Source organism: Brevibacillus sp. NL20B1 (genome assembly GCF_018195675.1).
GTDB lineage: Bacteria > Bacillota > Bacilli > Brevibacillales > Brevibacillaceae > Brevibacillus > Brevibacillus aydinogluensis.
Genome location: NZ_JAGTPT010000004.1, coordinates 1 through 57,671 on the forward strand (window position 1 = coordinate 1; position 57,671 = coordinate 57,671).

50 protein-coding genes and 1 pseudogene (1 of these 51 running past the window's edge) are annotated in these 57,671 nt (G+C 56.2%); 12 read left to right on the top strand and 39 right to left on the bottom strand.

Annotation, left to right across the window (positions count from 1 at the left end; genetic code table 11):
* Together KDN35_RS04070 and KDN35_RS04075 are read right to left on the bottom strand one after the other, a co-directional pair.
* Positions 1–196 (bottom strand): annotated as a pseudogene (locus KDN35_RS04070) (hypothetical protein); the annotation flags it as partial.
* A 241-nt stretch (positions 197–437) separates the two neighbouring features.
* Positions 438–995: a DJ-1/PfpI family protein gene (locus KDN35_RS04075; protein WP_171565158.1), complete on the bottom strand. Its 558-nt coding sequence runs from the start codon at positions 993–995 to the stop codon at positions 438–440.
* A gap of 143 nt (positions 996–1,138) precedes the next feature.
* On the opposite strand from KDN35_RS04075, the gene KDN35_RS04080 reads away from it, so the two are divergent.
* Complete coding sequence (locus tag KDN35_RS04080; RefSeq protein ID WP_212132148.1) at positions 1,139–1,546, top strand: winged helix-turn-helix transcriptional regulator; 408 nt, start codon at positions 1,139–1,141, stop codon at positions 1,544–1,546.
* Between the two features lie 30 nt (positions 1,547–1,576).
* On the opposite strand, the gene motB is transcribed toward KDN35_RS04080, so the two are convergent.
* The 4 genes from motB to KDN35_RS04100 all read right to left on the bottom strand — a co-directional run bounded on the left by motB (position 1,577) and on the right by KDN35_RS04100 (position 5,346).
* Positions 1,577–2,395 (bottom strand): flagellar motor protein MotB, encoded by an 819-nt coding sequence (gene motB, locus KDN35_RS04085; protein ID WP_212132149.1) that lies wholly within the window; start codon positions 2,393–2,395, stop codon positions 1,577–1,579.
* Positions 2,388–3,191, bottom strand: coding sequence for a flagellar motor stator protein MotA (motA, locus tag KDN35_RS04090; RefSeq protein WP_171565163.1), 804 nt, complete (start codon positions 3,189–3,191; stop codon positions 2,388–2,390). Before motA ends, motB begins: the two co-directional genes overlap by 8 nt.
* A 128-nt stretch (positions 3,192–3,319) precedes the next feature.
* A complete protein-coding gene (locus KDN35_RS04095; RefSeq protein ID WP_171565165.1) occupies positions 3,320–4,051 on the bottom strand; it encodes a ZIP family metal transporter in 732 nt (243 codons plus the stop codon).
* A 512-nt stretch (positions 4,052–4,563) separates the two neighbouring features.
* Positions 4,564–5,346: an IucA/IucC family C-terminal-domain containing protein gene (locus tag KDN35_RS04100; protein WP_212132150.1), complete on the bottom strand. Its 783-nt coding sequence runs from the start codon at positions 5,344–5,346 to the stop codon at positions 4,564–4,566.
* Positions 5,347–5,544: 198 nt separating this feature from the next.
* On the opposite strand from KDN35_RS04100, the gene KDN35_RS04105 reads away from it, so the two are divergent.
* Both KDN35_RS04105 and solA read left to right on the top strand, forming a co-directional pair.
* Positions 5,545–5,988, top strand: a complete 444-nt coding sequence (locus KDN35_RS04105) for an Hsp20/alpha crystallin family protein (protein WP_171565168.1) — start codon at positions 5,545–5,547, stop codon at positions 5,986–5,988.
* A gap of 333 nt (positions 5,989–6,321) precedes the next feature.
* Positions 6,322–7,452, top strand: coding sequence for an N-methyl-L-tryptophan oxidase (solA, locus tag KDN35_RS04110; RefSeq protein ID WP_212132151.1), 1,131 nt, complete (start codon positions 6,322–6,324; stop codon positions 7,450–7,452).
* Positions 7,453–7,510: 58 nt separating this feature from the next.
* On the opposite strand, the gene KDN35_RS04115 is transcribed toward solA, so the two are convergent.
* The 6 genes from KDN35_RS04115 to KDN35_RS04140 all read right to left on the bottom strand — a co-directional run bounded on the left by KDN35_RS04115 (position 7,511) and on the right by KDN35_RS04140 (position 13,205).
* Complete coding sequence (locus tag KDN35_RS04115) at positions 7,511–8,341, bottom strand: protein-glutamine gamma-glutamyltransferase (protein WP_171565172.1); 831 nt, start codon at positions 8,339–8,341, stop codon at positions 7,511–7,513.
* A gap of 105 nt (positions 8,342–8,446) precedes the next feature.
* Positions 8,447–9,142, bottom strand: coding sequence for an LrgB family protein (locus tag KDN35_RS04120; protein ID WP_212132152.1), 696 nt, complete (start codon positions 9,140–9,142; stop codon positions 8,447–8,449).
* A complete protein-coding gene (locus KDN35_RS04125) occupies positions 9,120–9,509 on the bottom strand; it encodes a CidA/LrgA family protein (RefSeq protein WP_171565175.1) in 390 nt (129 codons plus the stop codon). The genes KDN35_RS04120 and KDN35_RS04125 overlap by 23 nt, the downstream gene beginning before the upstream one ends.
* Positions 9,510–9,611: 102 nt before the next feature.
* Positions 9,612–10,496 (bottom strand): LysR family transcriptional regulator, encoded by an 885-nt coding sequence (locus tag KDN35_RS04130; protein WP_171565177.1) that lies wholly within the window; start codon positions 10,494–10,496, stop codon positions 9,612–9,614.
* A gap of 183 nt (positions 10,497–10,679) precedes the next feature.
* Positions 10,680–11,597 (bottom strand): homoserine O-acetyltransferase MetA, encoded by a 918-nt coding sequence (metA, locus tag KDN35_RS04135; RefSeq protein WP_171565179.1) that lies wholly within the window; start codon positions 11,595–11,597, stop codon positions 10,680–10,682.
* Between the two features lie 219 nt (positions 11,598–11,816).
* Positions 11,817–13,205 (bottom strand): L-cystine transporter, encoded by a 1,389-nt coding sequence (locus tag KDN35_RS04140; protein WP_212132153.1) that lies wholly within the window; start codon positions 13,203–13,205, stop codon positions 11,817–11,819.
* A 255-nt stretch (positions 13,206–13,460) separates the two neighbouring features.
* On the opposite strand from KDN35_RS04140, the gene KDN35_RS04145 reads away from it, so the two are divergent.
* The 3 genes from KDN35_RS04145 to KDN35_RS04155 all read left to right on the top strand — a co-directional run bounded on the left by KDN35_RS04145 (position 13,461) and on the right by KDN35_RS04155 (position 15,779).
* Positions 13,461–14,099 carry a TetR/AcrR family transcriptional regulator gene (locus KDN35_RS04145; protein WP_212132154.1) on the top strand — a complete coding sequence of 213 codons (639 nt, stop codon included), beginning with the start codon at positions 13,461–13,463 and terminating at the stop codon, positions 14,097–14,099.
* Positions 14,100–14,765, top strand: coding sequence for an MBL fold metallo-hydrolase (locus KDN35_RS04150; protein ID WP_171565184.1), 666 nt, complete (start codon positions 14,100–14,102; stop codon positions 14,763–14,765).
* A 183-nt stretch (positions 14,766–14,948) separates the two neighbouring features.
* Entirely contained in the window at positions 14,949–15,779 is an 831-nt protein-coding gene (locus KDN35_RS04155) for a copper amine oxidase N-terminal domain-containing protein (protein ID WP_212132155.1), read from the top strand.
* A gap of 113 nt (positions 15,780–15,892) precedes the next feature.
* On the opposite strand, the gene KDN35_RS04160 is transcribed toward KDN35_RS04155, so the two are convergent.
* A complete protein-coding gene (locus KDN35_RS04160) occupies positions 15,893–16,396 on the bottom strand; it encodes a cell wall hydrolase (RefSeq protein ID WP_171565188.1) in 504 nt (167 codons plus the stop codon).
* Between the two features lie 344 nt (positions 16,397–16,740).
* Between KDN35_RS04160 and KDN35_RS04165 the strand changes: the two genes are divergently transcribed.
* From KDN35_RS04165 to KDN35_RS04180, 4 genes are read left to right on the top strand one after another with little or no spacing between them, the layout of a single operon-like run.
* Positions 16,741–18,150 (top strand): sigma-54 interaction domain-containing protein, encoded by a 1,410-nt coding sequence (locus KDN35_RS04165; RefSeq protein ID WP_212132156.1) that lies wholly within the window; start codon positions 16,741–16,743, stop codon positions 18,148–18,150.
* 57 nt (positions 18,151–18,207) lie between these two features.
* Positions 18,208–19,539: an aspartate aminotransferase family protein gene (locus KDN35_RS04170; protein WP_171565192.1), complete on the top strand. Its 1,332-nt coding sequence runs from the start codon at positions 18,208–18,210 to the stop codon at positions 19,537–19,539.
* Positions 19,540–19,565: 26 nt separating this feature from the next.
* A complete protein-coding gene (speB, locus tag KDN35_RS04175) occupies positions 19,566–20,531 on the top strand; it encodes an agmatinase (protein ID WP_212132157.1) in 966 nt (321 codons plus the stop codon).
* A gap of 3 nt (positions 20,532–20,534) precedes the next feature.
* Positions 20,535–21,932, top strand: a complete 1,398-nt coding sequence (locus KDN35_RS04180; RefSeq protein ID WP_171565195.1) for a sodium:solute symporter family protein — start codon at positions 20,535–20,537, stop codon at positions 21,930–21,932.
* 156 nt (positions 21,933–22,088) lie between these two features.
* Here KDN35_RS04180 and KDN35_RS04185 read toward each other — a convergent pair whose 3' ends face one another.
* On the bottom strand, positions 22,089–23,201 hold the full coding sequence (locus KDN35_RS04185) for a phosphodiester glycosidase family protein (RefSeq protein ID WP_212132158.1): 1,113 nt from the start codon (positions 23,199–23,201) through the stop codon (positions 22,089–22,091).
* 192 nt (positions 23,202–23,393) lie between these two features.
* On the opposite strand from KDN35_RS04185, the gene KDN35_RS04190 reads away from it, so the two are divergent.
* Positions 23,394–24,080, top strand: a complete 687-nt coding sequence (locus KDN35_RS04190; protein WP_212132159.1) for a 4'-phosphopantetheinyl transferase family protein — start codon at positions 23,394–23,396, stop codon at positions 24,078–24,080.
* A 528-nt stretch (positions 24,081–24,608) separates the two neighbouring features.
* On the opposite strand, the gene KDN35_RS04195 is transcribed toward KDN35_RS04190, so the two are convergent.
* The 9 genes from KDN35_RS04195 to KDN35_RS04235 form a co-directional block, all read right to left on the bottom strand.
* Positions 24,609–24,836 (bottom strand): MbtH family protein, encoded by a 228-nt coding sequence (locus KDN35_RS04195; RefSeq protein WP_212132160.1) that lies wholly within the window; start codon positions 24,834–24,836, stop codon positions 24,609–24,611.
* 4 nt (positions 24,837–24,840) lie between these two features.
* On the bottom strand, positions 24,841–32,028 hold the full coding sequence (locus KDN35_RS04200; RefSeq protein WP_212132161.1) for an amino acid adenylation domain-containing protein: 7,188 nt from the start codon (positions 32,026–32,028) through the stop codon (positions 24,841–24,843).
* Positions 32,029–32,042: 14 nt separating this feature from the next.
* Positions 32,043–32,984, bottom strand: coding sequence for an isochorismatase (locus KDN35_RS04205; RefSeq protein WP_212132162.1), 942 nt, complete (start codon positions 32,982–32,984; stop codon positions 32,043–32,045).
* Between the two features lies 1 nt (position 32,985).
* Entirely contained in the window at positions 32,986–34,626 is a 1,641-nt protein-coding gene (locus KDN35_RS04210; protein WP_212132163.1) for a (2,3-dihydroxybenzoyl)adenylate synthase, read from the bottom strand.
* A 3-nt stretch (positions 34,627–34,629) separates the two neighbouring features.
* The gene (dhbC, locus tag KDN35_RS04215; RefSeq protein ID WP_212132164.1) at positions 34,630–35,874 is read right to left on the bottom strand and encodes an isochorismate synthase DhbC; all 1,245 of its coding nucleotides are present in this window, start codon (positions 35,872–35,874) and stop codon (positions 34,630–34,632) included.
* 23 nt (positions 35,875–35,897) lie between these two features.
* Positions 35,898–36,683 carry a 2,3-dihydro-2,3-dihydroxybenzoate dehydrogenase gene (locus KDN35_RS04220; RefSeq protein ID WP_212132165.1) on the bottom strand — a complete coding sequence of 262 codons (786 nt, stop codon included), beginning with the start codon at positions 36,681–36,683 and terminating at the stop codon, positions 35,898–35,900.
* 81 nt (positions 36,684–36,764) lie between these two features.
* Positions 36,765–37,625, bottom strand: coding sequence for an alpha/beta hydrolase (locus tag KDN35_RS04225; protein WP_171565209.1), 861 nt, complete (start codon positions 37,623–37,625; stop codon positions 36,765–36,767).
* 148 nt (positions 37,626–37,773) lie between these two features.
* On the bottom strand, positions 37,774–38,802 hold the full coding sequence (locus KDN35_RS04230; RefSeq protein ID WP_212132166.1) for an ABC transporter substrate-binding protein: 1,029 nt from the start codon (positions 38,800–38,802) through the stop codon (positions 37,774–37,776).
* 57 nt (positions 38,803–38,859) lie between these two features.
* On the bottom strand, positions 38,860–40,071 hold the full coding sequence (locus KDN35_RS04235) for an AraC family transcriptional regulator (protein ID WP_171565211.1): 1,212 nt from the start codon (positions 40,069–40,071) through the stop codon (positions 38,860–38,862).
* Between the two features lie 29 nt (positions 40,072–40,100).
* Between KDN35_RS04235 and KDN35_RS04240 the strand changes: the two genes are divergently transcribed.
* Complete coding sequence (locus KDN35_RS04240) at positions 40,101–40,376, top strand: hypothetical protein (protein ID WP_212132167.1); 276 nt, start codon at positions 40,101–40,103, stop codon at positions 40,374–40,376.
* A gap of 604 nt (positions 40,377–40,980) precedes the next feature.
* Here KDN35_RS04240 and hutI read toward each other — a convergent pair.
* The 16 genes from hutI to KDN35_RS04320 all read right to left on the bottom strand — a co-directional run.
* Entirely contained in the window at positions 40,981–42,213 is a 1,233-nt protein-coding gene (gene hutI / locus KDN35_RS04245) for an imidazolonepropionase (protein WP_249178925.1), read from the bottom strand.
* 144 nt (positions 42,214–42,357) lie between these two features.
* Complete coding sequence (gene hutU, locus KDN35_RS04250) at positions 42,358–44,022, bottom strand: urocanate hydratase (protein ID WP_212132168.1); 1,665 nt, start codon at positions 44,020–44,022, stop codon at positions 42,358–42,360.
* Between the two features lie 21 nt (positions 44,023–44,043).
* Positions 44,044–45,018, bottom strand: a complete 975-nt coding sequence (locus KDN35_RS04255) for an agmatinase family protein (protein ID WP_249178911.1) — start codon at positions 45,016–45,018, stop codon at positions 44,044–44,046.
* Positions 45,019–45,232: 214 nt separating this feature from the next.
* Positions 45,233–46,426, bottom strand: a complete 1,194-nt coding sequence (locus KDN35_RS04260) for a helix-turn-helix domain-containing protein (protein ID WP_212132169.1) — start codon at positions 46,424–46,426, stop codon at positions 45,233–45,235.
* Positions 46,427–46,706: 280 nt separating this feature from the next.
* On the bottom strand, positions 46,707–47,111 hold the full coding sequence (locus KDN35_RS04265; RefSeq protein ID WP_349290953.1) for a restriction endonuclease: 405 nt from the start codon (positions 47,109–47,111) through the stop codon (positions 46,707–46,709).
* Entirely contained in the window at positions 47,041–47,418 is a 378-nt protein-coding gene (locus tag KDN35_RS04270) for an iron chaperone (RefSeq protein ID WP_212132253.1), read from the bottom strand. Before KDN35_RS04270 ends, KDN35_RS04265 begins: the two co-directional genes overlap by 71 nt.
* Before the next feature lie 182 nt (positions 47,419–47,600).
* Positions 47,601–48,317, bottom strand: coding sequence for a CPBP family intramembrane glutamic endopeptidase (locus KDN35_RS04275; protein WP_212132170.1), 717 nt, complete (start codon positions 48,315–48,317; stop codon positions 47,601–47,603).
* Positions 48,318–48,513: 196 nt separating this feature from the next.
* Positions 48,514–49,107 (bottom strand): YdeI/OmpD-associated family protein, encoded by a 594-nt coding sequence (locus tag KDN35_RS04280; protein ID WP_212132171.1) that lies wholly within the window; start codon positions 49,105–49,107, stop codon positions 48,514–48,516.
* A gap of 195 nt (positions 49,108–49,302) precedes the next feature.
* Positions 49,303–50,028: a 3-oxoacyl-ACP reductase FabG gene (gene fabG, locus KDN35_RS04285; protein WP_212132172.1), complete on the bottom strand. Its 726-nt coding sequence runs from the start codon at positions 50,026–50,028 to the stop codon at positions 49,303–49,305.
* A gap of 67 nt (positions 50,029–50,095) precedes the next feature.
* A complete protein-coding gene (locus KDN35_RS04290) occupies positions 50,096–51,502 on the bottom strand; it encodes a gluconate:H+ symporter (RefSeq protein WP_212132173.1) in 1,407 nt (468 codons plus the stop codon).
* On the bottom strand, positions 51,477–52,499 hold the full coding sequence (locus KDN35_RS04295; protein WP_212132174.1) for a ketopantoate reductase family protein: 1,023 nt from the start codon (positions 52,497–52,499) through the stop codon (positions 51,477–51,479). The genes KDN35_RS04290 and KDN35_RS04295 overlap by 26 nt, the downstream gene beginning before the upstream one ends.
* 112 nt (positions 52,500–52,611) lie before the next feature.
* Complete coding sequence (locus tag KDN35_RS04300) at positions 52,612–53,448, bottom strand: beta-keto acid cleavage family enzyme (RefSeq protein WP_171565229.1); 837 nt, start codon at positions 53,446–53,448, stop codon at positions 52,612–52,614.
* 684 nt (positions 53,449–54,132) lie between these two features.
* Complete coding sequence (locus KDN35_RS04305; protein WP_171565230.1) at positions 54,133–55,143, bottom strand: LacI family DNA-binding transcriptional regulator; 1,011 nt, start codon at positions 55,141–55,143, stop codon at positions 54,133–54,135.
* 286 nt (positions 55,144–55,429) lie between these two features.
* On the bottom strand, positions 55,430–56,083 hold the full coding sequence (locus KDN35_RS04310) for a 2OG-Fe(II) oxygenase (protein ID WP_212132255.1): 654 nt from the start codon (positions 56,081–56,083) through the stop codon (positions 55,430–55,432).
* 213 nt (positions 56,084–56,296) lie between these two features.
* Positions 56,297–56,758 (bottom strand): GNAT family N-acetyltransferase, encoded by a 462-nt coding sequence (locus KDN35_RS04315; RefSeq protein ID WP_171565231.1) that lies wholly within the window; start codon positions 56,756–56,758, stop codon positions 56,297–56,299.
* A 167-nt stretch (positions 56,759–56,925) separates the two neighbouring features.
* On the bottom strand, positions 56,926–57,671 hold the 3' portion of the coding sequence (locus KDN35_RS04320; RefSeq protein WP_212132175.1) for an enoyl-CoA hydratase/isomerase family protein. Its footprint extends 25 nt past the window's final position; the window shows 746 of its 771 coding nt (coding positions 26–771); the start codon falls outside the window, past its right edge; its stop codon occupies positions 56,926–56,928.

Sequence of the window (57,671 nt, forward strand, 5' to 3'; positions counted from 1 at the left end):
ACTTTTCAGAAAGAGGTGAATTACCTGAAAAGTTAATGCCCTTGTAAAAGTAAGAATATTTTTGTTCTATTTGTTGTTCATTCTTCTGAGATGTACTTACTTTAGAAACTGCAGGGGTAGCATTCACAACAACTGGTGCTGTGAGAGAAAATACCGTTATTAAGGTTAGCACAGATAATGAAACTGTCTTTTTCAAAACATTCCCTCCTTATTTTGGGATTTTTCCATTCCAAATTGTATATATATTACAATAATTTGTAAATATCTTGGTAAGTGGATTTACAATTTTGTCATACTGCTAAACACTTGCGGTCATCAGAAAACCGACGTCAGCTTGCTATTAGTCCGCGATGATGGTCAAGACTCAGGTGGTACTGCTCATCACAAAAAAGGACAGGACAGCGTGTTTTGACGCTGTCCTTTCTCCTGCGTGTCTATCAGGAAGCTTGTACCTGTTTGATAAACTCTTTCATCAACTGCGGCAGATCGTTCCAGGCATGACCGGAGATCAGGTTGCGGTCCACATGGAAGCGGGTTTCCACGTAAGTCGCCCCGGCTGCTTCCACCTCCGGACGGCAAGCAATGTAGGCGGTCATCTGACGCCCCTTGATCTGGTCAGCGATCACCGTCAAGGCCACGCTGGCGTGACACAGAATCATGATCGGCTTATCCTGTTGGAAGAAATGACGGGCGATGCGGGGAAAATCCTTGTGCATCCGGATGTGTTCCGGAGCGCGCCCGCCCGGAATGATCAGCGCGTCGTATTCTTCCGGGTTGATCTGTTCAAACGAAGCGTGGGCTTCCACCTGGTAGCCCCGTTTTTCCGTAAACGTCTGCCAGTCTTCAAAGTCGTGCACGACAGTATGGAGCACCTTTTTATCCGTAGGGGAAGCGATCGTTACCTCAAATCCTTCCTCCAGGCATCGATAGTACGGGTAGTACACTTCCAGTGCTTCGACGGCGTCACCGGTCAGGATCAGCACTTTTTTCGACATTCTGGCTCCACTCCTTTACAATGTGTTTATGTGACAAGCAATATTATAGTCACGTATGCCATACGTCGAAAGAATGCACTTTTTCGTGCGATGGTTACAAAAAGGATACTATTGACGAATTTCAAGCAAACGAGGAGAAGGACATGTCTGACATTCGCAAGGAGATTCAGGAGAAGATCCGCAACGGAGACTTTAACTGCGAGAAGGAACTGACGCTGTCCATTATCAGCGGCAAGTGGAAAATCGTCATCCTGTGGCATCTCGGGGTAGAAGGGCCGCACCGCTTCAGCGAACTGCAGCGGCTGTTCCCCAAAATTACGCACAAGATGCTGACCAACCAATTGAAAGAACTAATCGAGGACGGCATCGTTCATCGGGAAGTCTACCCGGAAGTGCCTCCGCGTGTGGAGTATTCCATGACGGAGCTGGGGATGACCCTGCTGCCCATCATTCAGATGATGTACGAATGGGGAAAAAAACGCATGGCTGCGATCAAAAAAGAGATGGGGCTTGCGGAAGCGGAAGCTGAAGAGGTGTCAAAAAAGGGATAGACGCTTGTCGCGCTATCCCTTTGCCTTTGTTTATGGTGATGGTGATGGCTGAACACTGTTTTTCGGCGGTGCCATCAGGTCGCGCAAAATGGCCACTTCCACCCGTCTGTTTTTGGCCCGTCCTTCCGGTGTATCGTTGCTGGCCACCGGATGGTACTCGCCCATGCCGGTCGCGCTGAACTTGCGCGGATCGAGCTGTTTGTTTTCCAGCAGGACTTTTAGGAAGTTGACCGCCCGTTTGACGCTCAAATCCCAGTTGGAAGGAAACTCCGCGCGATGAATCGGGACGTTGTCCGTATGTCCGGTGACGGTCACCTTTTTGGGGTGAGGCACCAGCATCGCTGCCAGTTCCGTCGCCAGCTTCCGCGCTTCCGGCTTAAGGTCGGCCTTGCCGGAATCAAACAGCGCGTTGTCCAGGATGGTGATCAGGAGCCCTTCTTCGGTCATTTGGGTCTGCAGCTTGTCTCCCAGCTTGTTGCTGATAATGTACGCTTCCATCTGCTGCTGCAGCTTTTTCAGGTCTTCCGTTTCCTTGTGAAACGCCTCTTCCAGCTTTCGCTCTTCTTCCGTCTTGTTACGTTCGGCCTGCTGCCCCTTGTGCAGCGTCTGCTGGGGGAGGGTGGGATCGAGCGGCACCGGGCTCGGCTGATCCAGTACGCTGATCCCGCCGTTTAGTGCAACGTTGAAGGAGCGGACCAGTTGGTCAAATTTTTGCGCATCCAGCTTGCTGGACGCAAACAGGACGATGAACAGCGCGAGCAAAAGCGTCAGCAGGTCTGCATACGGAATCAGCCAGGTTTCGTCCATGTGCTCTTCGTGACGTACCTGACGTTTGAGTCGTCTAGCCATTTACCACGGCCTCCTCCTCCTTCTTCACATCCCTCGCCTCCACGCGTTCCTGGGTCGGGATGTAGACCAGGAGCTTTTGCTCAATAGCCGCCGGGGATACGCCCGCCTGAATGGAGAGCAGCCCCTCCACCATGATTTTCTTAATTTCGATTTCCTGTTTGGATTTGCGCTTCAGCTTGTTGGAGAACGGGTGCCACAGCACGTAACCCGTAAAAATACCGAGCAGCGTAGCGACGAACGCCGCCGCGATGGATTGCCCCAGCACATCTACGTCGCTCATGTTGGTCAGCGCGGCAATCAGGCCGACCACCGCCCCCAATACCCCGAGAGTCGGGGCGTAGCTGCCCGCCTGGGAAAAAATTTGCGCGCCCGCTTGATGGCGCTCCTCGATCGAATGAATTTCTTCATTGAGCACGTCGCGAACAAACTCCGGTTCGCCACCGTCAATGATCATCTTCATGCCGTTTCTCAGGAACGGATCTTCAATCTCGTCGGAGGTGTTTTCCAACGCCAGCAGGCCTTCGCGGCGGGCAATGGATGCCCAGTGCATGAACTGGTCGATCAACTCCCGCTTGGACGGCAGCTTTTGTTCGGTAAACAGCACGCGAAACAGCGCCGGTATCCGTTTGATCTCCGACAGGGGAAACGCGTTGAACACGGAGGCAGCCGTACCCACGATAATAATCATAAATGCTGCCGGATTGATTAACGATGTCAGGCTGGCGTTTTTCAGCACCATTCCGACACCAACTGCGAGGATGCCTAGTACAATACCGATCCAGGTCGACTTTTCCATGGTGACACTCCCTACTTCCCGTAATCAAAAATCTCTCTATATATGGTTTCGGTATTTCTGCTCCGGGTTGTGAGAGGAAGTTGAGGAAAAATCGAAACTCTTTGTTACACCGCTAACGCAAAACGGCTTTAGGCAAACCATTGGGTCAGCCCGATCATGACCAGGAGGCCGAGAATAAACGAAAAGGTGGCCGACCGCGCGTGCCCGTCTCCATGACTCTCGGGAATCAGTTCCTTGTAGACAATAAACAGCATCGCGCCGGCGGCAAACGACAGGCCGTAAGGGACCAGCCCCTCCACAAGCGCCGTCAGATGGTAGCCGACCAAGGCAGAGACAACCTCCACCGATCCGGTCAGCGTGGCGAGCAGGAACGCCTTGAAGCGGCTTACCTGCTGATTAATCAGAAACAGCGCGACGAGGAAGCCCTCCGGGGCATTTTGCACCCCGATCGCAAAAGCGATCAGACCGCCCAGTCCGGGATGCTCGGCAGAGTAGCTCACTCCTACGGAGAGCCCCTCCGGTATGTTGTGCAGCGTGATGGCTGACAGAATCAACACCGCCTGCGTATCCATCGAGATGTTGACGCGCGTGTGCTCCAGGTCAATGTGCGGAATGAGGCTTTCCAGCACGGTCAGCACAAGCGTTCCGGTCAACACGCCGAGACAGACGACGACAAACTGCTCGTTCGCCAGCGCCTGCGGAATGAGACTGAAGGTGGCGGCCGCCATCATGATGCCCGCTGTAAAGGCAAGCAGGATATCCCGCCAGCGGTGTGTCACCGAATGAAAGAAGAGAATCGGCAAGGCTCCTAAACCCGTCGCCAACGCCGACAGCAAACTGCCGATGACCAGTTGTTCCATTCCCACTCCTCCAGCGCTTTGAGTCCACGATACCCACATGATACCACGGAGAGCGGACCAGAAGGAAACACTTGGCTGCCCGTCAATCCCGGGTCCTCCCGGCTCCCGCTTGCAGGCAGAAACAGCGCCGTAATAACGGCGCTGTCAGCGTGTAGACAAAGTCCGTGGTGCATGGGTAATGGGGCCCGCTCGCTCTCTTGACGACCAGCAACGAAGTCGATAGAGTCCGCTCCAAAACGCGACGCGGGCAGGGGGCAAACATCTGGGTATTTCGACGAAGTGAGACTTGTGCCCCCTGTATTCCCCGCGTCTTGCGTCTTTTCGCTTTGCAGGTCGTCAAAGGAGCTCGCTTTGCCCCATCACCCCATGCCATGTACTTTTTCTCCACCTTCGTTTGATTAATGTGCAGGCCTTGCGGCCTGGAAACGATGGAAAAATCGGTTCCTTGGGAAACTACATCATAAATAAAAGCAGTTTGTCTTCAGTCTGACAGCGCCGTAATAACGGCGCTGTCAGTGTCCGAGAGCAAGTATCTGCTGAATCCGCGATTCTTCGTTCAAAAGCGGGCAGGTGTAGCAGTACCGGCCGCTCGCCAGGCAGTGCTGGAAGCAGCATTGGCGGCGAATGCGAATCTGCCGGTCCGGCTGCTTGGGATGCGAGACGACGGTAAAGTTGGTGTCAAGCGGATTGCCTGTGGTGAGGCCAAACAGGTCCGGTCCGGCTTGACGGCACAAAAAACGGAAATCGGCGGCAAGCTGACCGCGAAGCGCAGCCAGTTCTTCCCGCTGCTGCCACTCCTCGTAATAGTAGTGCACGATGTAGGCGGTATGCGCCCACAAAATCTTGGCGTGAATGCCGGTAACCGCAGACAGGGTCGCAATCAGCGGGTGAATTGTCTCCGCAAAAAAGCGGCGCAGCACCTGTTCCCGCCAGACGTCCCGCCCCTGTCCGCCGGGCGTGCTGACACTCCCATCCCGCAGGACAAACCGGGGAAGGGCCCAGTTTTTCTCAGCAGTCAAAAGAATGTTGCCCAGCGATAAATCAAGCCCGGCCGAATAGACGGACATGGCGTACAAACCGCCGCACAGTACGGTCAGGAAGCGTTTGAAGAAGATGGACGCGGTCACCACGGGCGTGGGGGAACCGATCTGTTCACCCAGCTGGCGCAAAAACGGCTTGACGGTCTCTTTCTGCAGCAGACCGTCTGCGGCAAACACCAGCGGCGCAGTCACTTCGCCTGCGATCGAGAGGCGGTACGTTTGTTCCAAAACGGACAGATTCAATTCGGCGGACATGGGCGACTTCCTTTCGTGTTCTCTCCTTGGCATTATATTCAGCTATAATGATTTTCATTATCATCTTTCTTGCTGACATCCATTATAAGCCGCCCACCCTCCCGGCACAAGGGCACGACGACGAAATCAGCACAATCGATGCATACGATTGCCATATACCGCCAGAATAACAATGTAAGCACGTAAAGGAGGGTTGTTATGTCACTGATTCCTTATGAACCATTTCGCCATCTGGAGAACGTGCGCCGCGAGCTGGACCGTTTCTTTACCACCGGAATGCCCGGCCTCTTCGCCGGCACGGAGGGGTTCCTGGCCACTCCCCGCATTGACGTGTACGAAACGGATACGGAAGTGGTCGCGACGTGTGACATCCCCGGTCTGGAAAAAAAGGAAGACGTGCAGATCGATATCGAGAACAACGTCCTGACCATATCCGGCAGCATCAACAAGGTCAACGAGGTGAAGGAAAACCGGATGCACCGGCAGGAGCGGTTCTCCGGCCACTTTTCCCGCTCCGTTACGCTCCCTGCCCGTGTCTCTTCCGAAGGGGTAAAAGCCACCTACAAAAACGGCGTCCTGGAAGTGCGCATTCCCAAAGCGCATCCGGATGAGAAGCGGCGCATTGACGTGGAGTTTCACTAGGTCCCGCCAGCATGGAAACACGCCTCCCCGCACAGGGAGGCGTAGTTTTTTGGACCAGGCACTCTGGTCAGGAGGCAGAAAACTGTCACGGGAAGATGTGATGTGCGGCGTACGTTCGTTACACCATGTCTGTGACCGGTACGTTTTCCCCAGTTCCGCATGAGCCCAAATAGTGGCGAAAACTGTTCTTTCCACTACTCCCGCCTCTCCTCACAGATAATCAGTGGGGCGAAAGGGAAGCTCGACCTGCGCGCGCTTGTGTAGGATAATGGAACAAACACAAAAGAGACAAAGAATTGCGAAACAGGGTAACGGGAAAAGGAGGAACCCATCGTGCGACACTACGACGCGATTGTCATCGGAGCCGGTTCAATGGGCATGGCAGCGGGGTATTACCTGGCCCGGCAAGGAGTGAAAACACTGCTCCTGGATTCCGGCGATCCGCCTCACCAGAGGGGGAGCCATCACGGGGATACCCGAATCATCCGGTACGCATACGGCGAAGGCAGGCAGTACGTGCCGCTGGCGCTGAGGGCCAAAGAGCTGTGGGCTGAGCTGGCCGAAGAAACGGGAAAGCGCCTGTTCGTGCAAACGGGCGTACTCAGCGCGGGGCCTGCGGACGCGCCGTTCCTACGAGAGGTGCAGGAGAGTGCAGCGCAATACTCGCTGCCGCTGGAAGTGCTGGACGCGGGGAATGTCGGACAGCGCTGGCCGGGCATCCGTCTGCCCGCAGAGTTTCTCGGTTGTTTTGAACCGACAGCGGGCGTTCTCTACAGCGAAGAGTGCATCCGCGCCTACCGCAACCGGGCGCTGGCTGCCGGAGCGGAGCTGCGCACCGGCGAGCGGGTGACCGGCATTCAGGCAAAGAGCGACAGTGTCAGCGTGCAAACGCAAACCGACACCTACAGCGGGAGCGCGCTGCTGATCAGCGCCGGCGCCTGGAGCGCAGGGCTTTTGGTCTCGCTCGGCCTCTCCCTGCCGCTCACTCCCACCCGCAAAACCGTCTCCTGGTTTGCTGCGGACGAACAGCTGTACAGCAGCGACCGCTTTCCGGCCTTCCTTTTCACGCTGGCCGATTCGATGTTTTACGGTTTTCCCAGCCTGGACGGCGCGGGGGTCAAGATAGGGCGGCACGACGGCGGGCAGCCGGCCGACCCGGACCAGCTGGACCGGACCTTTGGCCTTTATCCCTCGGACGAAGCGGATACGCGGTCGTTCCTGGAACGGTATATGCCCCAGGCTGCCGGACCGCTTCGCCAGGGCAAGGTCTGCCTGTACACCTATACGCCTGACGAACACTTCATCATAGATCGTCATCCCGAATATCCCCATATCGTCATCGCCGCCGGTTTTTCCGGTCACGGCTTTAAATTCGCCAGCGCCGTGGGAGAAGCAGCCAGCCAGTTGATCACCCGGGGAACATCAGAGATCGACCTGTCCCTGTTTCGAGTGACCCGCTTCTGAACAAATTGCACGCAAACAGCCTCGCCCAAGTCAGGGGCGAGGCTCAGCGTGCAGACAGCTACACCTCCCAAACGGACGAGCCGATCCGAGCGATAACCAGCTCCCATGCCGGCAGCGGCTCTGCATGTGAAGCCTGGGCGAACGAGCTGCCCTCAAACTGGGACAGGTACGCAAACCCGGGCCGCGTCACCAGATCAGACAGGAAGGCCGACCGGGTGGCGCCCGGTCTCCGCTGCCGGTTGAGATGGCGAATGAACATCTCGGCGGGACCGATGCCGATGCCGTGACCGTAGTACTCCCCTCCTCCCAGCACCACTGCATTCTCTCCCTGCCACTCCGGTGTGGACGGATCGAAGTCGGGATTTTCAAAATACACAATGTCTCCCGGCAGGAAGGACCTCGTCCGAACCGTTGTCAACCGCAGGTCCTGGTCATACCGCCAATCGTACAGAAGCAACCCGGAAAACAGCCGGTCAAAGTCGGACCGCCGTATCGATTGCAGCACGGCGTAGTAGATTATGACCACCATCGCCGTGGCGCATTCCAGCGCGTAGGCCCGGCCGCGGCGGAAAATATCCTCGATGGCGACGGACGGCGGCACGTTTTCCCGGAGAAGGCACCCGCCGTACTCGGTTTTGATCCAAAACTCCTCGTTGCACCTCGTCCGTTCGAAAGTGGCGAATGCCAGTCCGCTGTGGGCAAGTGCCACTGCTGATTTCACCAACCGCTCGCGCAACTTCAGTTCAAACCGCAAGACCTGGGCAGAGGGATAGGCGTATACGTCCCGGCTGCGCGCCATGGCCGTCACCACTTCCCGCTGTCCCCCGGATAACGACCACGCTCCCAGTAACTCGGACGGATCGACCGGCGAACCTGCGATTGTAATCATGCGATCACCCCTCTCTTACCGGATCCTTGTAAATGTCTATGCAACGAGACGGTGAATATCACCCCCATCTCTGCTGCGGATCACAAGTCGAGGAGTGCATTCTCGCTAGGCGAGCCACATCTGAATGGCCGGCAGCAGGAGAAATACCCACACGACCGAGATGAGCGCGCCGGCGATTACGGCCAGCGTCGAGGAGCTTCCCGCCAGATCCCCCCGCTCAAACGCCTTGACCATGCCCAGCACATGTGCCCCCATGCCGTACATCAGCCCGATCGACTCGGGCCGGTTAAGCGCGCAGCGTTTGATGATCATCGGTGCCATAAAAACGCCCGCATAACTGGTCAGCATGCAAAACACGGCTGTCAGCGACGGCACTCCGCCGATCGCCTGCGACAAGCTGACGGCGATCGGCATGGTGACGGAACGGGGGATCACGCTGATGGCCGCCGTTTCCCCCAGGCCCACGAGCATCGTCGTCGAGACACCCGCGATGATGGACACCAGCGATCCGGCAGCCAGACTCAATATGATGATCTGCCAGTTGGCGGCAAGAATCGGCCAATTCCGGTACAGAGGGACGGCAAACGCCACTGTCACGACACCCAGCATTTCGTGTAAAATGGAAGCGTTTTCAATGTACGCCTCGTAAGGAAGACCGGATACAGCCAGCACACCGATCACCGCCGCCGGAGTCAGCACGGCGGGAGAAAACAGCAGGCCCGGTCTGCGTCGATTTATCCGCTTGCTGAGCCAATAAAAGAGAACAGTCAGCGGCAAACTACACACGCTCCACGCAATCACGCCGCTTCCCCTCCCTCATCCGGTGCAGCCGTTCCGCTATGACACCGGTGGAAACCATCACCAGTGCGGTTCCGCTCAACACGACGAGCAGCACCAACAACCCCTTTGTCCCCAACAGCCACGGGACCTGCACAATCCCGACGATCGTCGGCACAAAGAACAGGATCATCTCGCCAAAGAGCAGCGCCGCTCCCGCTTCCACCCACGTGAGCCGCACCCATCCCGCCTGCAGGGCAACAAACAGCAGCATCATCCCGATCAGGGAGCCGGGCACGTGCAGGTGAAATACCGCCGCGACCGCCTTTCCCAACCAGGAAAACAGGAGCAGAAGCAGCATCTGCGGGATTGCTTGCAGCCATTTTTTCATCGGGACCGCCTCCTACGGACATGCCACATTGTTACGTTCATTCTACGCCGTCCCGATTTCATTCGTACAATACATAATTGTCATCAAATCCATGCCTTGTGGTTATGATGCAAGGTGCTGTTGAACAAAGGCGACAAACGCCCGTGCCGCGCGCGACAAATAGCCGTCCTTGCGGTAGATCAGCGCGTAATGCCAGTCGATCGGCGGCGAAGAGATGCGGACCATTTTCAAAAGACTGTTGTTGAGCCGTCTGGCTACGGAGCGGGGAACCAGTGAGATGCCCAGTCTGGTCGCGACCATTTCCCCGACGAAATCCCAGAGCGAACTCATGTAGGCGACCTGCGGTTCAAACCCGGAGCGCCTGCACGCCTGCCGAACCACATCGTGCAGGGCGTACTCCTCGGTGAACAGGATAAACGACTCGTCCTTTAATTCCGCCAGACTGACCGACTCCCTGGCGGAAAGCCAATGCTCTCGGTGAACGATGGCAACCAGGTCCTCCGCCGCGAGCGGAACGGCGACAAATGATTGCGTGTTGACCGGAAGGACCGTCAGCCCGACGTCGATGTGCCCCTGCTCCACCTGCACCTCCAGCCGCTTGGCGCTGTACTCCCTCATCTCCAGGTCGATGCCGGGGTATTCCTGTTTGAACCGAGCAATCACCTGGGGCAGCAGCAGCGATCCGACCGTCGGCATCATGCCGATTTTGACCCTGCCCCGCTGCAGGTTTCTCATTTCGGCCACAGAGGCATAGAGGCTCTCCATCAGCTGAAGCATTTTGGTCGCATGCTCGTACACCAATTCGCCTGCATCGGTCAGTTTCATCTTCCGGTCGCTTCGCTCCAGAAGCGTCACCCCGAGCTCCGCTTCCAGACTTTTGATCACCTTGCTGATGGACGGCTGGGAGACGTGCAGGACCTCCGCCGCCCGCGTAAAGCTCCGCTGTTTCACCACTTCGGCAAAATACTGAAGCTGCCTGATGTCCATCGCTCTGCCCCCTCTTCGCGCAGCTTGTCTGTCCTTCCAGCTTACCACACATGTCAGCGCGCGCAGAAATCCTCCCGCTCCCGCCTCCAGGTCCGCATCCGATTTCCCGGGGAACTGTCGCTGTCTGTCCACTCCCCCAAAAAAGAAACCACCCGCAGTCCGGATGGTTGGCGTCTTCCGGCGCTAGCGGATGGCGTTCCAGTCGTATGGCGTCTCCTGGTAGACGTAGTAGTTGAGCCAGTTGGAAAACAGCAGATTGGCATGGGCACGCCAGTTTACCACCGGCGGCTGGCTGGGATCGTCGTTGGGGAAATAGTTTTTGGGAATGGCGATGTCCAGGCCCTTGCTGCGGTCGCGCTCGTACTCGTCACGCAGCGTCCCCTGATCGTATTCCGAGTGGCCGGTGACAAAGATCTGCCGGCCGTCCTTGGTGGCCACGATGTAAACGCCCGCTTCTTCCGATTCGGAAAGGATCTCCAGCTCGGCCACCTTTTCGATGTCCTCCCGCCGGTTTTCCGTATGGCGCGAGTGGGGGATGTAGAACACGCTGTCAAATCCCCGGCACAGCTTGACGTTTGGCTTGTTTACCGTGTGCGCAAAGACGCCGAACAGCTTCTCGGGCAGCGGGTGCTTGGGCACGCCAAAATGATGGTACAACCCCGCCTGCGCCCCCCAACAGATATGCAGCGTGGAGGTGACGTTGGTCAGCTTCCAGTCGAGAATCTGCTGCAGTTCCTTCCAGTAGGTGACCTCGTGAAACGGCAGTTGTTCAACCGGCGCGCCGGTGATGATCATGCCGTCAAACTTTTCGTCCTTGATCTCTTCAAAAGTCTTGTAAAACGTGGACAGGTGCTCAGCCGGGGTGTTTTTGGAGGTGTGGCTGCCGGGATGGAGCAAAACGATTTCCACCTGCAGCGGCGTGTTCCCCAAAAGGCGGAGCAGCTGGGTTTCCGTCGTCTGTTTGACCGGCATCAGATTCAGGATGACGATGCGCAGCGGCCGAATGTCCTGCGTAAAGGCCCTGCTTTCCTTCATGACAAAAATGTTTTCTCTTGCCAATATCTCTGTTGCCGGCAGTTCGTCAGGTAATTTGATTGGCATGGTTCTCCCCCTTCCATCCGTCGCAGTGATGTCCGCAAGACAGTAATCCGACAAATTCGACAAGTATACTTTTCTTTCCTGCTTCCAGAATAGGTTCAAGGAAAGAAAATGATGACAATTTGTGCAGCAAAAACCCCCAACCACCAGCGGGTCAGGGGCAGATGCCATGATCGTGTGCAATCGCGGGTTCCTTGTCTCTGTGCGGCCGGCCTGCGTGCCTCACGCCTCAGCCGGCAGCTGTTTCGTTTCGTTGTACACGTCATAATCCAGCTCACCGGTCACTCTGCTGGTAAGCAGGCCGGCCGTCATGCTGCCGCTTACGTTGAGAGCCGTCCGGCCCATGTCGATGAGCGGCTCGACGGAGATCAGCAGCCCGACGATCGCCACCGGCAGATTCATCGTCGACAGCACCATCAGAGCGGCAAATGTCGCACCGCCGCCAACGCCCGCTACGCCGAACGAACTGAGCGCAACGACGAGAATCAGCGTCAGAATGAACGACGGCGAAAGCGGATCGACGCCGGCAACAGGAGCCGCCATTACGGCCAGCATCGCCGGATAGATTCCCGCGCAGCCGTTTTGGCCGATGGACAGACCAAACGACCCGGCGAAGTTGGCAATGCCCTCCGGCACTCCCAGTTCGTCCGTCTGCGTCTTGACGTTAAGCGGCAGCGTACCCGCGCTGGTCCTGGATGTAAAGGCGAAAGTCAGCACAGGGAACGCCTTTCTCACAAAGGTGAGGGGATTTAATCCCGCCAGAGCCAGCAGCAGCAAATGAACGGCAAACATGACGAGCAGGGCCGCATACGACGCCACGACAAATTTGCCCAGGTTCCAGATGGCTTCGTAGTCACTGGTGGCGGTCACCCGTGTCATGATCGCCAGTACGCCGTAGGGTGTCAGACGCAAGATGAGCGTCACCACCCTCATTAAGACCGTGTAAAACGTGTCGACGATGCCGGCGAATTGTTCGGCATGGTCAGGATGCTTCCGCTTCACTCCCAAAAACGCCAGGCCAATGATGGCGGCAAAGATGACGACGGCGATCGTCGACGTCGGGCGTGCTCCCGTGAAATCCTGGAACGGGTTGGCCGGCAGCAGCTCCAGGATTTTTTGCGGCAGCGTCATCGTTTGCAGCTCGCCCAGCTTCTGCTCCACCTGCTCGATGCGCGCAGTCTCCGCTGCTCCCTGCTGCAGCTGCACGCCGTCCAGGTCAAACGCGAATGTGAAGCCAATCCCGATAGCTGCGGCCACTGCGGTCGTGCCCACCAGGATGACGAGAATCAGCGTGCTGATCCTCCCGATGTTCGCGGACAGCTTCATTTTGGTAAAGGCAGCCAAAATGGAGAGAAAGACCAGCGGCATGACAATCATTTGCAGCAGTTTGACGTAGCCTTTCCCCACAATGTTGAACCAGTCGATCGACGTCTGCAGTACGTCCGACTTGATGCCGTATACAGCCTGCAGGATCAGACCGAAAACGATCCCTGCCCCCAGAGCGGCAAAGACGCGTTTGGAAAACGACACATGCTTCTTCTGCATGGCATACAATCCGGCCATCAGAAGCAGCATGAACACAATGTTTACAATGGACAACAACGTCAGCATGATAATTCCCTCCGATTGTCCGGCATGACTTCCTGATTCCGCTCCGATGCGGAACAATACATTTATATGATACAAAAACCGATAGGTCAAGTAGGATTTACACTTACATACATACGAACACCAGACGCCTATGTCACTATCTCATCTGGCACATACCAGATTGACAGCCAAGGTTACCATCGGTTATTTTATAACCAACGGTTACTAACCATTGGTTATCATATGTCCAATCACATGAAAGGAGCGAGAATTCCCATGCCGAACAGACAGGAAATCCGTTCCGAGGAGACGCGACGGGCGATATTGGCAGCAGCCGGAACGCTGTTTGCCGAACGCGGTTTTGACGCCGTGACCATGCGGGAGATCGCCAAACAGGCTGGATGCTCCCACACGACCATCTACCTGTACTTCAAGGACAAAGAGGCGCTCCTTCACCATCTCTCCATGGAACCGCTGCAATCCCTGCACCAGCAGATGGAGGCCTTCCTGCGCGACCAAACGCTCGCTCCCGCAGACAGCCTGCAGGCAGTCACCCGGACATTCGTCCGCTTTTGTCTGGCGAACCGGAACATGTACACGATTTTTTTCATGGCAAAAGCGTCCCGCGTTGACGAAGAGACGCCGGCGCTGGAGGTCCAGCAGATTCGGAACCGGTTGTTCGGCCTGCTCAGGCAGGCGGTCCGGGCGTGTCTGCCGCCGGATACGCCGGACGATCGGGTGCTGGCCTACACCCGCATCTATTTCTTTACCCTGCATGGAATCATCGGAACGTACACCCACTCCGCCGAGCCGCTCGACCACCTGCTGAAGCGGCTGGAACCCACGTTTGACCTCGCCTGGGACGTCCTGCTGGCCGGATTTCACCATACCGCGACAAAAGGAAGTGGTGCGTAGATGAAGGCGGAACAAATCTCCGAGCACATTTGGAGCCTCAAGGCGTGGCTGCTGATCCCCGTGCGCGTCTGGGTCGTTACCGCTGACGACGGCGTCACGCTTGTCGACGCCGGCCTGCCGTTCATGACCGCCGGCATTTTGCGGTTTATCGACAGGTTGAACGCCGGTCCGCTGCGGCGCATCCTGCTCACGCACGGCCATTCCGACCACGTCGGGGCGATCAGGGGGATTCTGGACAAATACGCCGTTCCCGTATACGCACACCGCATCGAGATTCCCTACATGGAAGGAGCGCTGCCGTATCCCCGCCGCAAGAAACCGGAGCGCAACGTTGCCGCAGGACTGGCGGCACCGCTCGCCGAAAGCGCGGACGGACAGCTCCAACCCATCGCCGGCCTGAAGCCGTATCTGACCCCCGGCCACTCCCCCGGTCACGTCGTCTACTATCATGAGCAGGACCGCGTGCTGCTCGCCGGCGACCTGTTTACCTCCAAAAACGGACAGCTCCGCCGACCAATGCCGATGTTCACGGCGGACATGGCGGAAGCGGTGAAAAGCAGCGCCATCGTGCGGGAGCTGATGCCCAGGCGGCTGGAAGTATGTCACGGCGGACCGGTGTTTGCGGCCGGAGAGCAGGTGGCGGCGTATATGCGCAAGTACGGGTAAAGTCTCGAAAAAATCATTGGAGCGTCCCCTATCCTCCCAGAGTGCAGACAACCGCACCTTGCCATCCACTGCAATGCAGCTCCGCTCGCTTTCTGGCAATTACAGGAATTAACAGCTATAATAGGATTGTCCCTATGCGGTCTATATGTCTATATATGGAAAGCAAGCGAGAGGATGATTCCGATGAAAAAATGGGTAGCGGCTGCATTGTGCGCCTCACTGGCATCTGTCGGCGGTTGGGCACTTGCGAAAAACACGGATAACATCGCATTGATCGTCAACGGCAAAAAAGTAGAAACGGATGTGGCCCCGCAGATTATCAACGGACGCGTCATGGTTCCCGTTCGCGCGGTGTCGGAGGCGATGGGCGCTGAAGTGAACTGGGACAGCAAACAAAGGGCGGTGATCGTTAGCAAACCGGAGGGGCCAACACCGATCGCCCGTTTGCCGCATGAGCAGACCACGCTCTATGCCCTGAAAGAAAAAGATGGCCTGTATACTCCGCTGTTGGCAGAACACCAGGGCCAATTCAAGCTGTTTGACTGGAAAAGCGTAACAAACCCCAGCTACACGCCAACGATCCAATCCAAAGACCTGACGGGTGACGGAAAAGACGAGCTGATCTTCATTCTGACGACCGGATATGGAACCGGGGCACTGACCCAGGACGTCCACGTCCTCCAACCGGACACATGGGAGGAACGAAAGGTGCCTGATCCGGTCGAGACGCTGAAGCAACACATGACGAGCAAGGTCACCAAGGACCACGTCGAGATTTCAATTGACGGAAAGACAACGGTGATCCCCGCAGACAAAATCCCTGCGGAACCATCCAGCTGGTTTTCGTCTCTTGGAATCGGCGGCATCGTGACCTATGAAACGCAGGGAGACGCTCTGCTCGCCCGTGTTCCCGCCCAGTTGTCACCGGCGCATGTCGTGGGCCAGTTTCACATCACCTATCAGTTTGCCAAGGATCAATTCCAGGTAAAGACTATCGAATTCGTGCAGGACTAGCCTGGTCAAACGAAGTTAAAGAAGAAGTGCTAGAGGACAACATCACCCATGACACCACAGACTTTGTTTACAGACTGAACCGGACAGCGTTTTGCTGCCCGGTTTTGGTTTTTTTAATAGCCCTCCACCCGGAAGAAGGTGTGGTTGCCAATCACTTTTTTCTCCACGACCTTCCTTGCAGTGGAACCAGGGAAGGTGAAGTATTCGACACCGTTATTGTATGACACCCTTGTCGCATAGTACGAGTTGGTCACAAACCACAGGCAGTTGCCGATCGGATTGGGCGTCGTGGACATGTTCATGGCGATATTCAAGGAATCCTTCCAGGCCTGCGAGGACAGATCCGGCTTCCGAGCCGCTTCCGTCGTCATTCCCTCAAACTGATACTTCTTCAGCAGCACCCCCTCGTACGTATTCCCGCCAAACTCGGAAAGGTTTTTGGCTTTTCGGTTTTTGGCCACGTGCGCACAACCGCGCTTTCCTTCAAGCGATTCCCCACGCGCCTCGGCATATACCATGCGGGCGAGCAAATCAACGCTGTCGCGCCCTTTCATTTCAGTGAGATCCCACGGATCACTGCCGATATTCGTCAACGGTTCACCATACGGATACGCCATGTCTGATACCCCTTTCATGTTTTGGATTTGAAAGAAACGAAGGGGTGTTCAACTTAAGCGGCCCCACCCCAAGCCGCTCTGTTGAATTTCGTTTCATCTCCATAGGCAGGAACAGGGACGAAAATACAACCCTGGCTGCAAAAAAGAAGGAATCTCTGCCCGGCGGCGAAAAAAAAAGCCCTCTCCCCTGAGAACAGGCGTTTTTCGCGCATGTGTGAAAAGCGTATCAGCAACAAATTGACGAGTGCGATTCATTCCTGAATAATTATACAAAAACGCATAACAGTGAATCATACGGCAAGCTCAGCGCCTGATGAGCGCACACCATCGGCATCTATTCAAGAATGGATAGGGACAGGGCAAAGGGGGACAGCGACGTGAATGACCAACACACGTGGAGCGAAGATTTGGCCATCCTGCAGTCGCTCAAGGACGATCTGCTGGTCACGAATACGGATGGCATCATCGTGCGGGCCACGGAAAAAACCGGGGAGATTTACGGTGTGGACACGAAAGATTTGATCGGCAAGTCGGTGTACGACCTGGAGAAGGAAGGGCTGTTTACGCCGATTGTCACGCCGATGGTCATCAAGGAACGCAGAAAAGTCACCGTGATACAGACGACAAACAAGCGGAAAAAGCTGCTGGTCACGGGCATTCCGGTGTTTGATCCCAACGGCGAACTGATCTTTATCGTCAGCTACTCCCACGACGTGACCGAGCTGATCAACCTGCAGCACTTCCTGCAGGTGCTGGAAGAAGACATCGAGCGCGTGAAAAGCGAGCTGGACATGCTGCGCAACAAGCATCTGCATGCGGACGGAATCATCGCCAACAGCGAGGAAATGAAAACCGTGATCGACACGGCGCTCAGGGTGGCCGAAGTGGACGCCACCATCCTGCTGCTCGGTGAATCCGGGGTGGGCAAATCGCATGTCGCCAAGTTTATTCACAATCACAGCGGACGCGCCAAGGGACCGTTCATCGAAGTAAACTGCGGAGCGATCCCCGATGCGCTGTTTGAGGCGGAACTGTTTGGCTACGAGAGCGGCGCCTTTACCGGGGCCAATCCGAAAGGAAAGCTGGGGCTGGCCGAGCTGGCTTCCGGCGGGACACTGTTTCTCGACGAAGTAGGCGAACTGTCGCTGATCAACCAGGTCAAACTGCTGAAATTGATTCAGGAGCGTCGGTTCTTCCGGCTGGGCGGCACCAAGGAACGGGAGGCGGATTTCCGCCTGATTGCCGCCACCAACAGGGACCTGGAAGCGGCCGTGAGCGAAAAGACGTTTCGCGAAGACCTCTACTTTCGCCTCAATGTCGTGCCAATAACCATTCCGCCGCTGCGCCGGAGAACGGAGGACATCCTGCCGCTGATCCAGCACTTTTTGCGGCAGTTTGAGCAAAAGTACAAGCGAAAACGGACGCTGGACGAAGCCGTGATCCACCGCCTGATCTACTACGAGTGGAAAGGAAACGTGCGGGAACTGATCAACGTCATCGAGCGACTGGTCGTCACCTCTTCCTCCCCGGTGGTGACGGTCGATCTGCTGCCGGCGTACCTCAATCGGCGATACGATCAGCCGCTGTTCGATGTGCATGAAAATCGGCCGCTGCAGGACATCCTGGATCAGGTCGAACGGCAGGTCCTGCTAAAGGCGAAACGAACGCACAAGACCACGGTGAAAATGGCGCAGGCGCTGGGGATCAGCCAGCCGTCCGTGGTGCGGAAATTAAAAAAACACGGAATCACGTAAGGGGTTGGAACGAAACTTGCAGTTCACTCCCGGCAGACAAACGAGGAGGGTTGCTGCATGTCAAGCGATTGGAGTCATTTGGTTGGTCAGATGCATACCTTGCTGGCGCCAAGCATGGCCAAAGACCACCCGAATCTGCCGGTAGTCAAGGCGGAAGGCGTCTACTACTACGGATTGGACGGCAAGACCTATCTGGACTTTACATCCGGCATTGCCGTCGCCAATACCGGTCATCGCCATCCGAAAGTGGTGAAGGCAATCAAGCAGGCGGCGGACCAACTGGTGCACGGTCCGTCCGGCGTAATCATGTACGAGTCGATCCTGCGGCTGGCCAAGGAATTGACCACCGTGCTCCCGGCTGGACTGGACTGCTTTTTCTTTGCCAATTCCGGCACGGAAGCGATCGAAGGGGCCATCAAGCTGGCCAAGCACGTGACGAGGCGCCCCTACGTCCTCTCGTTTCTCGGCTGCTTTCACGGGCGTTCGATGGGTTCCCTTAGTGTGACGACATCGAAAAGCAAGTACCGAAAATTTCTGCAGCCCAGCGGCTTGTCCTACCAGCTCCCCTACGCCAGAGTGGATGAAGTTCCGCCAGGGGCCGATCCTGACGTATATTGCGCCGAACAACTGGAAAAGGATGTGGCGACACTGTTCGCCCATCAGGTAACGCCCGAAGAAGTGGCCTGCGCAATCGTCGAGCCGGTTCTGGGCGAAGGCGGCTATATTGTCCCGCCCAAGGGCTGGCTGAAAAAGCTGAGGGAGATCTGCGACCGGCACGGAATCCTGTTGATTTTCGACGAGGTGCAGACCGGTTTTGGCCGCACCGGCAACTGGTTTGCCGCCCAAACCTTTGAAGTTACCCCTGACATCATGGCGATCGCCAAGGGGATTGCGTCCGGCCTGCCGCTCAGTGCCACGGTCGCTTCCCAGGAGCTGATGAAGCAGTGGCCGCTGGGCAGCCACGGCACCACGTTTGGCGGCAATCCGATCGCCTGTGCGGCAGCTCTGGCCACGCTGGAAGTGATGAAAGAAGAGAACCTGGTGGAAAACGCGCGCGTGATGGGCAGCTACGCTCAGGAACAGCTTTGCCGCCTGCAGCAGAAACACCCGACGATTGGCAGCATTCGCGCCGTCGGACTGATGATCGGCATCGAAATTGTCGATCCGCGCACGAAGGCTCCCAATGGAGAGGGATTGCTGACCATCCTGAACAAGTGCCTGAGCAAAGGCGTGTTGTTTTACCTGTGCGGGAACCGCGGTGAAGTCATCCGCATGATTCCTCCGCTCACGGTGACCAAGGAGCAAATCGACGTTGGCCTGCGCATGCTGGACGAAGCCATTACGGAATACGAACAGGAAATACTGTGCATCGGCAGCAGTGCCGTGTAACCAACTTTCACAGGAGGAGGCCGTCTATGGTAAGGTACAAACCCAAGGATTCATCCCAATCCCCCCGCTTTTGCGGCGTGCGCACGTTCATGCGGTTGGAACAGGTGCGGACGACGGACGGTGTCGACTTTGCGGTGGTGGGCGTCCCTTTTGACACGGGGGCGTCCAACCGAACCGGTCAGCGGTACGGCCCGCAGCATATCCGGAACGCTTCGGTGCTGCTTCGCCCGTACAATCCCGATCAAGACATCCATATCTTTGAATACTGCTCCGGTGTTGATTACGGCGATATCGACGTGGTTCCATTCAACATTCACAAGACGTACGACAACATGGAGCGGGAGCTGTTTTCGCTCATCGACAACGACGTGACCCCGATCATTTTGGGCGGGGATCACTCCATTTCGCTCGGCAGCCTGCGCGCATTTGCCAGAAAATTCGGTCCAGTCGCCCTGATTCACTTCGACTCCCACGGAGACACATGGGACAGCTATTTTGGCGAAAAGTACACACATGGAACGCCGTTCCGCCGGGCAGTGGAAGAAGGATTGATCGATACGTCCCATTCCATCCAGATCGGGATGCGTGGACCGCTCTACGGACCGGAAGACATCAACGACGCCCGGGCGCTTGGCTTTGAAGTGATGCCGATGAGCGAACTGCGCGCCATCGGCGGTGAGCAGGCAATCCGCCGCATTCATCAGCGGGTGGGAAATCGGCCGGCGTACGTGTCATTTGACATTGATTTTGTCGATCCCGCGTACGCGCCGGGCACGGGAACCCCGGAAGTCTGCGGGCCTACCAGCTACGAAGCGATTCAACTGGTGAGAGGGCTGGACAAGCTTCAGCTGGTCGGGTTTGACCTGGTTGAAGTCCTGCCGTCGCACGACCCTGGCGAAATTACAGCCGGACTGGCCGCGGCCGTAGCCTACGAAATGATCAGTCTCATCGCGTGGAAGCACCGCCGTAAACAGGTACATCAGGAGGGATAATGGATGAACAGCATCGATACGATCGTCATTCTGCTGTATTTCGCGCTGCTGATTGCGGTGGGTGTCATCGGCTCTAGGCGCGCCCGGACATCGGAAGAGTACGCATTGGCGGGACGCAATCTGGGCATGTTCATGTTTCTCGGCTGTTTGTCCGCCGTCATTTTGGGCGGAGCTTCCACCATCGGCACGGCGAAGCTGGGCTACACATACGGCATTTCCGGCATCTGGTTTGTCACCATGATTGGTGCTGGCATCATGCTCCTGGGCGCCTTGTTCATCAAGCGGATCTCCCAGTCCAACGTGACGACGATCAGCGAGTTTTTGGGCAAGCGTTACAATGCCGAAACCCGGCTCGTGAGCGCCCTGGTTGCGGCGATTTACACGCTGATGGTAGCCGTGACGCAGGTGATCGGGATGGGCACCATCATCAACGTGCTGCTGGGGTGGGACATGACTCTCTCGATGGTTGTCGGCGGCGGAATCGTGCTGTTCTATACGATTTTGGGCGGCATGTGGAGCGTAACGATGACGGACATCATCCAATTCATCGTCATGACCGTGGGCGTTTTCCTGGTCATGCTGCCGATGAGCCTGTCGCATGTCGGCGGGTGGGATCAACTGGCATCCAGACTGCCGGCCGCCCATTTTGATCTGACTTCCATCGGCGGCGAGCAAATTTTTCAATATTTCCTGCTGTACGCGCTCGGCATGGTGGTCTCCCAGGATATTTGGCAGCGCGTCTTTACCGCCCGCACGATGCAGATTTCCCGTACCGGTTCCGTTTTGGCCGGTGTCTACAGCATGTTGTATGCGGTTTCATTGACCATCGTCGGAATGTGCGCATTCGTCGCCTTCCCTCAACTGGAAAACCCGCAAAATGCGTTCACCACCATGGCCATTTCCATTCTGCCCAATGGCGTGCTGGGCCTCGTGCTGGCCAGCGTCTGCTCGGCGCTGATGTCGACCGCCTCCGGGACGCTGCTCGCCTCCTCCACATTGCTTACTCACGACATCATGAAGCCGTACTGGTTTCGGGACATGGACGATCGGCAGCTGCTGCGGCTGTCCAGGGTAACGACGCTGTTCATCGGCGCGCTCGCCATTGTCTTTTCGATCTGGATTCAGGACGTGCTGGTCGCGCTTGACGTGGCGTACGCCATTTTATCCGGTGCAATATTCGTTCCGCTCGTGGTCGGATACTTTTGGAAGCGGGCGACAGCGAAGGCAGCCTTTTCCTCGATCATTGCCGGCACCGTCGTCGTGCTGGCCGGATTGGCGATCGAAGGTCTCAGCTCGACGAATCCGATCATGTACGGCATCGCCGTCAGTTTGGCCGTCATGATCGGCATGTCGTACACAACCGCCCCGAGCGTTTCCGACAACGTCCATTCAATCAAGTGACGGGGCACTTCCACCCGCGAGCCTGCAGCGACGGGACCCGGGACAAGCTCGCCGCGAACGGATATAAATGAGCCACGAGAGAATATGAGGCTGACATCCTCCGTGCATCCGGAGATGTCAGCCTCCTTGTTTTCCGGGCGATGCCGGTTTGTCGTATCAGCGCTCAGGCGCGCTTGCTTTCAACTGAATGGTGGCGGTTCGTTTCTGCTGATCCCACTCGATTTTCCCATCCAGCAGTTCCGCCACCAGCCGGAGCGGGACCATTTCCGTACCGGCAATTGTCCGCTTATCCGCCGACAGGGGCAGCGCCTTTCCATCGCGAAACACCTTGCCCTGTTTAGTGATCCGGATGACCGTGCCCTCTATGGCTGCCACCAGTGCGCCGTCCTGCTGGTCTATGTGAACGGCCGCCCCCAGTTTCTCAAAGGCCTCCATAGTCGGAACGTAGATGCTCCCGCGGATCAGTACGGGCGGCGTGAGGAAGGAAATCTTCTCCGACTGCCGCATGACCTGGATGGGAGCGACTTTGCGGGGGACGACCACCAGGGCGTTGCTCAATTCCCTGCCCGGCGCCGTCAGCAGCTTGCCATGCGCGTAAAGGCCGGATGACGCTCCGCCGTCCAGGTTCATCGCCGCCACCAGCCCCATCGCTTGGCAGATGCCGGCCAATTGGGCCAGGGTGACATTGGGGACCGTTCCCATCACCAGTTGATTGTTCGCCGTGTAGCCAATAAACGAGCGCTGACCGCTTGCCTTGGTCAGCTTGGGATCATTCATTCCCTCTGCGACCGGATTGACGACGATTTTCCCGTCCTTTACCAAAGTGGGGCCCGCACTGGTGACGTGTTGAAACGAATTTGCATCAAACCGGGAGGAACGGTCGATCACCGGCAGGGCGTTTCCGTTGAATCCGATGGACGACCCGCTGACGCCGTCGTGTTTCTTCTCGTAGTCGATGACGATCAATCCCCAGGGCGGCTTGTAATCCCCCTTGTTGTAGGCCATGAAAAACGTTCCGTTAATCGCAGCCAGTGCTCCCGTTCGTTTTGCCATCCCCGCCAGGCTTTCCGTCCGGCCCAGCTCGTCCCGCGCCAGTACCGGACGGACTTCCAGCCGGGGATCGTTCAGATTGATCGTGACGAACTGGACGGTTCTGCTTCCGGCAGACGTGGAAACCTTTTTGCTGCCCGCCATCACACTTTTGGATACATCCTGTGCCGCTCCCTGCGCGGCCAGATGAGCCGGCAAGGCAAGCGCGACGAGCAACACGATGGATATTAGCCATTTCCCTATTTTCATTTCACATTCACCTGTTCCGAAACGTATGTATTTCTGATTAAATTTTATCATAATTTTCCATCGACGAGCAGCGCGTATGACATCCTCTATGTACGCATGGGACGGGCTTGGTTATAATGAAACTCATCATCCGCCGGACACAGAAAGTTCAGGTGATCAATCATGCTGTCGATTCGGGTCGTACACATGCCGGCCAATCTGCCGCCGGACTACGTGGATCTGTTCCTGTCCAGGGTATCCGCAGAACGAAGGCAGAAAATCGCCCGGTTTGTTCGCAAGGAGGACGCTTACCGCTCCTTGTTGGGCGAGGTGCTGGTCCGCTCAACCCTCTCCGAGCATACCGGTGTGAGGCCCGATGCGCTTCAATTTGTCTACAATCCCTATGGAAAGCCGTCTTTGCAAAACAACCCGGATGTAGGATTCAATCTCTCCCACTCCGGGAACTGGATTGCCATGATCTGGGGCGACAGCTCTTGTTGTCCGGGTATTGATGTGGAGCGGATCGTGCGCATGGATCTGCACATCGCCGAACACCTCTTTACCCCGCAAGAAAACCGGATGCTTGCCTCCAAAACGGGAGATGCCCGGTTGGAGTATTTCTATCGCGTATGGACGTTGAAGGAAAGCTATGTGAAAGCCGTCGGCAAAGGCTTGTCCATTCCGCTTGATTCGTTTTCCGTGGTGTGTACGGAAGAACAGACGTGGTATTCCCCGGAGGCGGACGGTTTCCATTTTACAAGCATCAGATTGGACGAGGAGCACATCCTGTCGGCCTGCTCGTGCAAGGCTGCGCTCCCTGATCACGTCCAGCACGTCTCCCTATCGTCCTTGTACGAAACCCTCCTGTAGGGAAATGCAAAACAGCCGGATGCCTGGGCAACCGGCTGTCAGTGTGTAGACAATGTAGCTGTTGCGAGGAGAACACGTTTCCGTCAGCCCCTCCGTGCTCGCCCAGCAGGAAAGCCCAAACTGCACGCTTCGCATCGATTTGCGGGGGATCGCCAAAGCCGCATGGCTACGCAGCCTGTTCAACGGTGGCGCTCCCTTTTCCCGCAAATCGCTGCTCCGCTCAGTAGGGCTCACAAGTCGCTCTGCCTGGAAACGTGATTCTCCTTCGGTACAATCGGTTTGTCTTCAGTCTGACAGCCGGATTGCCTTGGCAACCGGCTGTCAGTGTGTAGACGAAGTCCGTGACGCGGTGGAGGCGCGCCCCATGGAAGCCGGAGGAATGTTGGCGAAGGCGGCGATCTGCACCGCTCCGACCGTATGGCCCGGGAAAACGCCGACGCCGAACAACAGCGTGCGAATCAGCCACGGGTTGGTGCCAGCCCGCCACGTATATGACGCACACGACTGCTTTCGGGTTCAGACGTGCCTTCATTGTCCTTGTCCGACAACAGCCCCTGACCCGGCTTGCAGGCTGCGGGGCCGCAGGTCGGTCCATTGTGAGCGGATGTAGTCCAGGCATTCCTGACGCGTCTGCGGCCCCAGCACAACAGTCCAGCCTTCAGGCACTGCGATGAATGCCGGCCACAGGGAATACTGCCCCTCGTGATTGATCAGCACCAGAAAGGTGCCATCCGCTTTTTCAAAAGGATTGGTCATCGAATCATTCCCTCCTCGAGTGTCCGGATGCCCGACGGTCCAAGGCCTTCAGCTTGGCCGCCAGTATCTGGCCGATTTCGGCAAGCGGGCCGGGCTGACACAAATCCTTGTGCCGGCACGCGATGTCATGCCGTTCGATCCGTCCGCTTACATAGGGAATCCACATATCCGGTTCAATCGGATCAAACCAGTCCGGGATGATCGTGGAGCGGAAAAACAGCAGGTCTCCCTCGTATCGCTCCGGTACATACGCTCCCAGAATGCGGACCGAGTTCACATACGTTTGTTTCAGATTCATGATGGTCGATTCATCCAGGCTGGCCAGTGCGCTGGCGTCGCTGCGGAGGATTTCGAGCGCGCTGGCCATGGTGAGCGGGCCGTCACCCAGGCTGTCCGGATCATAGCCGCCCAAGGCGAGCAGCGCGATCAGGGCCTCCTCTTCATCCGGTTCTCCGCGAAGCGGCAGGAGGTGGCTGGGGTACGAATCGAGCATGGCCAGGAACGAGACTTCTTCTCCCTCTTTCTGAAGCTGCACGGCCATCGCATGCGCTACATTGCCGCCAAACGACCAGCCCAGCAGCCGATACGGACCGGCAGGCTGAACGGAACGAACATGTTGAAGGTAATCGGCCGTCATTTCTCCCAGCGTTTTCGGAAACTCCTCGGGCTGGGCAATGCCTCGGGCCTGCAGGCCGTAGATCGGATATTCCGTGCCGAGATGTTTCATCAGCCCGGCATAGCACCAGCTGAGTCCTCCCGCAGGATGCACGCAGAACAGCGGGAGCTGCTCGCCGTGGGCGCGGAGCGGCAGCAGCACCTGGAGCGCGCTTTTTCCCGTGTCCATGTCAAGCCGTTCAGCAAGCCCGGCAACAGTAGGCGCCTCAAACAGCACGCCGATGCCGATGTCTCGGCCCATGGTCTCGCGGATGCGGCTCATCAGGCGAACGGCCAGCAGCGAATGGCCCCCCAGCTCGAAAAAGCTGTCATCAATACTTACACGCTGCAAACCCAGCACCTCGGCAAACAAATTGCACAAGACCTCTTCCTGCGGCGTTCTGGGGCCGCGCCCGCCTGAAGTCAGGGAGAAATCGGGCGCCGGAAGCGCCTTGCGGTCCAGCTTGCCATTCGGCGTGAGCGGCAGGACATCCATTTCCACGATCGCTGACGGCACCATGTAATCAGGCAGACTGGAGGCGGCAAACCGGCGCAGTACAGCAGGTTCGACGCTTGTGTCCGCGGCCGGAACGACGTAAGCCACCAGGCGTTTGTCTCCCGGCTGATCCTCCCGCACCACTACCGCCACCTGGGCCACAGCGGGATGTCTGGCGAGCACGGCCTCGATCTCGCCCAGTTCGATGCGGAACCCCCGAATCTTCACCTGCTGGTCGGCACGGCCCCAATACTCTAAAGACCCATCGCTGAGCCGCTTGGCAAGATCGCCGGTGCGATACATCCTCGTACCGGGGGGACCGAACGGATCGGCAACAAACCGCTCCGCCGTCAAATCCGGCCGTCCCCCGTAACCGCGGGCCAGTCCGGCACCGGCGACGTACATCTCCCCCGTCACTCCCGGCGGAACAGGCTGCAGGAAATCATCCAACACATACACCCGCAGATCCGGTATCGGGCGGCCGATCAGGCTGTTGGCACCGGAAGCTGCATGGTGACGGTCAAGCTCGATATAGCTGACATGCACGGTCGTCTCGGTGATACCGTACATGTTGATCAGCTTGGGAGCATCGTCCGGATGGCGCTGATACCAGTCCGCCAGACGTCCCAATTCCAGCGCCTCGCCGCCGAAAATCACGAAGCGCAAGGAGAGCATCTGACCCAGGTCGGGATGTTCCCGATCAGCCTGCATCAATTGATAGAACGCTGACGGCGTCTGGTTCAATACCGTCACGCCCTCCCGCACGAGAAGCTGGAGGAACTCTCCCGGCGACCTGCTGATCGCATGGGGCACCACTACAAGACGTCCGCCATGCAGGAGCGCTCCCCAAATCTCCCACACCGAGAAGTCGAAGGCATAGGAATGGAACAGCGTCCACACATCGTCAGAGCCAAAGCGGAACCAGTGATCGGTGGAAGCAAACAATCTCACCACGTTCTGATGCGGGATGACGACGCCCTTGGGCCTTCCCGTGGAGCCCGAGGTGTAGATGATATACGCCGGGCTGTGTGCAGACAGACGTCCGCGGCGTTCACGGTCACCAGGATTGGCAGGAGAATGCTGCCTGAGCCGCTCTTGCGTCTCCGGTTCATCCAGCACGATCAGGGGCAGACCGCCAGCATCAGGCAGTCTGGAGACCACCTGCGTGCTTGTAATAATGGAAACCGGTCTTGCGTCCTCCAGCATATATGCCAGCCGGTCGGCCGGGTAATCCGGATCGAGAGGCAGGTAGGCGGCTCCGGCCTTCAGCACGGCCAGCACGCCGACAACCATTTCAATCGACCGCGGCAGCGCCAGGGCCACAACCTGCTCCGGACCGACCCCCTCTGCAATCAGCAGATGCACGAGCCGATTGGCCCGGGTGTTCAGCTCATCGTAGCTCAGGGAGACATCCTCATGGACGACGGCCACAGCCTCAGGACTTCGGACAACCTGTGCCTCGAACAACTCCGGCAGCACGGTCTGCGGCACATCGTTTCCAGCCGCGCTCCATTCCTGCAGCATGCTTTGGCGCTCTTCCGGCATCAGAATATCAAGTTCTCCGATCGACTTGCCCGGATCAGCAGCCACAGCCTCCAGCACCCGCAGGAACCGGCCCGCCAATCTTTCAGCCGTACTGCGTTTGAACAGATCGGCGCTGTATTCCAGAATGCCATCCAGACCCGCAGGAGTGCCATCCGCCGAACGGCGCTCCTTCAACTCCACGGTCAGGTCAAATTTGGCCGTGCCCGCACTTTCAATTGTCAGGCTGCTCTCCACACCAGTAAGTTCCAACGCCGCATCAGGCGTGTTCTGGAGCACCAGCATGATCTGAAACAGCGGGTGTCTGGACCGGGAGCGGACGGGGTTCATAACCTCCACCAGCCGCTCGAAAGGCAGGTCCTGATGCTCGTACGCAGCCAGATTTACCTCACGGACTCTGGCCAGCAGTTCGCGGAAGCTGGGGTTTCCAGACGTGTCGGTACGAAGCACCAGCGTGTTGATGAACAATCCGACCAGGCTGTCCAGCGCATCGTCGGTCCGCCCGGCAATCGGACTGCCGATCGGAATATCGGTGCCTGCGCCAAGGCGGGTGAGCAAAGCGGCGAGGGCAGACTGCAGGACCATGAACAGGCTCGCTCTGTTTTCACGGGCCACTTCCAGCAGTCGGCCGTGCAGTTCCTCGCTGATGTGGAACGGAATGACACCGCCCCGGTAGCTGGCTTCTGCCGGTCTTGGATAATCGCACGGCAGTTCCAACTGATCCGGCAGGTTGGCAAGTGTCCGCGTCCAGTACGCAAGCTGTCTGGCGATCAAACTGTCGGGGTCGCGCTCACTCCCCAGAAGCTGTTCCTGCCAAACCGCGTAATCCGCATACTGTACCGGCAGCGGCGGCCATGACGGGAGCTCGCCCCGGCAGCGGGCTGCGTAAGCGGTGGAGAGATCGCGGGCCAACGGGGTCAGCGACCAGCCATCTCCGGCGATATGGTGCAGCAGCAGCAAGAGTACGTACTCGTTTTGTCCAAGTACGAATAATTGGGCGCGGAGTGAAGGCTCCGATGAGAGTTGGAAGCTGTAGCGCACGGCGTCGGCAAGCAGCCCGGGCAGTTCAGCCTCGTTCGTTTCCGTCACAATCAGCTCAGGTCGAGCGTCGGCTGCGTCCAAAACCAGCTGGTGCGACGCGCCCGACTTGTCGGGAAAGATGGTGCGCAGGGTTTCATGGCGAGCGACGACATCGCCAATCGCCTCCTCCAGCGCCTGTACATCCAGTTCGCCGGACAGGCGGGCCACGAGCGGAATGTTATAGGCCGGATTGGGTCCATCCAGTCGGTACAGGAACCACAAGCGGCGCTGGGCAAACGAAAGCGGCACTGCCTCCGGACGCGCGACCGGCCGCACAGGCGGTCTGACATCCCGCGCATGATCGAGCCGCTTGACCAGCCCTGCTACCGTGGGTGACTCAAAGAGGCTGCCAATGCTCAATTCGACACCGAAGACATCGCGGATACGGGCGATTACCCGTCCGGCAAGCAGGGAGTGACCGCCCAATGCAAAAAAGTCCTCGTCTATCCCCACATGAGCCAGGCCGAGCACTTCGGCGAACAGGTCGCACAACATCTCTTCCTGCGGCGTCCTCGGTCCGCGCCCTGTAACCGTATGGAGATCAGGCGCTGGCAGTGCCTTGCGGTCAATTTTTTTATTCGGCGTCAACGGCATTTCGGCAAGTTGGACAAACGCGGACGGGATCATGTAATCGGGCAGTTCGGCGGAGACATGCCGGCGCAGCTCGGCTGGGTCTATGCCGGCGGATGCATGCGGGACCACATATGCCACCAGCCGTTTGTCCCCTGGCTGGTCTTCCCGGACGACTACTGCAACCTGGGATATCGCAGGATGCCGGGACAGGAGCGACTCGATCTCGCCAAGTTCGATCCGGAACCCGCGAAGTTTCACCTGGTGATCGACACGGCCCACGTACTCAAGGGAGCCGTCCGGCAGCCATCTCACCAGATCTCCCGTGCGGTACATCCGGGAGCCCGGCGCGCCGTACGGGTCGGCCACGAATCGCTCGGCCGTCAGCTCCGGCCGTCCCAGGTAGCCGCGAGCCAAGCCGGCACCGGCAATGTACAGCTCTCCCACCACTCCCGGCGGAACGGGCTTCAGTCCGCCATCCAGCACATACACCCGCGTATTCCAAATCGGCCTGCCAATCGGGGGTGTTCCCGCTCGCTCATCGCCAAGGTGCATGGCAGTGGAATAAATGGTGGTTTCCGTCGGACCGTATTGATTATGGACATCGCACCCCAGTTCCTGCAGGGCGAGTTTGAGCCCGCTGGGGAACGCCTCGCCTCCCGTAATGATGCGCAGGCCGTCAAATTTGTCGGGCCTGCTCGCTGCCAGCTCGTGCCACAGGGTCGGCGTCGCCTGCATGATCGTCGTGCCGGTCTCGCGAATCATTTTCGCCAGAGCCGACGGGTCCATGATCGTATCCTTCGCGGCGATGACAACACGGGCCCCGCTCGTGAGCGGCAGGTACAGCTCCAGAACCGAGATGTCAAATGAAATCGTGGTAACCGACAGCCACGCATCCCGTTCGTCCAGCGCAAACCGATCCTGCATCGCCAGGATCAGGTTGGTCAGGTTGCCAAACGTGACCATGACCCCCTTGGGTCTTCCGGTCGAACCGGAGGTGTACAGCACGTAGGCAGGATGAAGCGGCGACAAGCAGTTTGTTCGATCAGCATTGCCGGGATTGTGAATCGCTTGCCGCATCAGCCTGTCGATGGTTTCCGGCTCGTCAAGCACGAGTCTTGAGCCCGTACCACAATCCGGCAGCCGATGGGCAACCTGTCTGGCTGTGATGACGCATACGGGTCTGGCGTCCTCCAGCATGTAGGCTAGCCGGTCGGACGGAAAGTCCGGGTCCAGTGGCAGGTACGCCGCTCCCGCCTTGTGAACCGCCAGTATGGCGACGACCATTTCCGGTGAACGCGGCAGCGCAAGCGCGACCACACGCTCCGGTCCGACACCGTGCGCCATCAGCAGATGGGCAAGCTGATTGGCTCGTTTGTTCAGCTCGGCATAGCTGAGCGAAACGCCTTCAACCTCCACGGCGACAGCCTCAGGCGTGCGGGAGGCCTGCTGCTCAAACTGCTCGTGCGCGCTGGTCGTCGGCAGGTCATGAGCGGTTTCATTCCATTCAAACAGCACCTTCTGGCGTTCCTCCGGCAGGAGCAAGTCAATCTGCGAGACCGGCTGGCCGGAGTCAGCCGACGCCATATTGTCCAGGAAACAAAGAAAGCGCCGCTGATGAACCGCCAGCTCGTCGGCGCCGTAAATCGCCGGATTGGCGTCAAAATTGAAATGCAGCCCGCTGCCGTCTGATCTGTCGTAGACGTTTATCGTCAGGTCGTCCACGGGGCCGGCCGACAGGTTTCGCGTTGTCGCGCGATGGCCGGCAAAGCGCACATCATAGTCAAACGGCATCACATTGATCATCGGACCAAACAATCGCCGGTTGTCCCCCAGCAGTTTCAGATCGCGCCGCAGATCTTCATGCCGGTAACGCTGATGCCGTCTGATCTCGCGGATTTCCTGCGAGACCTGCTGCAGGAGAGCTGCCAGACTCATGTCCGGCCGCACCGTCAACCTTAGCGGCAGCACGTTCATGACCATTCCCGGCACGCGCAGCGATGCAGAGCCGAGTCGGCACATCATGGGCAAGCCGAGAATCACATCGTTTGCGCCTGTCAACCGCTGGACATAAGCCGCCGCAGCGGCAATCACGACGTCAGACCAGGTTGTCCCCGTCTGGCTTGCCAGCCCTTTTAGCGCAGTCATGCTGGTTGACGGAAGCTGTGCCGACTGACGCAAAAAGCCGCGGGATGTCCTCGCCGCCCTGTCTCCCAGACTGACCACCTCGGGCTCATCGGCGAAGCGTGACAGCCAAAACTGCCGATCCCGCTCCATTTGCTCCGAGCTGCGATAGGCTGCCTCTTCCTCCAGGATGGAGTGAACAGACCCAAAAGCCGCCTCGTCGTACGGCCGGCCATGGACGAGTGCCGTATAGATGTGTGCCACCCTTCGCGCCAACAGCGAATAGCCAAAGCCATCAATCGCAATATGATGGATGCGCTGATACCAGAAGAACCGGTCAGGCGCCAATTTCAACAGCGCTTGTGCAAACAGGGGACCGCGGGTCAGATCAACCGGTTGGGCCATGTCCTGCTTCATCCACGTTTCTGCCGCTTCCTGAGGATCTTCATGGCCGCTGACGTCCACGAAATGCAGCGGCCAGTCAGCTGACAGGCAGAGGCTCTGCCACGGACCGTTCCAATCCTCGCCGAAGTGCAGATGCAGCGTTTCCGCCTCCGTCACGGCCCGGCGCAGGGCAACCTCGAACAGCGCAGGATCGACGGGGCCATGGATTTCGATGCACTCGGCGGTGTTGAAGGTCGGATTGTCCGGGTCGAGCTTTTGTGCAAACCAAATGCCATTCTGTGCACCCGACAAGGGCCAGCGTACATCCTGATGATCCGGCATGAACATCACCTCTTTCATACGACGAAGTAATCCTGATTGGGCAAACTCTGCTTCAATCGTGATGACAACAGCGCCCACCAGGCGGCCAGTGTCGGCTGCTCAGCCAGTTCCACAAAGGTCACCTCTGCACCGCTGCGGCGCCATCTCTCCACCAGCGACATGATCCTGACGGAATCAAGCCCCCACACGTTAATCAGGTCGTCGTTTTCCCCAAGGTTTGCCGGCAGTTCCTGGAGCAAATCAGCTACTTGCGCGCGGATCGCTTCCTGCGTGATCGGCTGCGGGTCACTTTCACGGGCGGCCGGCGCTTCAGCCTGCACGCCGCTCAGCTGATCGATCAGACGCTGCGTCGTGATCGTGACCGCGCAGCGCTCAGCCGCGTAGGTCAGCGCCATCATGTGCTTCTCCCGAGAGAAATCCGCTACCGCATCTGCAACGAAGAACGGCTGCACATCTTTCATGAACGCTTCGCACGCGGTCATCAGGCAGCCGATATGGGCGTAGATGCCGCACACGATAAGCTGATCCCGTCCGCGCTGCTGCAACATCTCCAGCAAATTGGTCTGTTGAAAGGCGCTGTACCGCCACTTGGTCAACACCAGATCCTGCCCGCCCGGCGCAAGCTCATCGACGATCTTCTGCTGATCGGGGCACTTCGTCAGTCCCGGCCCCCAGAAATCCTGCAGCAGTCCGCGCTGCTCTGGGGACTGTTTGCCAGGCTGCGCCGAATAGATGACGGGGATTCCCTGCTCGGCGCAATAGGCTTTGAGCTTTTGGATATTGGCCAGAAGCTCCACGACCGGAGACTCCGTAACGGTGAACGCATTCAGAAAATACTGCTGCATGTCATGAATCAGCAGAGCCGCCCGCTTCGGATCAGGTGTCCACGCCACCCTGTTCTTCGGCAGGTCAGACTCTACAGGCATCGGATACGGCAATATGGCGGGAATCGCCATGCTAACTCCTCCCTTGCTTGTGTTGGTGCGTACGCGACTGCAATTGCTGGGCGATGCGTTCACGCAGCATTTTTTTGCTGATCTTGCCGACTGCCGTCATGGGGAACGAATCGACAAATTCCACTCGATCCGGTATCTTGTAAGCCGCCAATCCACGCTCCCGCAGGAACGCTTTGAGTTCGGCCGCTGTGGGAGCCGGATGATGCGGAATCACGAAGGCGCACGTGCGCTCGCCCAGATAATCGTCCGGCATGGCGACCACGGCGGCGTCATGTACGCCGGGATGAGCGAGCAGATGGTTCTCCACTTCTTCAGCCGCCACCTTGTCGCCGCCCCGGTTGATCTGGTCTTTGGCACGTCCCTCTACGACCAGATGACCTGTTGGAGTCAACCGTGCCAGATCGCCCGTGCGGTAAAAACCGTCAGCAGTGAACGCCTTGGCGTTGTGCTCCTCGGCCTTGTAATAGCCGCGAATGGTATAAGGTCCCCGGGTCAGAAGATGTCCCACCTGGCCCTGCTCGACTTCGCGATCATTGTCGTCAACCAGGCGAATCTCATCATACGGCGACATGGGTCTGCCCTGGGTGTTCACGATGATCTCCTCAGGATCATCCAGTCTTGTATAATTGACCAGTCCCTCCGCCATCCCGAACACCTGCTGCAGGGTGCAGCCGATCGTCGGTTTGACCATCCTGGCAGCCTCAGCGGCGAACTTGGCCCCGCCCACCTGCAGGACCTGCAGGCTGGACAGATCATGCCTTCGCGATGCCGCCGCATCCAGCCAGACCAGGGCCAGCGGAGGCACTACGGCCGTAATCGTGACCTGCTCCCGCGCGATCAGCGGAAACGCCTCGTCCGGGCTGCCGCTGCGCGCGAGAACCACTCTGCCGCCGGCGTACAGCGTCCCGAGTACGCCGGGCGAGCTGAGCGGAAAGTTGTGGGCAACAGGCAGTACCGCGAGATACACGCTGCTCTCATCAAGCTGGCAAATCTCGGCGCTGACCCGCAAACTGTAGATGTAATCATCGTGCGTCCGGGGAATCAGCTTGGGCAGTCCGGTGCTGCCGCCGGACAGCTGGAGAAACGCCACATCGCTGGCGCTCGGCCCTTCCGGCAGACTGACGGAATCTGTGCGCATTTCATCCAGCGCGTCAAACTGTCCCGGGTCGCCCGCCACAATCACGTGACGCAAGGTGGGAACGCTCTCCTTGACATGAGCGGCAAGCTCGCGGTAGTCAAACCCCGCTTCAACGTCTGGGATGACGTACGCAACCGCTTCGGTGAACTCGCACAAATAGGTGATCTCACTCTTTCGATGCAGGGGGAGGGCAAACACAGGCAGCGCCCCCAGCCGAAACAGTGCAAAAATCACTTCAAAAAATTCCGGGATATTGGGAAGCTGCACGACGACCCGGTCCATCGGCTTGATTCCCAGCTTCTGAAACCCCGCTGCCAAGCGGTCGGCCCGGGCGTCAAGTTCCGCGTAGCTGATCCGCCTGTCACCGCTGACGATGGCGATGCGGTCCCCGTAAGCGGCGGCACGCTTCCGCAGCATCTCTCCAAACGTCTCACCCTGCCAGCACCCTGCCGCCCGGTATCGATCGGCAAATTCCTTGGGCCACGTTGGGCATCCTGACAGCATGACTTACCCCTCCTTTCTTCCGGCCAGCACCGGCTGGTTCAGCCCCATGGCCAGAAGCATGGTGCGAAACTTCGCAGATGTTTCCAAAAGTTCTGCCTCCGGATTTGAGCCGAGGACGATACCTGCTCCCGCAAACAGACGAATCACGCGCCCCTCCACTTCGGCGCAGCGGATGGTGACTGCCCACTCCCCATCGCCGTTTGCATCGCACCATCCGACCATTCCCGTAAAGAACCCTCGATCAAACGGCTCCAACTCCTGAATCACCGCACGCGCCTGATCGACAGGCGTTCCGCATACAGCGGGAGTCGGGTGAAGCGCTGCCGCCAGCTGAAGCGACGAGGTGGAGGGATCGATCAGCTCCCCGTTTATTTCCGTGGAAAGATGCCACATGGTGTTGGTCTGCACCAGCGAAGGCTCCCGGGGAACGTCCAGATGCTTGCAATAGGGACGGAGCGCTTCGACGACTGCCTCGACGACCACCGCATGCTCATGCCGGTCCTTGGCGGAAGCAAGCAGCGAAGCCGCGCGCCGCTCATCCTCGCGGGGATCGTCACTGCGGGCCGCAGAACCTGCCAAGGGATTGGCCATGATGTACGGCCCTGTCTTGGCCACGAGCAGTTCCGGGCTGGCGCCGATCAACGTCCGCGATCCTTCGCTGTCCGCCGCAGCGCTGCGCACGCCCTTTGGCGTCAGGTTTGCCGCGAATGTGTAGCCGCGCGTGTTGTGCCGGGCCAGGTTGCGGAGCAGTTGATGGATATTCACGGAGTCAGAGGAGGTCAGGTGCAGCGATCTCGCCAGCACCACCTTCTGAATGTCACCTTGTTGAAGGCGCGCCAATATCCGGTTTACGCCCTCCTCATATTCCGCCGGCGCCGGTATTTCGCGAATCTCAAAGGCAGATGCAGCGTTCTGTTCAGCCAAAACGTCCGGTGTGAATTCAAGCGGTCCTGCCCATTGGAGGGTTTGCGGCACGACGAGTTGGGCTGGCTTCGTGTGATCAAACGGAACCGCGCCGACTGCGACCGACGTGCCGTGCCCGGACCGCTCGGCGCTGGCAAGCAGCTCGGCAACTCTTCGGGCCAGGCTTCTCAACGCATCCGGTCCCTCGTACTCCGGCAGTCTGGCCCATTCTCCCTCTGCCAGCAGGGTACGCTTGGGCGAAGAGAAAAAGAAGGCGGAGCCCGCTTGATATGCTTCGAGCAGCGCTGTGGCGCTTGCCGCGGAACCAGCAACTTGTTTCAGCATTCATCGTCATCTCCCATCCATTTTTACATTCCCAGGGTTGCACCGCCGTCGACGCACAGGTCGTGCATCGTAATATGCCGCGCCTGGTCGGATACCAGAAACAGCACCGCATCGGCAATGTCCGAGGGCTGGGCCATCCTTCCAAGCGGTATGCCCAGGCGGTACTGCTCCAAATTGCCGGCGATGACAGCCTGCGCGCCATTGTCATCCGCCCACAATGCCCGCTGCATGGCTGTGTCGGTTGAGCCGGGCGATACCACATTGCAGCGGATATTGTACCGGGCGTACTCCAACCCCAGGCACTTGGTGAACATCGTCGCAGCTGCCTTCGAGGCCGCGTAGGCCGACATCTGCATGCGCGGCACCCCAGCGGCGTTTGAAGCGACGGTCACAATCGCACCGGATCGGCGGGAGGCCATGCGCCTGACGACCGCGCGGGAAACATAGAACACTCCGTTTGCATTCACCGCGAACGTGGCCGCCCAATCCTCGTCGCTGAGCGATTCGATTGGCCCTGTGCGCAGCACGCCGGCGACGTTGACCAGTATGTCGATCGGACCGAGCTCCTGTTCGATTCGCTCTACCATCGCTTCGACGGCGCCGCTGTCACGAATGTCTGTGGGAAAAGCTGCTGCCTGATGACCGCCGGCACACAGTTCTTCCACGAGTGCTTGGACGCCTGCGGCCTGCTTGTCTGCCGCCGCAACCAAGGCTCCACGCTCGGCCAGGGCCGCTGCTACCGCTCTCCCGATCCCCTGCGCGGCTCCTGTGACCAAGGCAACTTTACCCGTAATTCCCGCAATCTCCATACAAGGTCTCTCTCCTCTTACTCCCATCGGGGCTGCAATGATGCGGCGCACTCTCCACTCGTCACGCGCCGCATGGCCTCGTTATTTCTCTGGATACAAGGCAAAACGCAGGGCCCTGCTGATCAGGACCGGCAGCACCGATACATGGTTTTCGTCCTCAAACTCTTTGAACACCACCTGCAGCCCACGTGCAGCATGGGCGGACAGACGTTCTGACAACTCCCGGGCATGATAGCAATTTTGGGATACGTGATCTTTTTCCATTTCTCCGAACCCAAGCAGTACCTTGATGTTCAGCGATTCCTGCTCCAGGCGGGCTGCGAACTGCTTCTCCGCCTGCATCAGATGCTGCCGGTTCCAATGGATCGAGGGGCTGCCGGCGATATAGCACTGAAAGGCATCCGGCTTCGTAAACAGCACGTGCAGGGTGAACAGTCCGCCAAGGGAATGGCCGAAGAGCGTTTGTCTGCTGCGGTCGATCTTGAATTCCCGTGCGATCCGCGGCTTCAGCTCTTCTTCAATGAACTGCAGGAACGCTTCAGCTCCCCCTTGCGGAGGCAGGGCAGCCCCGTTCGGAAGTTGCGTAAATTCCGTGGTGGGCATGGGCGTCAGATCGTAATACCGGGCCGGGGCAAACGGGCCGTCCGTTTCATAGCCGATGCCGACGACCACCGCCGGTACAACCCCTGTCTTCTCCGGGCGGCCGCTCTGCAGGCGAACGGCCTCCACCATCGTTCCGAAAACGGAATTGGCATCCAGCACGTAAATGACCGGATATCCCGAGGGAGGCGGCGCTTCCGCCGGGGTGGCCACCATGATCTGATAGCTGCGGTTTTCCGCGCGCGACTGCATGATCCATCGTTTGGAACGGGGGATTTCCGCCTTGCCGCTCGCGGTCTCCTCGAGCGAGACAGCGCGCTGTTCAGGATGATCGAAAGACATGGATTACATTTCCTACCTTTCTTCACTTACATTTACATCTGGACGGCGTGAAAATCTCCCTTCCAGGCTGCAAGGTGGCCCCATCGATGTGATGTCGTTTCACTTGTTTGCCATACAGGGAGACGTTCAGACATGCGTTTGCTTCCGCTTATTTGGCAAGCAGTTTGACCGTATCGTCAATAATCTTTTCATAGGCGATCAGACCGCTGCCAAGCCAGTACTCGTCGTTCACCTCGTACACGTGCCCCTGCTTCACCGCCGGGATGCTCTTCCAGATGGAACTTTCCGTCATCTCCTTCATGCGCTGTGTCCCTTGACCATACGCATTGATGACAAATATGTAGTCAGCGTCAAGATTCGATAACGTCTCCAGCGTCACGTTCGCACTGTTTGCGTTCTCCACCAGCTTGGACTTTCCGACCCCCAACTGCTGGTGCACAACATTCCCGCACAGATAATTTGCTCCCATCAGGCTGACGCCTTTGGCAGCAAAGCGCATAATCGCGACCTTTTTTCCCCCGACCGCCTGATCCAGCTTTTCTTTGGCCTCCTGCACTTTCTGCCGGTACACTTTCAGCGCTTGATCGGCTTGGGCAGATTTGCCGAGCAGCTCTCCCAGCGTGACGAGCGACTTTTCGACGTCGCCGGACGCATTCTGAAACACGTAGGTCGGTGCGATCTTGGCATAGTTCTCATAGGTGCCATTGGCGGCGTACGTCGCGGTGTGCAGGATGATCAAATCGGGATTGTAGGACATGATCACCTCTGGAGACGGCAGTCCTCCCGAGAAGTCCAGCTTCGGCACATCCTTCAGCTCCTCTTGCAGATACGCGTGTGCCATGTTGCCGTTGGACCATTGGACCACTGGCTTGATGCCCAGCTTGAGCAGCGAATCCTCGAGATAAGGGGCAAATACCCGCTTGGGTTCCGCTGGCACGGTGATTTCATGGCCAAGTTCGTCCTTGACCGTTCGCTCACCAGACGATGCGGGAGTGTTTGCTCCCGTTGCAGAAGCATCAGCGGCTGTTGACACCGATTGCGGCTGTTCGGACGACTCCGCACGTTGAGCCTGATTGGAGCCGCAGCCGGTCAGCAAACTGACTGCCAGCACCAGGCACAGCCAGACGGTAAACGGAAAACGAAAGACAGTGCCAAACCGATTGGCCAGATGAAACATGGTGTTCCTCCTCTTGTGATAATCATTCTCACCGAGAATGATTATAGATGATGCCGCTCAAGCGTCACCATGGGTTCTATCCAGAAGAACATTTGGACATTTTCCCGTAAACAAGAGCATGGCTTCATCCAGCATCCGGAGAATGGACATCGCCGAGTACTCGAACCACGGATCAGCAGAGATCAGGTGCACATTCAGGTTTGTGACTGCTTTCAACTGGCGCCAGGCCGCCTTGTGCTGCAGCGCCAGCCAGTACGCCCGCGACGATGCCTCGGGACACACCACCAGCAATATCCGGTCAGGATCAAGCTCCGCCACCTGCTCCAGCGTAAGCTGCGCATGTTCGGACGGTTCCGGCCGAAATACGGTCCTGATCCGCAGATCCCGGTGCAGCACGTCCTCCAGCCCGCGGTTCCAGTAGGCATGGATCGCCTGGCCGTAGATACGCAGCACCAGAATGCTGTCGTGTCCCAGTTTTGCCTCAATCTGCTCCCGAGCCGACTGAACCCTCTGTTCATATCGCCGGATCCACATCTCCGCCTGATCCTCCCTGTCCAAAAAACGGGCGATCATGCGGAGCTGGTCTCTCCACCCCAACTTCTCTGTCGGAACGAAAAACGAAGACGCCATGTCCGTCAATTTGGCTTTCTCGGCGGGCAGCAGTTGGTCGGTTCCGACAATGGCGTCCGGTCGAATTCGTATGATCTTGTCCAGGTTTGATTCAAACTGCCAGCTCGTGTACGGGTCGGTCAGCGTTAAATGCGCCTTGATCTGTGTGCGATAGGCGTTGTAGTAATAGGGCGTCCACTTGGGGTCCAGCGGCGCTGCAATCGGCACCACGTTCAACGCAAGCAGATGACCCGTAACCGCAGCGGAGCACGCAGCGATGCGTTTCTTGAAATGTTTCGCGAAATCGGACGGTGATACGCCCACTTCCTTTTTAAACTTGCGGCTAAAGTAAAACTCGTCGCTATACCCAACTTTTGCGGCGATATCCCGCAAGCGCTCCCCGGATTCGGCCAAATAGCGCTTCGCCCGGTTGATGCGCAAATCCGTCAAATATTCCATGGCGCTCTGACCATATGTCTTTTTGAAAAGATCCACAAAATACTTGGGACTGATGTTCGCCATCTGCGCAAGCTGCTTGATCGAAAGAGGTTCGTTGTAGTGCTGGTCCATGTATTCCTTGATTTTGGCCAGGTTTGCTTTGGGATTCCGTCTCGGTCTGCACGAGCTGATGTCCGCTGCCTGTCCGTTGTCTGTACGCATGAGACGACTCCTCCTCCCAAACACCAATAATGAGAATCATTATCACTAAAAAGGTAGCACAGGCGGCTCTTCCAGTCAATCCCATTATGGAAAATGAATCATGTGCACCACTGTCTGGACAGCAAAAAAGGCACGGAGCAACTGGTTCCGTGCCTCAGACTGAAGACAAACTGTACTTTTTCATTGAAGTTCCGCAAGGAAACGATCTGACCATCGTTGTCAGGCCGAAAGGCCTGACCATTCATCAACCGAAGATGGAGAAAAAGTACATCGCATGGAGGGATGGGCCAAGCGAGCTCCTTTGACGACCGGCTCAGCGGAAAAACGAAAGACGCGGGGAAAAACAGGGGACACAAGTCTCACTTCGTCGAAACACCCAGATGTTTGTCCCCTGCCCGCGTCGCGTTTTGGAGCGGACACCATCCACCTTCTTTGCTGGGCGTCAAGCGAGCGAGCGGGCCCGATCATCCATGCGCCACGGACTTTGTCTACACGCTGAGGCACGGAGCAACTGGTTCCGTGCCTCAGACTGAAGACAAACTGTACTTTTTCATTGAAGTTCCGCAAGGAAACGATCTGTCCATCGTTGTCAGGCCGAAAGGCCTGCACATTCATCAACCGAAGATGGAGAAAAAGTACATCGCATGGAGGGATGGGCCAAGCGAGCTCCTTTGACGACCGGCTCAGCGGAAAAACGAAAGACGCGGGGAAAAACAGGGGACACAAGTCTCACTTCGTCGAAACACCCAGATGTTTGTCCCCTGCCCGCGTCGCGTTTTGGAGCGGACATCATCCATCTTCTATGATGGGCGTCAAGCGAGCGAGCGGGCCCGATCATCCATGCGCCACGGACTTTGTCTACACGCTGAGGCACGGAGCAACTGTTTCCGTGCCTTGTTTCATCTGCTTTTACTTCTCCAAAAGCCGTCCTCCGGCCACCACGACGCGCCCTTTCTTGATCACCGTGTCCACGTGGTTGATGCCGAAGTGATACGGCACATACGCCAGGTTTTCGGCGTTGAACAGCACCAGGTCCGCCAGCTTTCCGGGCTCAAGACTGCCCACCTGGTCTCCGCGGCCAATCGCATAGGCTGCGTTGATCGTCATGGCAGTAAATACTTCCTCCGGTGACATGTTCAGATTCAGGCATGCCAGGGTCATCACCAGCTGCAGCGATTCCGTGGGCGAACTGCCCGGATTGTAGTCAGTGGACAGAGCAACCGGCACTCCCAGCTCGATCATGGTTCGGGCCCGAGCGTGGGACTTGGCGCGCAGGTTGAATGACGTTGCCGGCAGGCAGACGGCGATCACGCCCGCATCCCGCATCGCCTTCAATCCTTCATCGGTAGCGGCCAGCAGATGCTCTGCGGAAATGCAGCCCATCTCTGCGGCCAGCTGCGCCCCGCCGAGCGGTTCAATCTCGTCGGCATGCAGCTTCAACCCGAACCCCAGCTCTTTTGCGGCGGCGAGAATCGCCCGCGACTCGTCCACCGAAAACACCCCGTGCTCGCAAAAAACGTCGCAAAACTCGGCCAGTCCCTGCCGCTTTACCTCCGGCAGCATCTCCTCGATCACCAGCTTGACGTATTCGGCGGAGCGGCCCTTGTACTCCGCCGGTACGGCGTGTGCCCCCATAAACGTCGACACCAGGTCGATCGGATGCGTTTCATCCAGCCGCCTGGTCACACGAAGCTGCTTCAGCTCGTCTGCCAGCGTCAGTCCGTAGCCGCTTTTTGCCTCTACAGTCGTCGCCCCGTACAGCATCATGATATCCAGACTCTTCCGTGCCTTTTCGTACAGTTCGTCTTCCGTCGCAGCCCGTGTAGCCCGCACCGTGCTGAGAATCCCGCCGCCCTGGGCGAGGATGTCCAGATACGACATGCCCTTTAGTTTCAACACCAGTTCGTTTTCCCGGGAACCTCCATGCACCAGATGGGTGTGCGGGTCCACCAGGCCCGGCGTCACCAGACGCCCATTTGCATCCAGGCTCTGCTCGATGGGCAGCCCGGCGATTTCCGCCCGGACGTCCGCTTCCGCACCGGCGGCCACGATTTTGCCATCCGCAATCGCCACAGCTCCGCCCGTCACGAGCCCGACATCCGACATCTCGACTCCCCGTCGCGGCCCATGCTTGCCGCCCATCGTCACCAGCACACCGATGTTGTGTACCAACAGATCAATCCGTTCCGGCTTCACGCTTTCTCTCCTCCATGGAAGCATCCCGAGGAAAACCTCCCTCGGGATGCCGCTTTTTTCGCGTTGTTTCGCTCGTCTTTCCCCAGACGGTCAGATGTCCAGCATCGGCACGCGAACACCGCGCTCCTTGGCCGTCTGGATCGCCTTGTCGTACCCGGCGTCGGCGTGTCGAATGACCCCCATGCCCGGGTCGGTGGTGAGCACACGGGAAAGCCGCTCTTCCGCTTCCTGCGAACCGTCAGCCACTACCACCATGCCGGCATGCAGGGAGTAGCCCATCCCCACGCCGCCGCCGTGGTGCACCGACACCCAGCTGGCGCCTGCTGCCGTATTGACCAGCGCGTTGAGGATCGCCCAGTCGCCCACCACATCGCTGCCGTCTTTCATGCTCTCCGTTTCCCGGTTGGGAGACGCCACCGAACCGCAGTCGAGGTGGTCGCGGCCGATGACGATCGGTGCGGATATTTCTCCGCGTCGCACCATCTCGTTGATGGCCAGACCCATTTTGACCCGCTCGCCGTATCCCAGCCAGCAAATGCGCGCAGGCAGGCCCTGGAAGGCCACTTTTTCGCGGGCCATGGTAATCCAGCGGCGCAGGTGCTCGTTTTCCGGGAACAACTTGAGCACCAGTTCGTCCGTCTTGTAGATGTCTTCCGGATCGCCGGACAGCGCTGCCCAGCGGAACGGGCCTTTCCCTTCGCAGAACAGGGGACGGATGTAGGCCGGGACGAAGCCGGGGAAGTTGAACGCGTCTTTCACCCCTTCGTCGTAGGCCACCTGGCGGATGTTGTTGCCGTAGTCGAATACGACAGCTCCCATTTTTTGCAGGTCAAGCATCGCCTGCACGTGCACCGCCATCGACTCGCGAGAAAGGCGGACGTACTTGTCGGGATCGTTCTTGCGCAGTTCGGCCGCCTCTTCCAGCGTAAAGCCGCGGGGCACGTACCCGTTGAGCGGATCGTGCGCGGATGTCTGGTCGGTGACGAAGTCCGGCACGATGCCGCGGCGCACGAATTCGGGATAAATGTCGGCAGCATTGCCAACGAGACCAATGGACAGCGGCTTGCCCTGTTCCTGCGCCTCCCGGGCCAGCTTCAGCGCTTCGTCCAGGTCGTGCACCATCACGTCGCAATACCGGGTGTCTATCCGGCGCTGAATGCGGGACGGATCGACGTCGACGCCAATTACCACCCCTTCATTCATCGTAACGGCAAGCGGCTGAGCTCCACCCATGCCGCCCAACCCGGCTGTCAGGGTGAGCGTCCCTTTCAGCGTGCCGCCGCGGTGCTGGCGGGCCGCTTCCGCAAAGGTTTCATACGTCCCCTGCAGGATGCCCTGAGTGCCGATGTAGATCCAGCTGCCGGCGGTCATCTGGCCGTACATCATCAGCCCCTTTTGCTCCAACTCCCGGAACGTTTCCCAGTTGGCGTACGCCGGCACCAGCACGGAGTTGGAAATCAGCACGCGGGGCGCGAGCGGATGCGTTTTGAAAATGCCGACCGGTTTTCCCGACTGCACCAGCAGGGTCTCATCCCCCTCCAGGTTTTTCAGGCACTCCACGATCTTGTCAAAGCACTCCCAGTTGCGCGCCGCTTTTCCGATCCCCCCGTACACCACGAGGTCTTCCGGACGCTCCGCCACTTCCGGGTCCAGATTGTTCATCAACATCCGCAGGGCTGCTTCCTGCTGCCATCCTTTCGCGTTCAATTGGCTGCCGCGGGGTGCGCGGATGACGCGTGCCTTGGTTTCTGCCATAATGTCCTCTCTCCTTTTTCCTCAGTGTTTTCTCGTCATGACGCCTGCCATGAACGTAAGGATTACGTGCAGCGCCGTACGAACCGTCGCCCGGCGCGGGTCCTGCAGGGGATCAATGCAGACCACGTCAAATCCTTTAACTTTCGGGTTTTGGCCAAGCAGGTACACAGCGTCGAGCAGCTGCCACGACGTCATGCCAGCCGGCACCATGGCCGGGACACCCGGTCCAAACGCCTGATCCAGCACGTCCATGTCCACTGTCACGTAGATGGCGTCCGTGCCGCTGCCGGCAATCTCCATCGCCTTGTAAATCAGCGGCTCGATCCCTTCCCGGGCCACCTGACGGGCGGTAAACTGGGTAATGCCCTGTGAAACCGCGTATTCCCTGTACGCCTTGGAGTTGGCAAAGCTGTGAATCCCCACCTGGGCGATGTGCTTCCCTTCCACCGTCCCCGACTCCAGAAGGCCGCGGATCGGAGTGCCGTTGGTCGGTCCGCCGTCTTCCAGATTCCGTACATCCATATGCGCGTCAATTTGCACGATGCCCACCTTTCCGGCAAACCGCCGCTTAAACGCCTTGACCGACGGGCAGGTGATGGAGTGGTCTCCTCCCGCGATGATCGGGAGCAGGTCGGGCAGCGCTTCGTAGACATTGGTCAGCGCCTGCTCGATGTTGGCGTGGCAGCGGAACAAATCCGTAGGATGCATCTGGACGTCCCCCAGGTCGCGTGCCCGCAGCGCCGTCAGGTCGATGTCGTAATCGATGCTGTACGTCGTCACAGTGGGAAACAACTCCCGCAGCGCATTGGGCGTCATGGAGGCCGCCGACACGCTGATCGACGTCTTGGAGAGCGGCACGCCGATAAACCCGACGTCAATCGGCTCCTCTCCGTCCCACGGTGTCAGCCACTGGGCCACTTTGGTCTCATAGCGGTCCCGCCAGTTGGACTGGCGCACCAGTTCCGGAGGATTCATCAAAGCAATCCTCTTTTTCAATAAAACCCCTCCTTGTCTACCTGCAAGCGCTTACAAAACAAAGTCAGTTTCCAAACCCGTCTGCGACAACGAGCTTTATCAGAGTGCACGCCACTTTTTCAGAAGTTTTCCCGACAACTCGCCCTACTGCGAATTATCTGAGTCTTACGCGATGTCGTTATCTCGTATTCTACTGCATTGATTGGTCCTCTCCACTAGGCGATATTGTCAACTGTTAGCACAATTTTGCTCGACGGTAGGCAGTGGGGGAACAGTTCGCGTACTTTTTAAACGTCCGGGTAAAGTAGTTGGCGTCCTGAAAGCCGACAACAGCCGCGATCTCCTGGATGGTGCAGTCGGTCGAACTCAGGTAGTACTTGGCTTTTTCCACCCGCAGCCTGTTGAGAAAGTCGATTGGGCTCATGCCTGTCTCCCGCTTGAACAGGCGGCTCAGGTGATACACACTGACGCAGCAATATTGTGCTACTTCTTCCAGCGTGAGCTTCCGGTGCAGGTTTTCTTTCAGGTAGCGGACGGCCTGACGAATGATCGGCGAAACATCGCTCAGGTCGTTTTGCTCCATGTACGCTGTCAAGCGGCGGGCGTATTCGCATACTTTTTGCACGAACTTGTCATACCGGATGGTCACGTACAAATCCTGAATAAATCTGGCGTTTTCCGACAGGATGAGGGCGGCATTGGCCCCCGAATCCAGCACCTGACGGGACATCGTAATCACCAATTCCACCGCTTCCGATTTGAACATGTTCACGTCATGGCGGTACGTCTGCGCCATTTTGTCCAGCAGCGCCCGCAGAGACGCGACCGTTCCCTCTTCATCGCCGATCCGAAGGCGTGCGACCAGTTCCGCCCGCTCTGCCGGCGTGAGCGGCGAGTCCCAGCCGGCTTCCCGTCCCTGTTTCTTTTCGTAGTGGAAAATGAGGGCGTTGCCCTGAAAAAACCGGTCCACCATGGCCTCTTTCGCTTCTTCGTAGGAAAAGTGAAGCTGGTAGGGGTTGTCGTAATAGCTGCCGATCCCGATCGATACGTTTACTCCGCGCTTCTTGCACCGTTCTTGAATCTGCCGGGATATCCGGCCGGTGACCTGCCGGAATCCCGACTCCTTAGGAGAGTGCAGCGCCAGTTCCACCAGGACTGCGAGAACGCCCTCGGCCACCCACACCCAGACAAACGGTTCGCTGATCGCCTCGCATACGCCTTCCACCACCTGCTGGCCGATCTCCATGCTCCAATGAAACGGCTTGCCGATCACCAGATCGGTATAGCGGTCGATCGAGACCACCATCACCACCTGCGGGTGCACCCGGATGCCGAACGATTCCTGCATCTCTTCAAAACTGCCTTCGTGCACCAGCGTCCCCGACAACAGCAGGTGAGAAAACGTCGCCTGTACAGGGTCCTGTTTCATTGCGCTCACTCCTCGCTTTAGACTGCGATTGTGGCTCGGGCGTGGACCGGTGAACCGTGCCTGCAGCCGCAATCAAGGTCTTAGCCCTATGGTACAGTATTTCCGGCATGTTTGAGGATCGGGAAGCATTGAAAAATCCTGCCAATCGCCAGCCGGAAAGCTTGTCTCCACCGTCACCAACCCCCGTACGACATTCTGTCACACGGGGGTTGGTTTGTTTGCAGTCGCGTTATTTTTCGCGCTTTCTTTTATACTTGTTCAGGAATTCCAGAATGAGGCTTTATAAGTTTCTTATCAGCTTTTCAGCCTTGATATCTTTTTTCACTTCAAGATTCGCATTCTTATAATCGGACCACGATTCCAAAATAATTCTTGGTTCCGCTTCTATGATGTCCTTGGCTTTCTCCAAATCGCCTTGCTTGAACGCATTGATAATTGCGATTAAATCCTGACGATCTAACAATTTTACGTGATTGATGCCCGCTAACGTTTCACATGAAGTTGTGAAACTGGTTGACGCAATCACAATAGACTTTTTTGCTTTGTAATATCTCATTGAGGAATAGACCTGTTGGACAGCAGCGATTCCAACTGGATTATTGATATCTTGGCGTTTAGCCTGATTTCCGCCAAAACGTTGAACAGTCTGCTTTATCCCGAATGTTAAATTCAATGATTTTCGCAAGCAGATCGTAATGGACCGGCTTATTCCACGGGATTCGAAACAATCCCTTGGTAGCGCTGTAGCCGGCCTGTGCAATCTCATCAGCAAACCGCGCAATGCCCGCTTCTTCCGGTGAAACGCTTAAATGTTGCTTCGCAGTGGAAAAGGCGATGATAAATGTGCCGTGATCGGTAAACATGGGCGTATTCCACTTGATATGCGGTTCCAAATTGGGGAATGTATTCGCAACCCACGCCAACACTTCCTTTGTCCGTTCACGGTGGTCAGGGTTATCAATGCCTGCCAAATACGCTGCAAAAACCTCCATGCGTCTGCCTCCCATCATCATGTCGTGCAACGTACTCCAACTTGCCTGTTAGCGTTATGATTGCCGTCAGTCTCACATGTTATGTTCAGCAGAAATACGTCATAAACGTCGACCAACTGGCAGCGATGACATTCGCCTGCTGTACGCCGCCTTTTTAGTGATCGGCATACACTTCGCGGTACCTAGAACAAGAGAGGGAGCAGGATCACTTGATTGATGACGTGCGTAGTGACATGTCCGAGCATCGCATATGCCAATCCATGCTTCCAATATAAATAGCCGAACCCAATCCCTGGCAAAACGTTGAGCAGCATCGTACGAGTGACAGTTACCGTGCTTACACCCAGCATTTGTGCAGTCGCGGGAAGATGCCCGACAGCAAACAGAAGCGCGGCGATGACAATTCCCGCCACGTACATTCCGCTGCTAGTTGCAGATCTCGTCATTTTGCTGACAAGCCATACAATGAGCGTCATTAGTCCGAACCGCAGCAGTATTTCTTCAATGATGCCTCCGTATAATACACTGCCAAGAAAATAAAGCCAGGAAAATTCAAATTTCTCATCCAGTCCCAACGCTTCGGCAAAGACAAGCTTTTCCGGAATGGCGATCAAGCAGGCAGACAAGAGTCCGATGGCGGCTGCCGCGGCAATACTTTTTCTGTTATAAGCAAATGGTTTGTTCAAACCTACTTTTGGCGAAGCCCACAAACCTGCGATCGTGGCAATCCCCGCCAACACTGCTGTTTGCAGCATCGCCACGATGATCATGACGTTTTTTGACCCCAGTTTGGCGACAATTTCCCTTTCCATTTCAGGCGTTAACGACATGACTTGATGGGCGCCTATCAACGCACCTGCCACCAACCCTAAAATGAATACAGCGATTACGTTTTTCATCGTTACCCTCTCCCAATAATCCCATTGCGTGGCGTTCCTTTACGGTGCCCCCGCAACAAGATTTGATTCCTCTATATCCTCTGTTGAGTTGCAGCAGCCCATGATGTCGCATACGCCCATTTTGTCATATATTACCTGTATAAAGCAAATCGCGAATAGTGCCTGTGTAACATCCCGCCCCCGTTCGTTCAAATACTTAATCATTCAATCCCTTTCCGTTGAGAATATGCTGTACGTATTTTTCAATCCGTGACTCACGCGTTTTGGATTGTTTGGGTTTAGAAAAATAAAGAATGTATGCTCTTTGCCGTCCCGGCGTCAATGCTTCAAAGGCAGTTTTCAAGGCAGGCATTTCAGCAAATTTCTTTTGCAGTTCCTCAGGAATGGTGAGTTCTGCCTTCTTGCTGCCATCCACTTTCAAGCCGGCTTTTTCCACTTCAATCGCTTCATGAATATAGGCTTTCAAGATGGGTTCCATCTCGATGATTTCTTGCACATTGGTGAAGCGAATCTGGCGCGCCGCCTGTACATGTTCCGTTTGTCGGATGAGAATGCCGTGAGTATCCTGCAGCAATGCTCCTTTGTGAAACAGCAGCGCACAGTATTCTTTAAATCCATGTATGAGAACTACGTTTTTGTTCTCATACGTGTAACAAGGATGCATCCACTTAAAATCTTCGGTCAGGCCGCAGTCTAGAACGATATTGCGCAGCGCCTCAAATTCTGCCTTCCATTTCGTCGCGTTCCTGATAAATTCATCGACTTTCGGATTCATGCTGCTGCTGGTCATGAAGTACACCCCTTTTCCATGTTTGATCACTATTGTCCGTTAGTTTCATCCTTTCCGTCAGTCTAACATGTTATTTTTCTGTCGGAAATGAGATAATCTTCTAACAACTAGGACCTCGGAGAGCAAAATCAGCCCAACGAGAAAAGGATTGAGCTTCGCCCGAGGCAAAGTTCAATCCCCTCATAGCTTTTCAATCTAAATTGACAGACCGCCATCGACAGGTATGACAGCGCCATTGATATAGCTGGCCTCATCACTGGCCAGGAATACATACACATTCGCGACATCCCTTGGTTGTCCCAGTCGTCGGAGAGCGATTTTCTCCTTCATGCCTTGAAGTATAGATTCCGGCATTTTCTCTGTCATCGGGGTCACGATAAAGCCGGGAGCCACAGCGTTCACGAGAATTCCCTTCCTGCCAAGCTCTTTTGCCCACGTTTGGGTCATGGCGATCACCGCTGCTTTCGATGCGGCATAATTCGTTTGACCGAAATTCCCCATCCTCCCCACAATGCTGCTGGTATTGATGATTCTGCCGGCGCCTTCCCTGATCATATGGGGTACCACCGCTTGCGTGCAGTGAAAGACACCGGTCTGGTTAATGGAAATCACGCGGTCCCACTGTTCCTGCGTCATCTTTACGAGCGTAGCGTCCATGGTGATTCCGGCATTATTGATCAAGACATCAATCTTTCCATAGCGGTTGATTACTTCACTGACCATCCAATCCACTTGATCGCGTCTGGATACGTCAACAGTCAGTCCGAGGCCATTCACCTCGTTTGCCACTTTATCCACCTGCTGCGGATCACAGTCAACGACAACAACATGTGCCCCTTTGTTTGCAAATATTACACTCGCTTCTTTGCCTATTCCTCCTGCTCCTCCCGTAATGATGACAACTTTCCCCGCCAGTTTCATGCACGACACTCCTCATCACATTTTCGAATCCATCCTTTTTGAGTTGCAGCCAATCAATTTGTCAAAATTATCCGAACATCATGTCCAATGCCAAAACGCCGAGTATGCCGTAAATCGCGACAAGGGTGTACATGAAACATACAGATTTGATGGTTTGTCCAATCGTCAAATTAAAATACTCCTTTGTCATCCAGAACGAGACATCGCTCGGCGGAGCCCAGGCAATGGAAGCACTTCCGATGGCAAGTACCATCAATTCAGGGCTCACACCTGTTTCTTGGACGATGGGCAGCATAATTCCTGCTGTCGTTAACACCGTTACGGTGGCCGATCCTACAGCCAACCGAATGATCAGCGCAATCAACCATGCCAGGATAAAGGGAGAAATATCCCATCCGTTCGTGACATCGGCAATGTATTGTGCCATGCCGCTGTCAAGGATTACTTGCTTGAAGGCACCGCCGCCACCGAGGATAAAAATGATTCCTCCCATGGAGATCAGTGCACCTTCGGCAATTTTCATGATTTCAACCATCGTCTTTCTCTTTTTACGCAGCCCAAACACGTATACGGCGACAAGCAGGGAAACAAGCAGGGCGATATCCGCATTCCCGATAAAGGTCAGGGTTTGATTGATGATCGACTCTTTCGGAAATGCGAACTCTGCAATCACCCCGATCAAGATCAAGATAACGGGTAACAACGTCGTGAATACTGACGTTGCAAAGGATGGGACCTCAGCCATGTTAAATTCTTTCTTGGTGACCAAATGATTGGGGATGTTGATCTCCCAATTCCGATACAGCTTGGCAATCAACGGACCAAAAATCACCGTAGCGGGGATGGCCAGCAAAAATCCGTATCCCAACACAACACCCAAATTCGCCCCTAACGCAGCGGAGATTGCGGTTGGTCCCGGATGCGGCGGCAAGAAGACGTGGGTAATGGAGATTGCAGCCAGAAAGGGCATGCCCACTTTCATCAACTTCACTTTTGCTTCATTGGCGATTGTATACACGATGGGAATCAGCAAAATGTAACTGACTTCATAAAACAAGATTACCCCCAACACAAATGATGCGATACAAATCGCCCAATCCACTCGTTTTTCCCCGAAAATCTCAATCAAGGTAGAAGCAATTCGGTTCGCTCCGCCGCCTTCCGAGATGATTTTTCCAAAAACCGCTCCCAATCCAATAATAATCGCCAGATGCCCCAGCGTACCGCCAAGTCCCGCTTCAATGGATTTTACGATCGCTAACGGCTCCATTCCCAGGAAAAGTCCGACGAAGATTGCGGACAACATGAGCGATAAAAACGCATTGAACTTGCATACGATAACGAGCAGAAACAACAGGACAATCCCTAAAAACAATGCGACAAGCGGCATACCCGTACACTCCTTTCCATTTTCGAGGATTTCAACATCGGGGGCTTTTCCCGCTTTCCTATAGACGCGAACCAAAATAGACAATATTGTCTTCGAATTTCGGAGGTCTGCCCTTTTTCTCCGCTTCTTTCACCAACTGAACGACCAAATCGTTGTACGGCGTTTTAAGCCCTGCCTCCCTTCCTTTTTTGCTGACGAAGCCGTTGATGTAATCAATTTCTGTCGGTCTCTGTTTCTCCAAATCCTGCAGCATGCTGGCTTTTGTATTGCTGTGCGGTCCCCATACTTCCCGGTAAAAGCTCATTTTATTAGGGACGTCATCGAGATCCCGCAGCTCAAGGAATTCCATGTCTTTTCCCTGCATCGGCTCCAGGCGGATTCCGTGCGCATGTGCCACCTTGATCGTTTCATCGGCGATATGGGCCAAATGAAACATCGCTGCCTCATTCCTCAAAATGTCACCGAAACGGCAGCCCAATGCCGCCGACATTCCGCTAAATGTGGCATTCATCAAGAGTTTTGCCCACTTGATTCCCTGAATGTTGGCTGAAATATGACAATGCCCAACGAGATCCAGCACCTTCTTTACTTCCTGGATGCGAGGCGTTATCGATCCGTCCAGTTCTCCAATGTCAAACGCATAGTTTTGCATCGTATGTACTTCCGTCGCCAGCTCTGAAATCCCAGGTCCCAACCATGTCGCCCCGAACCCGACCACGCCTCCAATCGTTCTTTCGCGCCCGATCACGGACGAGACATAATCTTCAGGCACACCATTTTGCAGCGTACACACGATGCTGTCCTCAGACAGATGGGGGAGCAGTTGTGCCAGCGTCGTCTTGTTATAAACCTGCTTGGTCAGCAGAAAAACCAAATCATACGTACCTGTCATTTCGCTCGGCACAATCGCTTTTACGGGTACACACAGATCCAAAAAGCCGGTAATTCTTGCTCCTGAATTGTTGAGTGCGTCCACATGCTCCTTGTTAATATCGATTAACTCTATCTCTCGCCCCCCTTTCGTAATCAGCGCTCCGATGATCGTCCCCAACGAACCCGCACCCATAATTGCCATTCTCATCTGTTCTCCTCCTCACTCGCTGATTCTCTTCATTGGTCTGGTGTGAAGTCTGGTCCGATGTGAAATCGCTTACATTTTTTCGTGTAAGATCGTTCTCATAACGTGCTCGCTGTTAGTGTTTTGCTGCACGTTTCGATTGCTTCAAGCCCAAAATCTCTCTCGCTTCATTGGGCGTTGCAACGTCTCTCCCCAGCATGTTTGATAACTGGACGATTCGTTCCACAAATTGCGCATTCGTCTTTGCCAGTTCACCCTTCCGAAAATAAACACTGTCCTCCATGCCCACGCGGACATGTCCCCCCAACAGAATGCTCATGGTATTGATCGTCAGTTGATCTTTGCTGGCCCCGATTGCTGACCACGTGGAACCAGGGGGAAGGCTTTCAACCAAAAACATCAGATTTCTCGGGGTAGCCCGCATTCCTCCCTGTATGCCCAGGACAAATTGAAAATGTGCGGGCAAATCAATCAGACCTTTTTCCGCCATCCTCAACGTATTCTCCAGCATGCCGACTTCAAATATTTCAATTTCCGGCTTGATCTGATGTTCTTTCATTTTTAACGCCAACCGCTCCAGAAACTGTGGAGTGTTATAAAAGACATGCGAGCCAAAATTCATCGTACCGGCATCAAAGGTCGCCATCTCCGGTTCCAATTCACAAACCTTCAGCCTGTCTTCATCGTTCATAAACAAACCGCCAGCCGTCGTTAAGTTGATAATGATATCGCACTTGTCCTGAATGCGAGCGACGACTTCCCTGTACGTATCCAAATCCAAGGTATTGTTTCCGTTTTCATCTTTCACATGAATATGTGCGATTGATGCGCCCGCTTGCCAAGCCTCATAAACGGAATCGGCGATTTCTTTCGGAGTAAGCGGCAGATAGGGCGTATGCTCACGAGTCGTCTGAGAACCTGTGGGAGCAACGGTGATAATCAATTTTTCCATCGCAATTCCTCCTCGCATCGTTTTTGAATGCTTGCTCGCCAAAAAGCCTCATCGAAACGTTTCGATAGAAAGCGTAAAAAAAGACGTGAAACCCCTGTGATTTTCAGTCTCACATGTTTGTGAACAAAGTGAAAACATGGATGTTTACTTCTCTTTTTCACTGTTTTCAGCAATCCTCATCGACGGACAGACACTACACTTCTGGCGAAACGTTTCGCTGCTTGTGATTCTGATTATAATGACCACTATGTATAAAATCAATATTTTTTGCAGAAAATTTTTATAATTTCTACTACAACCACAAAAAAACCATTTTCACTTTCACCAAGAAAGGAAAATGGTTAAGACTGAAGACACACAGATTGTTCGAAGGAGAATCACGTTTCCAGGCAGAGCGACTTGTGAGCCCTACCGAGCGGAGCAGCGATTTGCGGGAAAAAGGAGCGCCACCTTTGAATAGACGGCGTAGCAATGCGGCTTTGGCGATCCCCCGCAAATCGATGCGTAGCGTGCCGCCTGGCTTCCCTGCTGGGCGAGCACGGGCCCCGCCGAACGCGAGCGTTAGCTTGTGTTCGGTGGGTAAAGCACGGAGCGGATGACGGAAACGTGTTCTCCCCGCTACGGCTACTTTGTCTACACACTGACCATTTTTCTTTCATAAAGAAAGGAAAATGGTTATTCAGCTCATTTTCTTTTTTGTGCGCCGCAGCTTTCACGGATGACCAGGGATGGCGTGAGGATAATTTGCCGCGCCACCATCTGTTCCTTTTCCTGTATCATCTGCAGCAGCAATTCCATCGATAGTTTCCCCATCTCATACGTGGAGTGATCGACGCTGGACAGGGGGACCAGGAAATTTTCCGAAAAGGAGCTGTTATCATTGCCGATAACGGCAATATCCTCGGGTACGCGAATACCCGCTTCTCTCAGCCCCTTGATCACCCCGAACGCGACAATATCGCTCACCGCACAGATTGCCTCGGGCAATTCCTTCACCTGTTCGAGCATCTTTTTTACATTCCGGTACCCCGATTCCATGGAGTATTCCCCGTCATACAAAAGCATGGGGTCTACCTCTAATCCGTGTTGAGCCATACATGCGATAAATCCGTCTTTTCTCTCCCGTGCCGTGTTGATTTCCAAATTGCCGCCAAAATAGGCAATTCGTTTGTACCCCAGTGAAACCAGGTGATTTACGGCTAATTCAGAGCTGAGCGGATTGTTGATTCCGACGAAATTTTTATCATACCCGGGCGGCTTTCGGTTGATTAACACATACTTTAACCCTGTTTTTTCAATTTCGTTTAAATCCTTTGCTGTAGCAATATTCGCCAGAAGAATGCCGTCGACCTGTTTTTCGACCATCAGCTCCAAATATGCCTGAATGCGATTTCGGTCATTAGAGATATTGCATAAAATTACGTTGATGTTATGGTCAAACGCCACATCTTCAATGCCTTTGATCATCGGCGGGTAAAAGGGATTTAAGATATCTGTCACGATGAAGCCAATGGTATTCGTGGACTTCTTTTTCAGGCTCCGCGCTACTGCATTTGGCCGATAATTCAGTTCCTCAATCGCCTGCATCACTCGCTTCGTCAGTTCCGGACTCACATATGCGGATTGATTAATGACGGCCGAAACGGTCGAAAGTGACACTTTCGCTCTCTTGGAAATGTCCTTCATCGTAGCCATGTGAACCCTCCACGAAAACGTTTCGATACTGTTACTGTATACGAAATGTAGAACAATTGCAATTTTAATACGGTTAAAAAAATACAGTACATGTAATCAACCAGAAGCATTCGTTATGGATTAATGTCAGCATGATTTGCTTTTGAATCCTTTCCTTGGGTGCAGATCACCTATTCAAACCCAAAAAAGACAACCAGAAGACACTCACGGGGAAATCCCCCTGCACGTGCTTCGAGTTGTCGCGTAAGTGCGGATATTATATTGAAGATTTATGTAACGCATCCGGCTATGCTGGATTCGGAATGAGTCCAAGGCTGCGGACCCGCTGTCTGCGCATCCACTGCGTTGCGACCCATTTTTCCCCTCGAACAACGGGAACGCTGCTGTGCAAGGTCAAGTCGTTCAAGGCTTGGTCGCGGTAAAAATATTCAAAGTACACCGCAGAGCCGCGTTTTGGTTTCACCGATAACCGCAGTAACGGAAAGACTGTCTCTCCCCCTTCTTCCACATCGTTCAAATAGATGACCAGCGTGCTGATCCGATTATTCTTGGCCGAAGGAGTATTTGGACGGAAAAAGTCATGATGAGCCTTGTATTCTTGACCGGGAGCGTAGTGAAGCACTTGTAATCCTTCTGCGTGTTCGATCGGCACGTTCATCAATTCGGAAATTCGCCTTTCAATGCGCCGAATCAACGGGTTTTCCTCTTCTTCAAAAAACATCCCGCGGCTCGAGCGAATCTGGCTGACCACCTTGTTGACAAGTCTGGATTCTTTTAGACGGGAGGCGGCTGCCTCAATCAACTGCTGGCATTCGTCGTCACTCAGCACCGGTTCAAACCGCATGACCAACGGCACTTTGTTGAGGAGCTCTGCCGCTACGACGCAATCATTGAGGGAGTAGAACGATTGAATCGGCAAGATGGAAATCTCATCGCTCATATCTCTCACCACTGCTATTCTGAACAGATTGAGATAACGAACTTGCATCAATGATTATACATCAGCAAAGGTTTTTCTGATAATATCCCCTTTTCGTTGATTTTTTCGCATAACGCTGCAGGAACACGCGATTGTAAGCCTCTTTCCCGCATAAGTGGTAATTGCGTTGTGCAGACCGGCGCGGACTTTTGCAGCGGGATGGGCGGATTGCCGTTATCCGTTTTTCCAGATGTACCTCGGCCCCTCAGCTCCAATCACTCCGCTCGGTATAAACCCCGCTTTTTCAAGCACTCTTTGGGAGGCAATATTGTCCGGCTCTGTCTCGGCTTCTATGGATAACACGCCTGGCTGTTTCGATGCCCAGCGAACCGCTGCGGATACTGCTTCCGTCATCAACCCTTTTCCTTCGTATTCCGGATTTATTCCGTAGCCGATTTCAACCATTCCATTGTCGTTCAGTCCTTTGAACGACAAACTGCCAATAATTTTCCCGCTTCCATCGTTCAGCTGCAACACCCACAGCGCATGCCAAATGCGCTGCTCCGGATTCTCCAGGCAACCGGCAAGCATTTCTGAATAGGCGGCTTTCAGCGCTTCGTTTGATTCGTTTTGAATCACGTCACGCATTTCTTCATCAGAAAGCGGATAAATGTTCAGTCTCTCTGTTTGAATCATTAATATACTTCCCTTTCTATCGTTTCATTCAGGGTTATGATGGTTGGCAAGAAACTGTTTCGTTCAAGTATAACGTTACATATAGGATCGTCAGTCCAAATCTCATTACGAACCCAGATGCAGCTTTACTGCATAGATGGCATCATCCCATTCTGCTGGTACAGTGCCTATTTCTTTCCAAACTGTGAGAGCCTTGCACGGGCATCGGCAAAGTCCCCTAGACTCGAATAGCCGTATAGCGTCTCCAGTCTCAGTGCGTCGTCCAATGGGCGTCCGATCAGTTCAAGGATGGTCTCCTTGGCGGAACGAACGGCATTGCGGCTGTTGCGCCGTATCATGTGCGCCGTCTCCTCGGCGGTCTTCATCAGTTCTTCAGGCGGCACGACGCGGGTGACCAGTCTTAGCGCGAGCGCCTCCTGTGCCGAGACCTCCCGTCCTGTCAGGGTGAGATCAAGCGCCACGCCGATTCCGGCTACCGCCACCAGGCGGACAAGGCCGCCATCACCTTGGTGCAGGCCATAGCGCACCTCGAAGATGCCAAATTTGGCCTGTTCGGAAGCGATGCGGATATCACAGGCCAGGGCGATTTCCAGCCCGGCGCCGACGGCATAGCCGTTGATCGCAGCAATGATAGGCTTGTAGATACGGTGCTGCCCACGAGTCAGCCCACCGCCGAGGCCATGGGGGATATTCTTGCGGATATCCAACATGTTGGCCCCCTCCCACTTGGGGATAAAGGTCTTCAGATCGGCGCCGGCGCAAAAAGCCCGCCCACTGCCGGTGAGAATGGCCACATCCACGGCATCGTCGGCGGCGAAATCCCGCCACAATTCCGCCAGTTCTGCGTTGGTGGCCTCGTCAATGGCATTCATCGCCTCGGGGCGGTTGAGGGTGACATAGGCGATGCCATTGC

Coding starts and splice junctions, on each gene's coding strand:
- KDN35_RS04075 (WP_171565158.1), bottom strand. CDS start 995: ATGTCGAAAAAAGTGCTGATCCTGACCGGTGACGCCGTCGAAGCACTG.
- KDN35_RS04080 (WP_212132148.1), top strand. CDS start 1,139: ATGTCTGACATTCGCAAGGAGATTCAGGAGAAGATCCGCAACGGAGAC.
- motB (WP_212132149.1), bottom strand. CDS start 2,395: ATGGCTAGACGACTCAAACGTCAGGTACGTCACGAAGAGCACATGGAC.
- motA (WP_171565163.1), bottom strand. CDS start 3,191: ATGGAAAAGTCGACCTGGATCGGTATTGTACTAGGCATCCTCGCAGTT.
- KDN35_RS04095 (WP_171565165.1), bottom strand. CDS start 4,051: ATGGAACAACTGGTCATCGGCAGTTTGCTGTCGGCGTTGGCGACGGGT.
- KDN35_RS04100 (WP_212132150.1), bottom strand. CDS start 5,346: ATGTCCGCCGAATTGAATCTGTCCGTTTTGGAACAAACGTACCGCCTC.
- KDN35_RS04105 (WP_171565168.1), top strand. CDS start 5,545: ATGTCACTGATTCCTTATGAACCATTTCGCCATCTGGAGAACGTGCGC.
- KDN35_RS04115 (WP_171565172.1), bottom strand. CDS start 8,341: ATGATTACAATCGCAGGTTCGCCGGTCGATCCGTCCGAGTTACTGGGA.
- KDN35_RS04125 (WP_171565175.1), bottom strand. CDS start 9,509: ATGAAAAAATGGCTGCAAGCAATCCCGCAGATGCTGCTTCTGCTCCTG.
- KDN35_RS04130 (WP_171565177.1), bottom strand. CDS start 10,496: ATGGACATCAGGCAGCTTCAGTATTTTGCCGAAGTGGTGAAACAGCGG.
- metA (WP_171565179.1), bottom strand. CDS start 11,597: ATGCCAATCAAATTACCTGACGAACTGCCGGCAACAGAGATATTGGCA.
- KDN35_RS04140 (WP_212132153.1), bottom strand. CDS start 13,205: ATGCTGACGTTGTTGTCCATTGTAAACATTGTGTTCATGCTGCTTCTG.
- KDN35_RS04145 (WP_212132154.1), top strand. CDS start 13,461: ATGCCGAACAGACAGGAAATCCGTTCCGAGGAGACGCGACGGGCGATA.
- KDN35_RS04150 (WP_171565184.1), top strand. CDS start 14,100: ATGAAGGCGGAACAAATCTCCGAGCACATTTGGAGCCTCAAGGCGTGG.
- KDN35_RS04155 (WP_212132155.1), top strand. CDS start 14,949: ATGAAAAAATGGGTAGCGGCTGCATTGTGCGCCTCACTGGCATCTGTC.
- KDN35_RS04160 (WP_171565188.1), bottom strand. CDS start 16,396: ATGGCGTATCCGTATGGTGAACCGTTGACGAATATCGGCAGTGATCCG.
- KDN35_RS04165 (WP_212132156.1), top strand. CDS start 16,741: ATGGATAGGGACAGGGCAAAGGGGGACAGCGACGTGAATGACCAACAC.
- KDN35_RS04170 (WP_171565192.1), top strand. CDS start 18,208: ATGTCAAGCGATTGGAGTCATTTGGTTGGTCAGATGCATACCTTGCTG.
- speB (WP_212132157.1), top strand. CDS start 19,566: ATGGTAAGGTACAAACCCAAGGATTCATCCCAATCCCCCCGCTTTTGC.
- KDN35_RS04180 (WP_171565195.1), top strand. CDS start 20,535: ATGAACAGCATCGATACGATCGTCATTCTGCTGTATTTCGCGCTGCTG.
- KDN35_RS04190 (WP_212132159.1), top strand. CDS start 23,394: ATGCTGTCGATTCGGGTCGTACACATGCCGGCCAATCTGCCGCCGGAC.
- KDN35_RS04195 (WP_212132160.1), bottom strand. CDS start 24,836: ATGACCAATCCTTTTGAAAAAGCGGATGGCACCTTTCTGGTGCTGATC.
- KDN35_RS04200 (WP_212132161.1), bottom strand. CDS start 32,028: ATGCCGGATCATCAGGATGTACGCTGGCCCTTGTCGGGTGCACAGAAT.
- KDN35_RS04205 (WP_212132162.1), bottom strand. CDS start 32,984: ATGGCGATTCCCGCCATATTGCCGTATCCGATGCCTGTAGAGTCTGAC.
- KDN35_RS04210 (WP_212132163.1), bottom strand. CDS start 34,626: ATGCTGTCAGGATGCCCAACGTGGCCCAAGGAATTTGCCGATCGATAC.
- dhbC (WP_212132164.1), bottom strand. CDS start 35,874: ATGCTGAAACAAGTTGCTGGTTCCGCGGCAAGCGCCACAGCGCTGCTC.
- KDN35_RS04220 (WP_212132165.1), bottom strand. CDS start 36,683: ATGGAGATTGCGGGAATTACGGGTAAAGTTGCCTTGGTCACAGGAGCC.
- KDN35_RS04225 (WP_171565209.1), bottom strand. CDS start 37,625: ATGTCTTTCGATCATCCTGAACAGCGCGCTGTCTCGCTCGAGGAGACC.
- KDN35_RS04230 (WP_212132166.1), bottom strand. CDS start 38,802: ATGTTTCATCTGGCCAATCGGTTTGGCACTGTCTTTCGTTTTCCGTTT.
- KDN35_RS04235 (WP_171565211.1), bottom strand. CDS start 40,071: ATGCGTACAGACAACGGACAGGCAGCGGACATCAGCTCGTGCAGACCG.
- KDN35_RS04240 (WP_212132167.1), top strand. CDS start 40,101: ATGAGAATCATTATCACTAAAAAGGTAGCACAGGCGGCTCTTCCAGTC.
- hutI (WP_249178925.1), bottom strand. CDS start 42,213: ATGGGCGGCAAGCATGGGCCGCGACGGGGAGTCGAGATGTCGGATGTC.
- hutU (WP_212132168.1), bottom strand. CDS start 44,022: ATGGCAGAAACCAAGGCACGCGTCATCCGCGCACCCCGCGGCAGCCAA.
- KDN35_RS04260 (WP_212132169.1), bottom strand. CDS start 46,426: ATGAAACAGGACCCTGTACAGGCGACGTTTTCTCACCTGCTGTTGTCG.
- KDN35_RS04270 (WP_212132253.1), bottom strand. CDS start 47,418: ATGGAGGTTTTTGCAGCGTATTTGGCAGGCATTGATAACCCTGACCAC.
- KDN35_RS04275 (WP_212132170.1), bottom strand. CDS start 48,317: ATGAAAAACGTAATCGCTGTATTCATTTTAGGGTTGGTGGCAGGTGCG.
- KDN35_RS04280 (WP_212132171.1), bottom strand. CDS start 49,107: ATGACCAGCAGCAGCATGAATCCGAAAGTCGATGAATTTATCAGGAAC.
- fabG (WP_212132172.1), bottom strand. CDS start 50,028: ATGAAACTGGCGGGGAAAGTTGTCATCATTACGGGAGGAGCAGGAGGA.
- KDN35_RS04295 (WP_212132174.1), bottom strand. CDS start 52,499: ATGAGAATGGCAATTATGGGTGCGGGTTCGTTGGGGACGATCATCGGA.
- KDN35_RS04300 (WP_171565229.1), bottom strand. CDS start 53,448: ATGGAAAAATTGATTATCACCGTTGCTCCCACAGGTTCTCAGACGACT.
- KDN35_RS04305 (WP_171565230.1), bottom strand. CDS start 55,143: ATGGCTACGATGAAGGACATTTCCAAGAGAGCGAAAGTGTCACTTTCG.
- KDN35_RS04310 (WP_212132255.1), bottom strand. CDS start 56,083: ATGAGCGATGAGATTTCCATCTTGCCGATTCAATCGTTCTACTCCCTC.
- KDN35_RS04315 (WP_171565231.1), bottom strand. CDS start 56,758: ATGATTCAAACAGAGAGACTGAACATTTATCCGCTTTCTGATGAAGAA.